Consider the following 56,127-nt stretch of genomic DNA (forward strand, 5'->3'; position numbering starts at 1 on the left):
GTAAATACGGCGGTGCGGCGGTGACCATCACCCAGTCGGTCAACGACCTGTACCGCAATGCCGCTGGCCGCGCCATCGTCGAGAACTCTGCGAATATGTATCTGCTCGGTCAAAAAGCCGAAGTCATCGAAGGTATGAAGCAGGACCGGCGCTTGCCGTTATCGGACGGTGGCTATGAGCTGTTAAAAACCGTGCACACCCTGCCAGGCGCTTACTCGGAAATCTTCTTCATTACCGAAATGGGTTCCGGTATTGGCCGTCTGATCGTCGATCCGTTCAAACGCATTCTGTTCTCCACCAAACCGGAAGACGTGCAGGCCCTGAAACAACTGCGCCGGCAAGGACTGAGTCTGGCCGACGCCATTCAACAGCTGATCGACAGCCGCCAATCCAAATCACGGGAGTTCACCCATGGACGCTAAAGCGCAATGGCTCGCTACTGTGTTGATCGCCGCCTGTTTGGGTGGCATCGGCGGGTGGTTTACTGCCCATCAGCAATTACAGGAACCACTGGCACGCCTGAATTTGGTAACACCAGTGTTCGTCCTCGACAGAGCCCAGCTGATTCAGTCGATACCGCCTAATGCCAGCCAGAAACAGATGACCCAGATCGTCGATGACTGGCAAGCCCAAGCCAAGAAACTCAGTGATGCAGGCTATCTGGTCATCGATTCCACGGCGGTGGTCGCGGCGCCTCAAGACATCTATATCCAACACCAAGGACGGTGAGAGTATGAATGGTACCTCCACACCATCGAAACCCAGCAAGCTACGTCCTTGTCAAACCAAAGCCGCTCTGGGCTGGTTCTTGCTGAAGGCCTTGCCGATCCTGATTTTGATATTGGCCGTCGAACGATACCTGGGCCAACGTTTCCTGATCGGCGGCGACGATCAAGTCGATCGCTGTTTACCGGACAAGTGGATCTATCTGATCGACACCCACAATAAAGACATCTGGCGCGGCGATTTGATGGCGTTTCGTGCCGAGCGTATGGCGCCCTATTTCAAGGATGGTCAAATCATCGTCAAAATCGCCGCCGGCGTCACCGGCGATCATATTCAGGTCGACAGTCGACAAACCAGCGTCAACGGTTCCTCGATCATCGAAGGCTTGCCGTTAGCGGAAAAACTCAAAAAGCCAGCCGCTAGCTTCAAACGCAATGAAACCATTCCGCCGGCAGCCTATTGGGTAACCGGACAAACGGATAAGAGTTTCGATTCGCGCTACTGGGGCTATGTCTACGATCATCAAGTGATTGGGCGGGCTTATGCGCTGTTTTGAGTTTTTGTCCCATCGCCCACGCCAAATCGTGTTTATTTGCTTGGCGAATGTGTTACTGATCGCGTCGGTGCATGCTGAGGAGGCATGGTTATCCCGATCGCAACGGATTCTTCATGCCTTGGAGGGTCAAGACACGCCGGTCTGGCTGAATGGCAATCCTTATCAACTGGAAGCAAACCGGCAAGCCATGGAGCTGATGCAAAACGCGAAAGCCATACCATCGATTTCCGCATCCTCAAACCCACTCGACAAAACGCTAGGACCTAATCCTGGCAAACCGCTCAAACTGGTGTTCGTTTCGTTCTCGCTCGGCGATACCGCATTGAAAGGCCTCTTCGATGAGGCATCGGGACAGGACGATGTGTTGCTGGTGTTTCGAGGCCCCAAACCCGGTCAAAAACTCCCTGCCCTGTTTGCCGATTTGAAACGACTGCTGAAAGACGTCGATCCCGTGCCCAACATCGTCATCGATCCGGTGCGCTTTCAAAAATGGGCGGTGTCGTCGGTGCCGGCAATGGTTGTGGAATCGGATGGCAAGGCGTTTCTGCAAGTCAGAGGCGTCAGCAGTTTGAGCTGGCTGGATGAAAAATTCAAAGCCGGTACTAGCGGCGATTTAGGCCGATTGGGCGAAGTCTACGACATAGCCGAAATCGATCTGCTAGAAGAAATCAAACGCCGGATGGCAGCGATCGACTGGAAACAAAAGCAGCGGCAGGCCATCGCTCGATTCTGGGATCAGCAAAAATTCGAAGTGTTGCCAGTCGCGCCGGAAGATCGTGAGCGAGTGATCGATATGACTGTCACCTCGCCGCGTAATCTGACTGCGCCGAATGGTCAGCTCATCGTCCGAGCCGGACAAACCATCAATCCGTTGGACAAGATACCGTTTGGTTTATGCCTGAAGGTGTTCGATGCCACGGTTCCGGCTCAAGTCGAGCTGATTCGGCAGCAGACCTGCCAGGACAAAAGAGCCCTCGTGATGTATCTGACAACGTCGGTGTCACGTCAAGAGGGCTGGGACGCGTTGAAAGCATTGGAAACTTCGCTGAATTCACCGGTGTACTTGTTGACGCCAGATGTGCGTAGCCGATTTCAATTAAAGCATGTACCGAGCCTGGTCGAACAAACCGGCAATCGTCTGGTCGTCCACGAACGCAAGCTACCGGCTGCAACAGCGGGAGGCGAGTCATGAAAGTCCTATCTCGATTATCTATCGTAACCTTGTGTTGGTCATGGCTTTTGCTGTCGGCCGTTGGTCACGCCGAAACCACCAGCAACGCCATCGATCCACTGTGTGCCGATGCCGAACTGTGGTCGGGCAAGCTGATCACCGATATTTGCTGGAGTTGTCTGTTTCCGATTCGGGCGGCCGGGGCGTCTCTGGGCGGTGGCAACGTACCCAGTATCGCCACCGATGAGAAGTTTTGCTTCTGTACCGATCCGATGGGGATTCCCGAGTTGGGCATGACCATGGGGCTTTGGAATCCGGCCCGACTGATCGAGATCGTCCGTAACCCCTGGTGTTCGCCGGCACTGGGCGGCCATAAAATCAGCGAGTCGAATCTGCGACTGATTGCCACCACCGGCAAGGCCGACTTCGATGCCAGCGAGATGTCGTTTTTCAATTACCACTATTTCGCATTTCCGCTGACCATTCTACTGGATCTGTTCTGGGATGGCCGCTGTAACAGCGATGGCTATCGCGACTTCGATTTGTTGTATGTCTCGGAACTGGATCCGACCTGGAATAGTGATTTGTTGGCTTTCTTCACCAGTCCGGAAACGGCCTTGTTTGCCAACCCGGTGGCGATTTCGGCCTGTGTCGCCGATGCCGCGGCGGCAGCTACCGGCAATCCTTTGGATACCTTGTTCTGGTGTGCGGGCGCCTGGGGCCATATGTATCCCTTATCCGGCATTTCGCCGACCAGTTACGGTACCGATCCGCGTATCACCAGTTTGTTGGCCACGCGCGCCACGGCCGCTTTGCATCGGCGGGGCCTGGCCTGGAAAACCTCCGGCAACGATGCCTTATGCGGCGGCACCATCTATCCCTTCATCCCCAAGTCGCAATATCGGTTATCGATGTTTTATCCGGTCGCAGAAACCGAGTCCAATCATGTCATTGGCGAAACCACCTTCAAATGGGGTGCAGGCCGCACTTATCCAGGGCCGGGCGAAGATCATCTATATCTGCTTTGGTCTTGGCGTGACTGTTGCGTGGGGTTATGATGAATCTCAGTACCTTATTCGCGCCGCATCGCGGGTTTACCCAAGCCCTGGCCGCCGTGTTATGCGTGACTCTGGCCTGGACGCCCTATGGCATTTCGTGGGCGGATGCCATTCAGGCCGCCGGCAATAACGGTCAGCAATTGGGCCAGGAAATCATTGGCGGGTTTGAATTCCCCATCGATACCGGCAGCGGTTCGCTGACCTTGAATCCAGGCACGTCTCAGGAAAGCGCCATTTCGATCGGCACCTTGTTTCCGGATACGACTAATGCCACGACGACCACCAGCGATTTTGCTAATCTGTATGGCGACAATCCTGGCACCCTCGCCGCGGGACTGGATGCCCAGACCAGCTTGAACGGCGAAAGCAGTTTGACCGGCGAAGCCTATCGCACCTTGATCGACAATGCCCATCAGTCGCACCCGGATTTACAGAGCGATCCGATCTGGCAAAGCGGTGATCAGGTGTTTACTGACTTCACGCCTTGGGCGCAGTCGTTCTCGGACTGCACGACCACCACGACCCAAACCGAAACCCAACAGTCCGTGCGCATTCCGGATTATCAGTTATGCCTGCGGCAACCGGCGGTACCGCAAAATTGTACCGCCTCCCACCAAGTCAGTGTCGAACCCTTGATCCGCTTCGTCAGCGGCGACGGTGGCTTATCCAGTTGCGGGCCGGGGTGTCTGGATTTATACGTCGGTCGGGTCGGTAACGATTACTGGGAATCGGATTGCGGGCTATTCACTTGGCAAGTCCAGTATGAGGTCTTGCACCCGGAAACCATCACCAGCGCCACTTTGGAGTACGTCAAATACGACGACCACACGCGGGTCTATTACGACAATCAACTGATCTACACCGGTCGCAGCGGTTGGTCGGGACCATGTGAGCTTTATACCAGTTGGGAGGAAACGCCCAATACCGATGTGCTCTATGCCTTCAATAGTAGCGGAACCAAGGTGTTCAAGGAAGAAACCCTGGTTTCCGGACGAGGTGAAGGCTATTCGCGGATTCGGTTGCGCTACGACTTATCCAAGTTGATCACCCAGGATCAATGGAGCTGGAGCGGACCGAATTGCCAGAATCTGGCCTATGCCATTACCGATGGGATTTGCCAGGCGGGCAGCCAGTTGAGCTGCACCAACGACCCCGCCAATGCCTCGGGCTGCTATGTCGATCCGACTTCGCAAGTCATGGTCTGCGATTCGGATTTAATCCAAGCCCCTGTCGCCGCTTCTGCAGGCATTCGCAATACCTGTATGAGTATCCAGGCCGCTGGAAACTGCGATTTGAATCAATACGGCCAATGCTGGACCGATACGGCTGGCACGCATTGTTTGGAACCGCCGGCGAGCGGCACACCCGAAAAGACTTGCGAATCGTTGGAAACACGAGGCTGTTCGTTCATAAAAAGCCAATGTACCAGCGTATTGGCCTCCGGCACCTGTTGGGACAGCATCGATACCTACGATTGCGGTCAAACCGTCGGCATTCCCGGTATCCAGAGCAGTACCCAGCAGCAGTGCGCCGGACCGATTCGTTGTATGGGCGAAGATTGCATCACGGTGAATCGGACCCAAAGTCAGGATTTCAGCAAGGCCGTCGCCTTATTGAACAGCGCCCAGCAAATGGCGATGGATTTGCATTGCGACTATGCCAATGCCGATCTGCAACAGAAGGATCCCACCACCTGTGAAGTCTTCCAAGGCAAACCCGCCAGTTGCAAAATGGTTGGCGGCGCCCTCAGTCTGGTTGACTGCTGTGAGACGCCTGAGGGGGCCATGGGATTGGGTCGCTATATCGATTTACTACTGGCGACCAGTCAAATGGACAGTGCAGTCATGGCGATGGATAGTACTTCCATCGTTCGTGGCGCCTGGGAAACCATGCGGACACCGTTTACTTTGGCCGGCGATGCCTGGAATAGCTTTCAGGCGGATTTTGCCTCGACGGTGAATGACCTGGTCGGTACCGACATGCTCAGTACCAGCGACATCGCCTCGCAAGGCTTGCTCGATTCACTCAAAGGTGAATTGATGAAGTCGGTGGCGGAATGGATCGGCCAGACATTTGGCGAAGCGGCTGGCAATGCCTTGTTCAGTGCCGGCGGCCAGGCAGCTTTCGACTCGGCCGGTAATTTAACCCCGGCGGCCGAATCGGGTGGCGTCGAGTTGGGTGGCGGTGCCGCAGTCGCCGGCGAACTGCTCAGTACCTTGATGACGGCGTATACCGTGGTGATGATCATCATCATGATTATCCAGATCGTCTATTCCTGCGAGGAACCAGAATATGAACTGGCCGCCAAGAAACAGCTGAAAGTCTGTACGGACCTTGGCACCTATTGCGAAAGCAAGGTCGCTGGCGTGTGCTGGGTGCGCAAGGAAAGTTATTGCTGCTACAACTCGCCTCTTGCTCGTATCCTCAACGAACAAATCAAACCGCAACTGGGCATGGATTTTGGCACGCCGGAAAGTCCGAGTTGTACCGGAATCAAGGTTGCAGACCTGGACCAGGTGGACTGGACTCAAGTCAATCTGGACGAGTGGCTGGGCATTCTGGCTCAGACAGGACATTTACCAACGGCCGCCAATGCTGCGTCCATGCTGAATCTGGATCAACTGACTGGAACGGGTAGCCGACTGAATCCTCAGAAATACGGCGCTTCGACCACCAGTCGTCAGGAGACCTTAACCCGCACCCAAGGCCGAATGACCGATCTGGACGTACCCACGGTCAAACGGCAGTCGGAACTGGAGGGCTGGAGCATGGGGCCGCAATGATGTGGCCTAAACCTTACTGACCGCGTCTTTCAAGCCCTTGCCGGCTTTGAAAGAGGGTAATTTAGATGCAGCAATGGTAATGGCTTCGCCCGTTTGTGGATTCCGACCGGTACGCTCGGCCCGTTCTTTCACTTCAAAGGTGCCAAAGCCCACCAATGCTACGGAATCGCCTGCTTTTAATGCGGCTTGGATGGTATGGGTAACCCCCTCCAATGCGCGGCCGGCATCGGCTTTGGTCAGGTTGGCGTGGCTGGCGATAGCGTCGATAAGGTCAGATTTATTCATATGATTTATGTGTTGAACTGAAATTAAAATCGGTGGTTAACAAAGTAAATAGCCGGCTAAGTTTAGGCTTTAACCCACTTAGCTGCTAATATTTCTATATTTGACTAATACCCCATCATAACCGTTAGGCATTTAATCGGGAAACAGCTAAATGGACAGGGACAACAAACGCGATACGATCATGACCGAAGCAGATACCAGTCGCGAATTTGTTACCCCAAAATTGATTGATGCAGGCTGGTCTATCTCGCCCCATTCAATCGGCGAACAACGCACCTTCACAAACGGCCGGATCTTTGTCACTGGCGGCAAAGTACGTCGCGGTCAACAAAAGCGTGCCGATTATCTGCTTTACTACCGGCGCGATTTCCCTCTGGCCGTCGTCGAAGTCAAAAGTGTTAACCTCCCTGTCGAAACCGGCGTCCAGCAAGCCCGCGAATATGCCGAAATCCTGGGCCTGAAATTCGCCTACGCCACCAATGGTCGGCATATCATCGAAATCGATTACACAACTGGCACCGAACGGCTTGTCACGCAATATCCTAGCCCAAATGAGCTATGGCAGCGTTTAACGGCGTCGACGTCCTTATCCGAATCGGCCGGCAATCATTTACTGGAACCCTTTAATCTGGTTTCCGGCAAAACCCCGCGTTACTACCAGGTCATTGCCATTAATCGCATCATCGAAGCTATCCTGTTAGGACAAAAGCGCATCCTGGCGACACTGGCAACCGGTACCGGAAAAACCTGCGTGGCGTTTCAATTGTGCTGGAAGTTGTGGAATAGCCGCTGGACAAATTCGCCGGGAGCGAATTTGGACGCACATAGTGCGCCCGAAGGGAGCGCGGCAGGGACGGCGCGCATCAGCAGAACTGGCGAATATCGACGACCCAAGATTCTGTTTCTGGCCGACCGCAATATCTTGGTCGATGATCCCATGGCCAAGATGTTTGCGCCGTTCGGCGATGCCCGCTTCAAAATCTCCGGCAACGATGTCAGCCGGGGCCGGGAAATGTATTTCGGCATTTATCAGGCACTGACCAATCCAGCCAGCGACATATTTCGCCAATACCGGCCGGATTTTTTCGACTTGATCATCATCGACGAATGTCATCGAGGCTCCAGTCGCGACGACAGCAGTTGGCGGGCGGTGTTGGATTATTTCCAACCGGCGGTTCAAGTCGGCATGACCGCCACACCGTTACGCGAAGACTCGCGCGATACTTATCAGTACTTTGGTAATCCGGTCTACACCTACAGCCTGCGCCAGGGCATCGAAGACGGCTTTCTGGCTCCTTACCGGGTACATCGCGTGATTACCACCGTCGATGCCGCAGGCTGGCGACCATCCAAAGATGAACTCGACCGCTACGGAAGAGCGGTACCGGATGACGAATATCAAACCAAGGACTTCGAGCGCGTGATTGCCTTACGCGCAAGAACTCGTGCCATGGCCAAACATCTGACGGACTTTTTGAAAGGCACCGACCGTTTCGCCAAAACTTTGATATTTTGCGTTGATCAGGAGCACGCCTCGGAAATGCGCCAGGAACTGCTCAACCTCAATAGCGATTTGGTCAAACAATACCCCGATTACGTCTGCCGGGTTACTGCCGATGAGGGCGCCATTGGTCTGACTCATCTGGCCCATTTTCAGGATGTCGACAAACCCACGCCCGCCATCCTGACGACCTCGCAATTGTTGACGACCGGCGTCGATGCCGAAATGGTGAAAAACGTGGTGTTGGCACGCGTGGTCGGTTCGCGCTCGGAATTCAAACAAATCGTCGGCCGTGGTACCCGCCTGAAGGTCGATTACGGCAAGGAATACTTCAACATCATTGATTTCACCGGCACCGCAACCCGGCATTTCGCCGATCCGGATTTTGACGGCGATCCAGCGCGTATCGAAGAAGTCATCATCGATGAAGCAGGCGAAATTGTCGATAGCACGATCGAGATCATCGACAACGAAGTCCAGGAAACATCCGGCGAATACCAGTCAGAAGATGACAATCCTGCTGGCGGCGAAGGTGAAATCATCACCGATCCGCCCCAGGAGCCGCGTAAATTCTATGTCGATGGTGGCACCGTCGAAGTCATCGGCCATCTGGTCTACGATCTGGATACCGACGGCAAGAAACTGCAAGTCGTGCGCTACACCGAATACTCCGGCCGCGCGGTACGTTCACTTTATCCGGGCAGTCAGGAATTTCAGCGCGACTGGGCCAACCCGGATACCCGTAGCGACTTGCTACGCGAACTCACCGAACGTGGCATCAGCTTCGAAGAACTCGCTGCGTCGTCCGACTTGCCGGATGCCGATCCCTTCGATCTGCTCTGCCATCTGGCCTGGAATGCGCCTTTGTTGACCCGCCGGCAACGTGCCGAACAAGCCCGTAAATCGGCGCAAAATCTGTTTAGTCAGCACAACGAGACGGCCCGAGAAATCCTCGCGCTGATGCTGGATAAATACATCGAGCGCGGCATCAGCCAATTCAACGCCTTATCCGAATTGATGAAAGTCCAGCCGTTTGAACAATACGGCACCCCCACGGAAATCGCCAACCGACATTTCGGCGGCATTCAGGGCCTGAAAGCGGCTGTGTCTCAATTACAGTCCGCCATCTACCAATAATTATTCATTCTTTGCATGGCCAAACCTAAAAAAACCAAACCCATATTAACCACCGCACAACAACTGTCCGCATTGATCAAATCGGCGCGCGACATCCTGCGCAAAGACAAAGGCTTGAACGGCGACGTCGATCGTTTACCACTGCTTACCTGGGTGATGTTTCTGAAATTCCTCGACGACCTCGAAATCCTGCACGAACAGGAAGCCGAGCTGGACGGCAAACGCTATCAGTCCATCGTCGAATCGCCTTATCGCTGGCGGGATTGGGCGGCACGGGAAGATGGCGTCACCGGCGAAGAATTATTGTCCTTCATCAACCAGGACGAAACCATCCGTCCCGACGGCCAACGCGGCAAAGGCTTGTTTGCCTATCTGCGCGGCTTAGCTGGCGAAGGCGAAAAAGGCAGTCAGCGCGAAGTCATCGCCAACGTGTTCAAAGGCGTGCAAAACCGCATGGTCAGCGGATTTTTGCTGCGTGACATCATCAACAAGATCAACGGCATTCATTTCAACAGCAGCGAGGAGATTCACACCCTGTCGCACCTGTACGAATCGATGTTGCGGGAAATGCGCGATGCGGCCGGCGATTCCGGCGAGTTCTATACCCCGCGGCCGGTAGTACGTTTCATGGTACAAGTCACCGACCCCAAACTCGGCGAAACCGTACTCGACCCAGCCAGCGGTACCGGCGGGTTTCTGGTGGAATCTTATGACCATTTACTGAAACAAGTCGTCACGCCCGAAGATCGCCGAAAACTCCAGCGTGAAAGCCTATTCGGCCAGGAAGCCAAACCGCTGCCGTATATGCTGGTGCAGATGAACTTACTGCTGCACGGTTTGGAAGCCCCGCAAATCGCTTACGGCAACACTTTGGAACGCCGCGTCACCGAAATCGGCCATAGCGAACGTGTCGATGTGATTCTGACCAATCCACCGTTCGGCGGCGAGGAAGAAGCCGGCATCAAAGCCAATTTTCCGGCCAACATGCAAACCGCCGAAACCGCGTTGCTGTTCCTGCAATTTATCATGCGTAAACTGCGCTACGCGGGCTTTGGCGCAGAACGTGGCGGCCGTGCCGCCGTGGTTGTGCCCAACGGCACTTTATTTGGCGATGGCGTGTGCGCCACCATCAAGGAAGAGCTGCTGAAAGAATTCAACCTGCATACCATCGTGCGATTGCCGCAAGGCGTGTTCGCGCCCTACACCGACATTCCGGCCAATTTGCTGTTTTTCGAGCGCGGCGGCCCCACCGAAACCATTTGGTATTACGAACAACCGTTACCGGAAGGCCGCAAGAAATACAGCAAAACCGCACCCTTGCAATTCGAGGAACTGGAACCGGCCTTAAACTGGTGGCACAACCGCGAGGAAACCCCGCAAGCCTGGAAAGTCGACTTTGCCGGCAAACGCGCGGAAGCTCTAGCTACAGCCGAACCCCACTGGCAACGGGCTGAAAGTGAACGCGCCGCCACGCTGGCCTTGGGTAAACAGATTCGCGAATTGGAGCAAGCCGTATCCGCCGCCGGCAACGGCGACAAAGCCGCCTTGCAACCCCAGCTGCGCGACCTGAAAGCCAAACAACAAGCCCACGAAACGGCCGCCAAAGCCGCGCAAAGCGAAGGCGATGCGTTGTACTGGCCAATTTATAATCTTGATCAAAAGAATCCCCATGCCAAGTCTGGCCTGGAACACGCCGACCCCAAAGACCTGATTGCCAGCATGCGCAGCCACGAAACCGAAGTGATGCGCTTATTGGGCGAGATCGAAACCTTGGTACATGAGGTGGAACAATGAGCGAATCCCGTCATTTGCCCAGCGCTTACGGCGACATCCATACCGACATCGTCCAACTACTGGAAAACGCTCGCCGCGCCGCCGCCCGTAGCGTCAATGCCTTGATGACCGCCAGTTATTGGGAAATTGGCCGCCGCATCGTCGAATTCGAACAAGGTGGTGAAGATCGCGCCGCGTATGGCGAGGCATTAACTCAACGTCTTGCACTGGATTTGACTAACCGTTTTGGCCGAGGGTTTAGCATTCGTAACCTCCAGCAAATGCGGGCGTTTTATCTGGCCTGGCCATTGGAACAAATATGCCAGACTGTGTCTGGCATATTGGCGCGAAATACGCAGACACTGTCTGCGCCATCTTACGCTCCATCAATTCTGCAGACACTGTCTGCAGAATCTTCTTCAACGCCAATTATCCAGACAGCGTCTGGACAATTACTCACTTTCGCAACCTTAGCCGAAGCCTTCCCGCTGCCCTGGTCGGCTTACGTGCGCTTGCTTTCGGTCAAAAAATCGGAAGCGCGCGGCTTTTACGAAACCGAAGCCCTGCGTTGCGGCTGGTCAGTGCGGCAACTGGATCGGCAGATCAACAGCCAGTTTTACGAGCGCACCGCATTATCCAAAAACAAAGTGGCGATGCTGGAACAAGCGGAACACACCGAACAGGATGACGTTATCACGCCGGAACAAGCCATCAAGGATCCGTTCGTGCTGGAATTCCTCAACCTGAAAGACCAATACTCGGAATCCGATCTCGAAGACGCGCTGATCCAGCATTTAGCCGACTTTCTGCTGGAATTAGGCGACGACTTTGCCTTTGTCGGGCGCCAGCGCCGCTTGCGGCTCGACGATACCTGGTTTCGCATCGACTTGCTGTTTTTCCATCGCCGCCTGAAATGCCTGGTGGTGATCGATCTCAAGGTCGGCAAGTTCAGCTATGCCGACGCCGGCCAGATGCATCTTTACCTGAATTACGCCCGCGAACACTGGATGAAGCCCGGCGAAAACCCGCCGGTGGGATTGATACTCTGCGCCGCCAAAGGCGCCGCGGAAGCGCATTACGCCTTGGACAACCTGCCGAACAAGGTACTGGCCGCCGAATATCAAACCGTGCTGCCGGATGAAAAGCTGTTGGCGGAGGAATTGGAGCGGTCGCGGATTGAATTGGAGACACGGCGGTTGGTCGGCTCGAAAAATGAAGGTGAAGCATGAGTCGGTGGCCATCGGTCGAACTTGGCGAGGTATTACATACTCAAATTGATGCTGTTGAAAGTGCTGAACTGGAAACGGTCAATCTTGCTGGTGTTTACGGTTTTGCCAGAGGCCTATTCAAACGAGAACCTATTTCTCCACTGGACACAACCTATAAACGCTTTCACCGCTTGAATGCTGGGGATTTTGTTATCAGTTCGCCCAAGGCCTGGGAAGGCGCTATTGCTCGAATCCCAGAAGAATTTGATGGATGGTTTTTATCGCCTGTATTTCCAACTTTTAGAGCGAATCCGGATCGGCTCAATACTCGTTACCTCGATTGGTATTGCAAAAGAGAAGCAGTTTGGGCACAACTACAGGGAAAAGCCAAAGGCATGGGCGCGCGACGTGAGTCGGTATCGCCAGCTCAGTTTTTGAGCCTGAATATTCCATTGCCTACAATTGACGAACAACAGTGCATCGTTGCCCGCCTAGATCAATTGGCGGACAAAGTACGGCAAGTCAAAGAACATCTGGATGCTGCTGAAAATGATGCTTTTCGGCTGTTGATCTCGATGGCAACCCGTCGTGATCTATCTGATGAACAACGTAAGTCAATGGGTTGGAAAGAAACTGCTATTGGCGATTTCGCTAAGCTAGCCCTATCTCCGGTTACCGTAGACGCCAATGAAAACTACCCCAATATAGGTATCTACAGTTTTGCCAAGGGATTATTCGAGAAACCTCCAATCGAAGGCAGCCGCACCAGTGCAAAAACGCTTTATAAAATAAGAAATGGTCAGTTTATCTATAGCCGTCTCTTCGCATTTGAGGGTGGATACGCATTGGTACCACCTGAATTCGATGGCTACTTTGTTTCGAATGAATTTCCTACATTTGATATTGACCTGGAAAAAGCAACAACCAAGTTTTTAATCACTTTGTTTCTGACCGAACAGGATTGGCAAGAGCTTGCGATGTCGAGTAAGGGTGTAGGTGATAGGAGACTTCGCATCCAACCAGAAAAAATATTGCATCGAAAAATATGGTTGCCGCCACTCAAGGAACAAAAACGGATTGAAAAAATGTTCGACGCTTACCAAGCACTCAAGGACAAACATGCAGCAATCCGCGAAGCTAATCAAGCTCTGATTCCAGCCACGCTGGAACGGGTATTTCAATAATCCAGCCATAATCGCAGCATTAAATTTAGGGAGAAATAATGGCACGAGAAGTCGTCACGAAGCGCGTATACCTGAAACAGGCTGTTTTTCTTGATAAGAAGGATGCGCCGACCATTCAAGAAAAACTGGAATTGGCGTTAAAGAAACTTCATCGGATGGGCGATCGAAAAGAGGTATTGGGCGAGGATAACCGGCACGTTCGCTCGATCATTTATCACCGCACCCACGCCAACATGCTTTTCGGCATTTTCGCTTCGTATGAGCGAGGTACGCAGCAAATGATAGTTGCCGAAGACGATGATGCCGAAACCTTGACTATCGAGCAAGTTGCTCCGCCAAAAGGCGATGACAATAAGCGTCGTGAGTTCCTGGAAGGTGTTTGTTATTTCGGGCTATTTGGCAATCATGTCCTCGTTGTTCAGTCCAACGCACTCGGCTCCAAACAGATTGAAACCCATTGTAATTGGTTGTTGAAGCAAGCCAAGGTTGTGGCAGACGGCAACGCGGTCAGCTTGTCTGATCAAATATCAGCGGCAACCAAAGAACGGATACGCAATGCTCATGTAAAGGAAGTGGAAATCGGCGCGCCATTTATTGAAGCTGAGGCTGCCCCGCCGAGCACAAACAAAGAACTCGTCGAAGATACTGCTTTCAATTTCAAGGGTATTGGCTTGGAAATGGTTCGGCAGATTTTGGGCGATCGATTAGACTCGATGAAACTGGCGGATGCTCTGGACGGCAACATTGAAGTGAGTTTGCGGATTCGATACAAAAGAAAAACCACCGAAAAGGCACATGAATTATTGGACAATATGGCATTGGCCATGCGCCATATCGACGGAGACCAAGTAAAATTACATTTGGTTGGTGGTGGTCAGGTCGATGGCAATCAATTGAAACTATCATCGACACTTCGAATTGAGGCACGGGACGGCATACCGAGCTATAACGAGTTGTTTCAAAAAATGCAGCAATGGTTGCTGGATCAACTTGATAAAAAAGTTGTTGAGCCATGAGCCAAGCATCGCGTCGGAATCCAAGTCTGTTTCGAACCCTATTCTCGGGCGGAGTTTGTATTGCCGCGGGTGCCAGTTTTGGATTTTGGATTACTGGTCTATTGCCAGATCAGACGCTGGTTTCCTTTTTAAAATATTCGACGATTTTGCTTGGCATCGTTTGGGCATTTTCAATGATTGTCTATAACAAGCTTTACGACTTAACCGAGTTGGCCGCTATCGATTACAAGCAACACCGAGGATTAGAGTCGGCAATACGCCTTAGGCTGCAATGGTTTTGGTTTCGCGCGGTTGTTTTAGGGATATGCAGCTTGGTAATAAACACACCCATGTTTATGAAAGATGGTGGGTTAACGATAACACCAACTATTTTTTCAATCGCTTTTGGCACTCTGATGCTTTCCCTTTTTCTGTTGCGCCGGGTCTGGCTCGAACTGGAAGACATACGTGAACTAAGGTCGGAAGTTAAAGAAATTGAACGACGCGAGAAAAAACGCACCGACCAAGTTCAAGCGTTAAAAGAAGGGGTGAAAAACTGGGAGGATGATCCTCGATTAACAAATCCTAGTCTCCAATCCAAAACTGATGGTGACTCAGACCGTGGACACTAGACGATAGAAATCATCGCTCTAGTGCCGCTTTAAATTCTCGTCAACGGCTTGGAATATGCTCAATCAGCATCAACAACCACTTATAGATTGGCATCAATTCGAAAACTCAAATATCAATCTTTGTCGGGGTGCAATAATCTGGTCTTTATCATGGATGGTGTTGGGTGATTTGCGTCTAGCACCGTTTTCTGAAATGACTTCTACTTGCTTATAATCAATTAAACAACCAATGGCTTCCCTATAAATTTCAGCCGAAGCTGCAGAATTGTTACAGGTGGTTGCAAATAATTCACCAAAGGAAATGCCTTCGTCACGTGCATAGACCAAGTGCGGTATGTCATGAGAAAGTGCATCAATACTGGCTTCCTGAGCAGGATCATCAAAACAAAAATCCAACTCCATTTGTCCCGTATAAGCACTATCTCTTTCGGGGATATAACCAACTATCTGAAACATGTCCAAGCCTGGACTGCCATAATGGATGAAATAGTTATTTTTTTGCCAATGAATTTGAGTCATCACATCCCGTGCTCGGTGATGTTGCGACAAATGCACTAACCAATAATCGCCATGACCACCAGATGAGCGAATGAAGAACGGAGTGTAATAACGCGCTCCACAATTCTGGACTAGCTCTTGATATAAACAACTTTGAATAAAAAAACGCCAATCCTTTTCAGAGCGCTTAATATCAGCGATAGAACGACCTCTGAGGGCATTCGGAATACCCGCTTTATTGAGTAAGTTTTTGGTCAACTGCCCGTCATTTGCATAATTGATAAAGGAGTCAACATTAAAATTTAGAATAACTTCTGAACCGGGTAGTGACGTCAGGATTTTTCTTATGTGGTCGGTAGGTACATCTGAATATCCGTATTGATCGAGTAGAAAAATAGCTCTTTTAGAACGTGTACTTTTTTTGCTTACAAATTCGATAATGCTATTTGCCTGAGAATCAAAGGTTGCTTGATGAATGAATATGGATTTTCCAATTAAACTCTCATAGCCTTTGTCAATTAATACCCTATTTAAACAGACACAGGCACTTTTATCGCTATCGATAAAAAAGTAGTCAATTTTAAAAACAATTTTTTTACGGCGCTCGCGATTTATTAAGAATTCAGCCTCTTTAATAGCATCCAGCATAATAATGGGAGAGCCATAAACAAGCTGGTTTGTAGTGCTGTGCTTATAAATGCCACCGCCTGAAAAGCCATCAACTAGTGTTAATTTGAGCTCTTCTTGGTAAGGGGTTGAAATTAACGTTTGTACATAATTAACCAAATATGATCGCAATATTTCATGTTTGGCTAAGCTGTGTTGATCTATGTCAGCCGGTGAGTCAGGGTTCCACTCATAGTGTTTTTTCGCCATTCTAGTCCTTATAAATTGAAAGGCATTTCGTTAAAAATGCGTCCATTTAGCATGCGGCCATTTGCCTTTTTCGCCCGCTTTTTCCCGTCAACACCCCAACCACCCCACTGTTTGAAGAAAAAGGCGGCCCCTACGCTATCAGCTTGCTGTTTTACATTTACGACCCACTCCGGTTTCATAAAACGCGCTTTTGGACCGGACTCGCCCCCTACTATGACCCAATGAATTCCGGTCAGATCAATTTCGCCTAAATCCTCAAGTAGAGGCTCAACTGATAGAAAACGCGTCTTTGCATTGACCCGCCGTAAATAATCAATACGTGGCACACCATATTGCTGATCTTCAACCGACACACCTAACCAGACATTGTCTGGGCACAAGCGATTTCTGAAATATTCAGGTAATCGTTCGGCGCGCTTTGTAAGAATTTGATAGGTGTGTTGCGGTGTTTGTTGAATGACTGAAAACACCTGATCCAGAAATTGATCAGGAATGCCTTCATGAAACAAATCACTCATCGAATTTACAAAATATAGTGTTGGTTTCTTACGGCGTACAGGCTGAGTAAGCCTCTCAGGTAAAATGGATAATTGGAACCCATTCTCATATCCGTTTGCTTTCATAGCTTGCAGTCTGCCTGCCATGATTTCAGCATAGCAGTGTTTACAACCCGGTGAAATCTTCGTGCAACCCGTTGTGGGATTCCACGTTTGTTCTGTCCATTCGATTTGTGATTTAGCTGCCATAAGAAAACCTCCGCTGTAATTATATAGTTAAGGTTAGCGATTTATCGATTCGTGCAACCCGATAACTAAAGGAATCGGCTCAGATAGCCATCACACGGTTAGCTTATACCCCCTAATCAATTCTCAAAAATCAGCGCCGTCAGGGATATTTTCGGTGTTCCGCGCTTCTGGCTCCGACATCAAACCTGACTCTTCCCTAGCGAACTTAACTTCCTCCCCATACCCCTGCTCATAAGCCGCCTGGTGTGCATGCCGTTCCATCGTCACAATTTTATTCGCCAGCCGTTGCAAGCGCTGCTGCCACTGGTAACGGGCCTCGATGCAATGTTTGTTGGAGATGACCTGGCACAGCCACAAGGTATCCATCACGATCATCAATTGGTCCAATAAACGAATCAACTCGACGAATTGCGCAATCTGCGGCGAGGCAATCTTGGCCATAAATTCCCTGGGGTGCGTGTAAGTCGGCGTTTCGCTGATGCCATTGTCGGCCTTGAGTTTTTCCAGCCTTATCATTTCCTGCTGCAGTTGCTCCGCGCATTCAGCAATCATCTGACTGACGAGGCTTTCAATTTCATCGACGGTTTCCTCCCGGCCGATGATGCGCAGGATTACGTCGATCGCGTACAAGGACACCATCAAACGGTGATAGCTGTTGCGAATCACCCGAATGGCTTGTTCGCTGTTGATGCTAAACGTGCGTTCAAATATCGGCCGACTGATGGCGCGACGCGAGGATGGTTTAGGCTGTGGAGCTGCTTCGGACATGACCGTTTCCTGATGTGGACGAATGGTTCATGATCGTATGCCAAATTCTTTCAAGCCTTTCCGCAGACGACGGCGAATTCGTCATCAGCTGCAAGAACACTTCAAAAAATCTCTGCTTCAATACCCGCCAACGGAACCGGTTGCCCTTCAGCCTTCCGCTTCTTCCCAGACTTTCTCGGCTGATCTTTCATGATCGCCTTGATCCGACTTCGGTCGGCGTTCCGTTTTTGAGCGGCGACGGTGGTTGTCCATCGGCGTGTCAGGTGCGTCAAGCCTGATGTGACTATTGATTGTGTTTACCCTGCCGGGCGTCTCGATTCCCAGCAGGGATTTGGCGCTCCGGCATGCCCATCGCCGCGCCGCTGGGTATTGTTATCGTTGAGTCGGGCGCGGCCGACAGGAGGAATGTCATCATGGCCAATCGCGGCGTGAACAAAGTCATCTTGCTGGGCCGGCTCGGCGCCGATCCGGATGTTCGCTTTATGCCCAATAACGGCGGCAAAGTCGTCGCTGTCCGTTTGGCAACCAGTGAAGTCTGGAACGATCCTAAAAACGGCAAGCAGGAGCGAACCGAATGGCATCGGGTGGTGTTTTTCAAAAAACTGGCCGATACCGCCGAGCAGTATTTGCACAAAGGCAGCCAGATCTACATCGAAGGCCGTTTGCGTACCCAGCAATGGGGCCAAGCAGGCGATAAACGGTACCGTACCGAAATCGCCGCCTTTGAATTGCAGATGCTGGATCGCCCAAATGCATTGGCAGCCGCCAACGGTTCGTTATCATCGCCTGCGGCCCCTGAGGACGCCGATTGGGATGACGATTACAGCGATATGCCCATCCATTAAATCCCGGCTCGCCAATTATTGGCGTTCGTTGGTTTAACGATTACACCACCGACCCTTTTCAGGTTTCGGTATTTCAACCCACTGGGGAACTCCATTCCCCGGCGGGCGATGGCGTTCCCTTTTTTATTGAAGGAGACCCACCATGAGCCAAAACAACCGCAACACCTTACCCAAAACCCGTGACTTGCCGATGCCAACTGTTGTTCAGCAAAGCTACGGTCTGTCGGAGCAATCCTGGAAAGTATTAACCGAAGTTACCTTTCCGACCGCCAAAACTCCGGAAGCCATTCTGATGGCGCTGGATTATTGCAAGGCCCGCAAGCTCGACATCTTTAAAAAGCCGGTGCATATCGTGCCGATGTGGAGTGCCGCTTTGGGCCGCAATGTCGAGACCGTCTGGCCGTCCATCATGGAAATCCAGACCACCGCATCCAGAACTGGTGTTTGGGCAGGCATGGACCGTCCCGTGTGGGGCCCCGATGTCACCAAAACCTTTACCGGACGTTACAAGGACGACAACGAGCAATGGCAAGAATCCAGCGTCACCGTGACCTTTCCCGAATGGGTGGCGGTTACTGTGTACCGGATCGTCGGCGGCAAACGTTGCGCCTTTACCGAGGAAGTCTACTGGCTGGAGGCTTATAGCACGGCCGGTGGTAAAAACTCGCAAGTGCCGACCGCGATGTGGATCAAACGCCCCAAGGGGCAATTATCCAAATGCGGTAAAGCAGCATCGCTCAGGGCTGCTTTTCCGGAGGAATGCGGTTATGCCGCCGAGGAGATGGATGGCAAAGCGTTAGATGACATTACTGACGGTAACGTGATCGATGGCAGTGCCACTGTTGTGAATGAGGCGGCTGGCAATGACGATGATGTGGTTGGCTCATCTAGCGTTGATGCACAGCGCGTAATCGACTTGTCGCAAATCCATCCCAAGGTGCAAAAAGCCGTGGCGGAACTGGTTAGACGTACAACAGCGGCTGGTGCCTGGAAAGCGGCCTACGACTATGCCAATCAGAAGTTCAAAGGCATCGATCTGACCTTTGCGTTGGCCGAGTTGGACAAGGTATCGGAGGTTGAACCCAGGACCACACCGGCATTGGGTCAAACTGAAGCTACCGTCATGCCGCCATTGTCACCGAAAGAGATGGCCATGAATCAAGCTCGTCAAACTTTGGGTTCCAGCAGTTAGTCATTTTGCCGCACAGGGCTATCCCGTTGCTTAATCGGGCAATCGGCTAGGCTGTTTTTATTCTGACGTTTGCTGGTTTTCAGCGGCCGTCACTTCAATTACCACCCCTTCAGGGCGTCATGATTCGCCCGTGTGGGGATTCATGATGCTCTGATTTTCTTATAAGGAGAGAGATCATGACTGCTATCGATCAATCATTGAACCGCGTGCCCTGTCATACCGACTGGCAACGTTACGATTCACCCACCGTGTTACGCCGTCACGGCCGTGGCTTTCTGGAACGCCTGTGGCGCCCCCAGTCCAGCGAACCGAATCCGCAGCCCTTGAGCCGACCGGAACTGACGACACTGGCCGAGAGTTTTGGCGGTGTCTGTTTACCGGCGCAAGACGAACTGCTGTTGCTGTTCGGCGATGGCCATTGGGCCCGGCGTTGCCAAACCCAATTGCACAAGCTCGGCATCGAGACGGTGCGCTTCGGTTGCCATGTGCAGTTGACCGGATTCTCGCGATGAAGGTCGTCGACGTTTCGCAACGTTCCACTCCATGGCGGCAGTGGCGCTTACAAGGCGTCAGTGCCAGCGAAGCGGCGGTCATCATGAATCGTTCGCCGTACAAAACTCCTTGGAGGTTGTGGGCGGAGAAGATCGGCCTGGTACTGGAAGCCAGTCTGGACAACAACCCGTTGATCCGCGCCGGCATCCGGCAAGAGCCCGAGGCTTTGCAACGCTTCGAGGATAAACACGCTCTGATGTTATTGCCGCTGTGCGGCGAGTCGGAGCAGTTCCCCTTGATGCGCGCCTCGTTCGACGGCTTATCCGAAACGAATGAACCCGTGGAAATCAAATGTCCACACGAGACCACGTTTCTGGATGTGCTGTTGAATCGGGAAGCTTCGGCAGCCTATCAGTTGTATTGGTGCCAAGTGCAACAGCAACTGCTGGTCGCCGATGCCGAGTTCGGGTTTTTGTTTTTCTACCACCAAGGCCAGGACGTCGAGTTCGAGATTCAGCGCGATGAGACGTTTCTCACCGAGCTGGTCGAAACGGCGATGGATTTCTGGTCGGCGGTCAAATCGAAAAAGGAACCGAACAAGGATCCCGAACGCGATTTGTATTTGCCCAAAGGTCATGCGGAGCAGCAATGGCAACAACTGGCGGCCACGTATCGGCAGCGGGCATTGACGATCTTGGATATCAAAAGCCAACTCAACCAGTTAGAGGACGAGCAGTCGCGCATTGAAGATACATTGGTTACCTTGATGGGCGATTCCGTGGCCGCGGAGCATTCCGGGTTACGCATCAGCCGTTTTCAAAGCCAGGGCGCCATCGATTACAAGGCGGCACTTCAGGCTCTGCAACCGGATGTTCAGGCTTCGGCGCTGGAAGTCTATCGAAAACCGTCGGCTACGCGAGTTCGCGTGACCTGCCGGGACGACGACGGTAAACATGCCGAAGTGCCGTTCGACGCGCAGGCCTTGAAAGACCTGGTAGACATGGACTTTTGGTTTTGAGTTTTGATGGTTCGTTTCACAACATCCTGTAATCCTGGTGGTTACAGGATGTTCATTCATTGACGGCATGATCGAATTAGATCGGGCACGTCGGTTTTAGGCTGAGCTTTGTCGCAAAGTCCAACCCAAAACCCGCATCGTTCAGGTATTCCCTTCGTGGAATCCCGAATCCGGTTTCGACCGGCGTTCCGTTGTTAAGCGGCATGAGCATTTGCCTCGTGTGCCAGGTGCGTCAAGCCTGGTGTTTTGTTTGTCCCGTTGGGGTTCATCACCCTTGCGGGAGCCGGTGACCCCTTTTATCGATTGAAGGAGGTCATTATGAATCAAGACTTTTGGAAAACCTTGCACGGCTGGTTGAACGTTGCTCATAGCAACGACATCCAGGCCAAAAAACGTTTACTGCTGGAGATGCACCGTCAGCTCTCGGACCCAGGTTTGAGAAGCGACATTCAGCGCATCGTGCGTTTGATGGATCGGGAGCTGTTGGCCCGCGCCGAATGGGCGATGTACTGCGTGATGCAGTTGCGTTAATTGCTTTATCTACCCTGGCTTGCCAGGATTTTAATCACCCGTTGGGGCTCATCACCCCACGGGGTCGGTGCGCCCCTTGTCATTTGAGGCTAGTCCTCGAGGAGCTCACCATGTATCAATCCTATTCCATTGCCGACACCTTCGGCATTCAGGCACCGGCTTCCATGAAAGTGGAAGGCTTTGTTCCGGCAAATAACCTCTATGTACCGGCTATTAAGCCGTATGTGTTTCGTAAGGATCACTTGCGGGATGTATTGGCGTTTTTAGGCGCGCATAACGGCGATGGCTTATACCTGACCGGACCGACCGGTTCAGGAAAAACCTCATTGTTGGAACAAGTTGCGGCACGTCTCAATTGGGGTGTGCATTCGGTCACCGGTCACGGCCGGCTGGAACTGAACGATCTGCTGGGCCAGTACATGCTGGTCGACGGCGGCTCGATGAAGTGGATCGACGGCCCGTTGACTCTGGCAGTCCGCCTGGGCCATGTGTTGTTGATCAACGAAATCGATGCCATCGATCCCGCGGAGTTGATCGGCCTGAATGAAATCGTCGAAGGCAAGCCGTTGACGATTCCGCAGACCGGCGATGTGATTGCCGCGCACCCCAAATTTCGTTTGGTCGCCACCGGTAATAGTGCCGGCAGCGGCGATCAATCGGGTTTGTACCAGGGTGTGTTACGGCAAAACCTGGCGTTTCTCGATCGTTTTAGATTGATGGAAGTCGGTTATCCCGAACCCGAAGACGAAATGAAACTGTTGGCCGATGTGGTGCCGACCATGCCGGAATCGGTACGGGAAAGCATGATTAAAGTCGCCAATCAGATTCGTAAAGTCTTCATCGGCGGTGCGGATGGCGGCGGCATGTTGTCGGTGACCTTATCTACGCGCGGCTTAGTGCGTTGGGCATCCTTGGTCGCCACGTTTAAAAGCGCGCCGAATGCCTTGGCCTATTCCTTGGACCGGGCCTTGACCTTCCGTGCCGAACCCGCCGAACGCGAAGCGATTCATCGCATCGCCAAGGATGTGTTCGGGGACGATTGGGCGGTGTAGTCATGGCCGTGTGGAGTTTGTTCCGCTATCGCAATAGTGATGGTAATTCCAAGGACTGGGCCGTCACTACGAATGCCGACGGTTCGATCTCGACCCGTTGGGGCAAGACAGCTTCTCGTCTGCCGAGCATCAACACGCGAACCGGGATTCGCCAGCACGATATCGAACAGCAAAAACAGGCCAAGGGCTATGTATTTGTCGGCGAAGTCGAGATCGATGCCGACGGTAACATCCGCTTACCCCGAACGGTACCGATAACGGCTACCTCGTCCATACCGCCCCAGGCGGTCGCGGTCGACAAGCTGTATTGGCATGTCGATTGTCGCGCCGGGCGTAATACCATGCTTGAGTTGGGTAGCGCGTTGCGGCGTTGGTTGGCCGATCTGGAAGCCTGGTCTCAGGCTCAAGGACTTGCCGTAAGTGACTGGTCCGGTTGGCAGCGGTTGATCGATGCCAGTCTGGGCGAGGAAGCCTTCGATCTCAGCGGTCAAATCGACCTCGAACACGGGGTATTGCCTTGGCTGTGGTTGATGGCCTTGAAGCATGCGGCCTTTCCCGGTGTTTCGGTGGGTATTGCCACCGAAAGCGGCCGTGATGTGTCGGCAGACCTGAAAGCTGAAGCGGACGTTTTGGCGTTGTTCGAGACCGACATCGAAGTGCTTAGGCCGTTGGCGGAAAGTTTGGGGCTATTGAAACCCCGACTTGATCTGGCGTTGGCCATGGCCGATCAAACCGATCACTGGTTTTGATCAGCTGAGGTTCCGACCATTGATTCCTGCAGCGAACTGTTCGCTGCAGTTTTTTAACATTCACCCGGAAGGGGCCATTTGCCCCCACGGGGTCAGTGAGCCTACTTCCCAAGGAGGCACACATGACACAAACGCAACTCATTTTAGATCAAGTGGTCTTGATCAAGGTCGACGCCACGATTTACGGCGCGCGTAAGAAGCTCAACAAGGAGGATCTGGTACTGGCCGACGGTAGCAAGTTGCCGCCGGAGGATTTGGCCAGTTTGGGCTCGAAGCGCTTGCTCGATCCGGACCGTCTATCGGTATTCAACCGGTTGAAAAAAGAAGCCGAACGCATTTGCTTGCGCGTCGGCACCCGGTTTCTCGGTGGCTTCATCGTACCGGTCTCGGCAGCGGCGCAAGTCACAGCGGAACTGGATCGGATCGCCGGGGATTTTGCCCAGGCCAGGTCCGAATTTCTGGATGGCTATGATGCCGCAGTACAAGACTGGATGGTCAAACATCCGGGATTTGCCGGCATCATCGAAAAAGCCATCGACTCGGTGGCCTTGGTCGCCACCCGCCTGGCGTTCGATTATCTGGTGGTGTCAGTCGCTTTACCCGAACAGATGCCAAAGCAAGAGGTCGAACGCCTGGAAAGCAAAATCGGTTCGTTAAGCGAGCAGATGTTCCATGAAATAGCGGTGGATGCCAACTTGCTGGTCGAACAATCGTTACTCGGCAAGGAACAAGTCACCCGCAACGCGCTCAGGCCGATCAAACGCATCCGCGACAAGCTCGATGGCTTGTGTTTTCTGGATCATCGGGTAGCGCCGGTGGTGGCGACCATTGACGACTTGCTCGGCAAAATTCCGACTCGGGGCTCGATCGAAGGTAGTCTGTTGCAGGAAATCCTCGCCACAGCCATGTTGCTGGCCGATCCGGATAAAACCCGGCGACACGGTGAAGGCTTGTTGGCAACGCAAGCGCCGGCAGTCCAGACCGATGCTGATGTTGAGGTTGAGGTTGAAGAAACCCTCGATCAAGCGGAAGCCGAAACATCCGAGCCGCCAGCATGTCTGCCACCCGTCATCGCAGAGACCGTTGCACCCGATCCAGATTTTACGGATCTGTTTGACGGCATATTTGACGATGATCTGGAAGCGGAATCGACATCCGATGACTGGGCTTTGGAAGTCTTGCTAGATAAACATCAGTCTGAGCGGAAAACCGGACATGATGCCGATCAATCGCATGATTCGGAACACGCGGCGGCACCGGCAACGGTGACGGCTAGCGGCGATGAGGAAGCGGACGATTCCGACCAGGATTACTGGTTCTGATCTGACGCCATTTAACTATTCACCCACTGGGGCAAATTCATGTCCCGCTGGGGTCATGGTTTGCCCTTTATCTTGGAGCACACCATGAAAAATAGAACCTTACACAATGCATTCCCCATCGTTGCTGCCGCCATTGGCAACCGCTTCGGCATTAAAGTCAGTGTAGGCGGTGATCAAGCCTATACCGATGGGAAATCGATTCAACTGCCGGCGTATGACGGCGATGATCCGGATTACCAGGATTACGCCTGGGGCTTGTTAGCCCACGAAACGGCGCATATTCGCTATTCGGATTTTACGCTGCATTATGGCAATTCGGTATTACGCCGGCGGCTTTGCAACGCGATTGAAGATGTCCGCATCGAGCACGAACTGGCCAAGGGCTTTCCGGGTACGCGACTGACGATAGGCACGGTGATTGAAAAGATGATTGCCAAAGGCGACTTTGTCGCCAGCCGCATCGACGATCATCCGGCCAATATCCTGTACAGCTTTGTCTTGAAAAATTTGCGTGCCAGGGTATTGGGTCAGTCGGCGTTACGGCCGTTGGTCGAGGAAACCGAAATCGCATTGAAGGCAACGTTTCCAAACGGTGCGGTGACGCGGCTGAAAGGCTTGCTGTCCGAAGTACCGGAAGGTTTGCATTCTGAGTCCGATTGCCTGCATTTGACCGATCGAATCCTGACCATGATTGAGCAGGAGTTCGAGCAACAACAGAAGCGTAATCAGGCACAACCATCGGCGGATGATGAAGCCATGCATCCTGAACCGGATGAAACCGATCAGAACGCAGATTCAGAAGATTCGGACGATTCGAATGGCAAGGATTCCGAGGATGACACGGAGTCCGATGAACGCTTACCCAACGACACTGATGACGAATCGTCTTCAGAATCCGGTGGTAACGATGCATCGAATCCGGAAAATCCTGACGAAGAACCGACAACATCTTCCGATAGTGCTCCATCCAATCCGCAAGATGAGGATGTAGAAAATACGGAGATTCCCGACCCGATGTGCGTCTTGCAAACACTATTGTCCGCCGAAGACGGTGACATTGAGCAAGACCTGTTCGAATCGCTGAAATCGGCGTTGTCGTTGGCGACCGAAGACGTATCGGAATTGCTAATGCCGAGCGGCCACGAGCCGCCCATGGACGAGCAAGCCGGTGCGTTTTTGCTGCGCAAGGTGCAAAGCGAATCGGGGAAAATCCGCGCCGCGTTGCAAGGCCTGGTGCAATCGCAAACCTTAAATCGCCCACAACACGCCTGTCGTGGTCGTCGGATGGATGGCAAACGTTTGCATCGCCTACCTCTCGGTGAAATCAGGGTATTTCAGCGTCAACAGGTGAAAGCGGCACCGAATACGGCCATTCATCTCTTACTCGATAAATCCGAAAGCATGGGTTATCAGGTAACCGATAGCCAGGGTCAACCGACTGGATCGCGTATGCCGATTGCATTGGAAGCCACTTTGGCACTGGCGTTGGCCTTTGAAGGGATTCCGGGTGTCAATCCCGGCGTCACTGCGTTTCCAGGCCATCACGATGATTCGGTTTTTCGTCTGATTGAGCATGGCCAACGTGTGAATGCCAGAACTGGTGCCTTCTCTTTGTCGGCTACCGGCAGTACGCCGATGACCGAAGCGATTTGGTTTGGTGCGGCGTCACTGCTGCGTTGCCGGGAACCGCGCAAGGTATTGATGGTAATGACCGATGGTCAACCCAACGATACCCTGAGCACACTGGAGCTGTTGCAGCGCTGCCGCGATAGCGGTATTGAAACCGTCGGTGTGGGGTTGGGACTGGATGTCAGTCATCTATTCCCGATTGCCATCACCATCAACGAACTTCAAGAGCTGAGAGCGCAATTGTTCGAGCTCTCTAAAGCGGTGTTGTTGGCGGCTTAAATACTGAAGGAGATCTCGCTTACTCGAACAAGGTCGATAGTCGTGCTAGTACGTCATCCATGATGGCGTCCGGCACGCTATCGACCCATCGGGCTTGGCGTGCCACCAAATCGAGGACGCGCGGTTGATCGCAGCGAATCACACCGGTGGTTTTGATTCCCGTCAACGGAACCGCAAATCCCAGGCGCCGCGCGAAATCACCGCCCGTGGTGATCGGTAATACCACTGGCAGTTTGGTGACCTGATTGAACTCATCAGGCGAAACAATGACCACCGGCCGGCTGCCTTTTTGTTCATGGCCTGAGGTCGGATCGAGCGAGACTAAATAGATATCTCCTCGCTTCATAGCAGTTCATTACCCACCGCTGGCGTATCGAGCCATTCGCGCTCTTCTTCGGACAGTGGTGCTGAATAATCGGAATTGGCCAGTAATTCAGCCAGGGTGTAATGCGGCTTCGGAGAAGGCTCTACGACTAATCGGCCGTGATCGATAACCAAGCCTACCGTCGCGCCGGCTTGCAAGTGTAATTGTTCCAATAATGCCGGAGGCACCGCCAACATAACTGAGCCGCCGACTTTACGTAGATTGGTAGTGTGCATAGCATCGCTCCGGAGATAATTGTTATACAAAAATATAACATAAAACACCATCCGCTGGCCAGATTTTCCAATGGCTCGACATCTCAAGTCCAGCATCGGAAAATCAGACTCTTCATGCATTCTTTTCAAAGAATGCTGAGTCCGACCTCGGTCGGCGTTCCGTCATTGGGCGGCGAGCAAGGTGTTCCCTTGATCGTGTCGGGTGCGTTAAGCCCGATGTAAATCGCAGTGGTATGACCCACTGCAAATCAAAACCCGCTTCGGGCGACCATCGCCCGGCCGGGTACTGTTCATTCGAAGTGTTTTCTTAAATTCTATAAAGGAGAACTTCAATGAACTTTATTTTCGGCGTCATCCTTTTGGCAATGTTTATCCTTGCCTTGCGAGTGATTTGGGCAACCGCGTTGCAACTGTTGAGCGCATTGAAACACGCAGCTCAAATGTTTCACCGCTATCGTGCACAGCGATTGGCGCGTAACCGGCTTCCGGTCATCATGCCTCGTAGTCGCGAAGATGTGGATTGGTTGGCAATATCGGATTCGGTGCGTCAAGAAATCCAGAGTCGCAATCGCGAAACGAATCGCGAACTGGAACGCTTGGAACTTCAATATCAAGCCAAACAGAAAACCATCAAACTCTACGAAGCGGATATTGAAATCGCCAAACTGGAGCGGGAGTTATTGAAACTCAAACCGACGATCGTCTCGGCGGAAACCGAGGCTAAACCTCGTCGGCGGTCTAAAAAAGCGACCGAATCAGCCATGGTGGACGACAAGTCCACTAAAACCGCTCAACAGGTTTTTCAATTGCGGGAAGCGCTAAAAGGTAATGCCAACGCGTTACCGGTTAATCAGCAAGCCCGCCATTGAATACCTTTAGCGTGGTTCCGGTTCCAGTATTGATGCTGCGAACCGGAATTCCGTATTGACTGGAGTCATCGGCCAGTAGGCAGTGACCTTCGGGCAATAACGACAACAAGTCGTTCTGGGTTTCCCGGCGAATTTGTCGAATCTTGTTGAGAAACGGCCAGGTTTGTTCAGGATCGTCAACGCGATTGAGCACGTCGGCTTCCAATGTGTCCAATTTTTGGAAAATTTGTTGGCAATGTCGAACGACTTTTAGCGGTTCATCGACCGGAATCGCCATCGGTTTTCGTACCGGTTGCGTCCTCTCGGTCTGCTTAGGACTGAGGAAATCAAAAATGCGCAAAATATCGTCAAACATGGCTATTTCTCTGCTTTTTAAAGAGTTTTAGTCACCATATACCGATTTTTGTGTGAATTCAACCCCGCTGTGCTAGCCGACTTTCGGCATTAATCAGCGTTCTTTACTTGCAGGAACCTCATCCTGCCGGGTGGTCGTTCCTGCGTTTTGTTGGAGGAAATGACCATGAAATTAATCGAACCACCAAGCGTTACTGCAATGCAGACCGAAGCCAGCACGGTTCGCCATCTGAATCAGTACCGCTGTCCCTACTGCCAAACCGAATGGGAGGATGAATGGGATTGTGCCTGTAATGATCGCTGCCCGGACTGCAACAAAGAGATAGAACCCTACGAAAGTTCACCGATCGATCGAGAATCGGCGTAGTCGGCTAACCGGTCGAAGGACAATCATCAGCCAATGCACCATGCACCGGCAGAAGGCATGAATTTAGAACAGTTGATTTCAGTGGCATTGCAAGCCTTGGGAAAATCAGCGTTGTAAAAACCACCAAAAATCGCGCGCTATTTCAGACGCAGCATGCATAAAAACCAGAGTCAGCCAGATCATTAGATCAGGTACTCATTTTTTCCACCCACACGGGAATGTCCTATTCCCGCTGGGGAATCGTGATGTTTCCGTTTTATACATTGAGGACAACATCATGAAACAAATCTTTGAACACACCTTCGGCACTGGTCATTGCATACAGTATCAGCGCTTGCCATCCGGCACCTGTTATCACACCGATACACCGGAACAAGTGATTGAGCTGTTGGAACAACTTCGGTACAACCGGCGCAAAATCCGGCTGTATTACGGCGACACCCAAACTGGCCAGTCCTGGCTCGATGAGCACGACATCATCGGCTGGATCGGCCGCTCGACCGGCACGATCAAAGTGCCGTTACTGATCGAACCCGGCGAAATCGGCGGTCCGGCAATATTGGACCACTGCATTGTTCGAATCGACAGCCCACGCCAGATACTTTTCCAACACGACTACTTTCGGGTTGGCGCGTTAGAACTGGTGAAAGGCGAGCTTAAACGCTTGCCGTGGGAAGTCTGGATCGATGGTGCCGTGCATGCCCGGTTCAAGGCAAAAATCGAAGCCAGGCAATACCTGGACTTCATTCAAGGTCAGCGGTTTGCGCTGATCTGACGCACCGTTTTCTGGGTTTACGCTCGGCTACGCCGAGTTTTAATCGGCCATGCAGAATGATGCAATCCCCTCCGGGGTTGCATCATTCATCAGGTACACATAGTTTTCTACTGCACATAGGGGGCATTTTGTTCGTTCGAGCATGACAGAGCCTGTTCAGCGCCACGACCGTCTTATAATTGATGTTGTTGAATGTCTTGGCCCTTCTGGACATTATCGGTCAATCAATAGCTTCCCACAGCGCGTGATTCGATCGAAGCTATAGACATGTTCTCGCGGGCTTTCATAACAACGCCCCACCAACCTTCGCCTGTAATCCGGTTCACCTTTTTCGAGATAGATTGTAGCTCCGCAGATCGGACATGACGCAGAATAACGAACTAATCGAATCACTCTTAAATCGCCATCTCTCAGTAGTTCGAACTGCGCCGACTTTTCCCTAATATTGGTGAACAGTTCATGTGCCAGGACGATTCGATCATCGAACAATAATACCCAAGGCTTGATGACGGACACCCAGACGACGTATGGAATTACAAAAATGCTCACTAATAATGTTAAATCCCGCGTCATCACCGGCCTAGGCACGGATAATGACAGCCATCCGCCATAAGAAAGTAAAACAGCAAAGCCACCGATAGTGAGTAACCATCCCAATACAACCCAAACATGCCATTGTCGTAATTCGATTTGTCCCCGACGAAATAACCAGCGAGCCATCCAACTGGGTTTAACTTCACCGGGTTCAGTCATTTGATAAATGGCCTGGGCATCGGTTGACTTATTCCCCGCCTTCAAATCATTGTCCGCTTGGTCATCATCGTCCGTGAGTTCAGGAATTTGCACAGGTTGGATGTAGAACGTGGCATACCGTCCAGGACCTCCCTTTGTGCTTTTGCGTTCCGGCTTTGGATAATGAGATAGCCCCCGCTTACGAGCAAAATCTATGACTTGAGGTTCTCGAGTTTCCCAATATTTTTTCAACGAACCCGGCCAATCGATCCATTTTTTAGGCTCGGTATTTCCTAGCGGTTCACCGACCGCAGCAACGATTTCGTCTGCGGTAAACCGACGCTTCGACTCTTCGAATTCCGCTTTTTTTAATGACTCCTGGGCTAACGCGCGCAATATGCGATGGCCTTTTTCATCACTGAGTTCGCTATCCAGCCAGTCGATCAAGCATTGAATCACTTCGCGCATAAACCACCCCAAACCAGGTAACCGGCAGTAGTCGTCTTGTTAGCAAACATCCGATTCATAACAATGTCCTCCATAACAGGTCGTAATGAGAGCAAAGAAAAGGTAATGGTTGAGCTTAAATATTCAGGGCAAACATTGATCAAAACAACAACGAGCTTAGAAAACGTTTCTAGCAACTGGCATGAGGTTAGAAGAATTTCAGAATCATTCAATCCATCACGCCTTACGTTTTACCCGATGTTATCGATTGGGCGATGCAATCCGTACTTGGAAAGGCTCAGCCATTGCATAACAACAATTATTTTCCGCTACAGAAGTTACCGCCGCCCAAGGCTTCCAGAGATTTGTGACCCAAATCAGGTCACTTTGCGAACGGGACATTTCCAGATTGTCTTTTTAGCATATCGCCAACAGTCGTTAACTTACTCAGAGACGTTTATGTCAACACTCGATGAAGACCTTGCCCGGTTAAATTTCGAATACCTCATGCTTGCCAGGGAATGTGCGCGTAGTAATCCCGCAGAAACAGCCTGGCGCTTTGGTTTGGATCAAATCGGTATAGACCAACTCGCCGGCATGACACAGGAGCAACTGCGTGAACACGCCGAAAGTAGCCGTGCAGTGATTCAGCTATTGCCTAGCTATACCCCAAGCAACTTGCCAATGACGGCTTATGTGGATCTTCTTCAACCTCGTATCACTGGAACTGCGGATGAAGCCAATGAATTTTAAAAGCCGGCCAAACATAGGTGCCGACTTGCTTTTAGCGGAAAGATTAATCCAACTCGGCGCCCGTCCACCGATTGTCCGCCAACTCTGCCAGCTAACCCGAAAACAAAGCATCGATTTGTTTAAGGCAATACAAGGACAATCGCCCAAACAAGGCATGTTGCCGCATGACCATCAATGGGCCATCCGCTCGGCCTTCAACAACATTCATGCCGCTCTATTTTTAAGCATGGTTGAAGATATTCGGCAACGACTTTGTATCCCGAAATCGAATGCGACTTTACTGGTTGCAGCTTTTGAGATTTACCGCAAGGTTGCGTCCAGGATTTTAGCCGATCCCCAATCTATTCAATCGCACTCAAAGCAACAATGGCCATTAGACATCAATCGGGCTTGGTATTTATTCAGCCTGCTCTCGGCGGGTGATTTAGTTTTCATGCTCTGCGGGCATTGCCATGCCCGTTACCTGGGCATGATTCACCCGGATGCCGCATTTAGTCAATGCCCTATCTGCGACGTGTGGACTGATCGCTCAGGTCGGCGACGCTGGGTTTCAGCAAAATCAAAAAAGCGCACATTGAACAAACCAAATGCTCTTTAAAGACGATCCAACAGCTACTAAGGAGAAGTCGCATGCATATCGTTGTCGTCACAGCCACTGATTGCCAAATACCTCAGCCCATACATGGCAAAAATCTCGCTCGATTGGCGCGCGAGTGTTTTGCTAATCAGCAAACGCTGACCCTTGATTTCAAGGATGTCAAGAACATCACGCAGGGCTTCTTTCAGGAATTATTTTTTCCGCTCATTGCTGAGTTTGGCGCCGATTATTTGAAATCGAAACTCATGGTCATCAACATGAGTGGCGCAAATGAACAGTTGATGCGAACCGCTTTCAACAACCTGGATGGCTATTTCGACAAACTTTTAGCACTCGATTATCAGGGGTGCGACGAAGAAATTTTCGCCATGAATCAGACCTGGCTGATCAAAGCCAGAGAAATCGCTCGGGAAAATCCAGTATTGACGGAATTAGTCTTGGGAATTACCGATGACGCCATGCGTATAGCGCTCGGGCATTTGTCCTTGGAGGACATTCAGTTCCTCGCTCGCTCCAATTGGCTTTGCTTTACGCCACGCTTTTCCAGCCAATTCTTGATGAACTTCCATAAAGAACAGTCGCAGATGGTGGAGGCCATGCTGGGTTTAACCGGCTCTATTTGCTGAGGGAATGACCTATGCTCAGAAAATATCAGCAACAGACGTTAGCCATTGAACTGCTGAAACGCCATGCCAAGGTAAAAATCGTGCATCAAGCCACGGGCATGCCCATCAGATTGCTGCGACAAATTTACCGGCAAATACATGGACACTCACCCAGTCGCGGGTCCATCAAGTTTTCAACGCGCGGTTTGACGGGAAGTCGCCGAAAATATAAAGACGTGACGTTATTTGCAGTTTGTTTTCAGGCGGCTAGAAATGAGCCGGCCGATAATGAAATTCACACATTGATAACCGCTTTCGATGCCTATAAGCATTCCTATCCAATGGGAAATCTAGATTTTTCCGCTGCATGGGTAATATCCCAGGACATCAAAGATAAAAAAGTACAGCTTTCAACCTGTCCAAATTGTCGTGCGTGGGTGCTATTAAACGCGAGAGAAGATCTTGCTGAACGCTGTAGCGTATGTAACAACCCTTTGTGACCAGGCTTACCCAGTGAACATTGAATCCGATCAAAATACGACCGTAAAAGAGAAAGAATTCCTAAAAATCAGCGATATGATCGAAAAACTGGGTGTAACTCGAACCCAGTTTTGGCGAATGAGGAAGGCTGGAGAGGTTCCTCCACCGGTAATTCGAAATCCACAAATGTGGCTTGCAAGTCAGGTTAAGGAATTTTATGAACAGAGGGTAGCCAAAGAAGATGTCGAAACACTTTGATGCTTTAAATGTAGCGCATTGCATTCAAACCTTGTTTTTCGTTTGGTGCTGTCAATTTTTCAATCAAACACGAAATTTTTTCGTGTTTTGAGTAAAAAACAAAGTGACCACAAAAGTGACCACGCAATGAAAAAGAGCTTAGATATTTCTATCTAAGCCCTTGATTTATTTGGCTCCCCCGGACGGGCTCGAACCGCCGACCTAGTGATTAACAGTCACCCGCTCTACCGACTGAGCTACAGGGGATTAATTCGAAACTTACGTATTCAATATGGCGCGCCCGGAGAGATTCGAACTCCCGACCGCTCGGTTCGTAGCCGAGTACTCTATCCAGCTGAGCTACGGGCGCCTTATCGATTTGAGCATTTTAATTTGTATCCACATCCTTGTCAATTATTCTTTATTTTCTGTTTAAGGTGGCGGAGAGAGAGGGATTCGAACCCTCGATGCGCTTTTGGCACATACTCCCTTAGCAGGGGAGCGCCTTCGGCCTCTCGGCCATCTCTCCTACAATCTTATTAACTTTCAGAAGAACTAGATTCAGATTGCTCTTTTTTGATTCTTTCGTAGATTTCTTCCCTGTGCACAGAAACGTCCTTCGGAGCATTAACGCCAATCCGAACTTGATTCCCTTTTACGCCAAGAACGGTGACGGTAACTTCATCACCAATCATCAAGGTCTCCCCCACTCTGCGAGTCAAGATAAGCATACCATCTCCCTTATGTCCAAAGCACTTTGTTTCAGAAACAAACTGAGCTGTTTATTATAGTTTTTTTTCAAAGAAAAGGGAATCTATTTCGCCTTTCTTTTCGGCCTGTGCCCAATCATCCTGTAAAATAGACTTTCTAGCAACAAAAAATTTAATATGGGATTGTAATGCTGATACAGTGGTATCCTGGCCATATGCATAAGGCTAGCAAGGAAATCAAAAACACCTTACCCGACATAGACTTATTGATAGAAATACTCGACGCTCGTATTCCTTTTAGCAGTCGAAACCCTATGTTGGCGGAACTCCGCGGTGACAAACCAACAATACGCGTCCTTAACAAGACCGATTTAGCCGATTCCGAGACCGTAAAAAGCTGGCAAACCCACTTCGAACGGGAACTGTCCGTTAAAACGCTGGCTGTATCAACCCAACAACCGGAGAAAATTAAACAAATAATCGATTTGTGCGCCAAAATGTTGCCAGAAAAAGCACAGACCAACAAGGTCATGCGCACTATGATCATGGGCATTCCTAACGTGGGAAAGTCGACCATCATTAATATCCTGGCCGGACGCAGTATCGCCAAAACCGGTAACGAACCCGCTGTTACCAAACAACAGCAGCGTATCAATCTAAAAAATAATATCGTTTTGTCAGATACTCCCGGCGTATTGTGGCCAAATGTCGAAAATCGCAATAGCGGCTATCGTCTCGCGATTACGGGCGCAATCAAAGATACCGCATTTCAACACGATGACATTGCTCTATTTGCCCTGGAATATTTGGTAACAAGTTATCCCGAGTTTCTAAAAAGGCGTTATCAGATAGATAATCTTCCAACCGACCCAGTCGCTTTATTGGAAGCCATAGGCAAAAACCGCGGCTGTCTCCGCTCCGGCCAACAGATCGACCTGGATAAAGCGGCCAAACTGTTCTTAACCGAATTACGGGCCGGCGTGATCGGCCAAATCAGTTTGGAAACGCCAGAGATGATAGAGAAAGAACTGACTGAGCTAGCCGCCGTTCGCGCTGAGAAAGAAGCCAGGAAAGCGGCGCGAAAACAGCGCCGTTAAGAAACCCGCAACATATTATCTAAAGCCCGCTTCGCTAAAGAGGCTTGCTTAGCCGGTACCGACACTTGGTTGACCACATGGCCGGCTACCAGATTGTCCAACACCCACGCCAAATGCTGCGGATCGGTGCGAAACATCGTGGAACACATGCTCAAAGTTGGGGCCATGAAATGCACACTTTTACCCTCGGATTTGCATTCCTGCGCTAGGCGGTTAACCAGATTCAACTCTGTCGCTACCAGCCAGCGCGTATTAGGCTCGGCCTCTCTGACGGTTTTCAAGATCATCTCAGTCGATCCAATGTGATCGGATTTTTCACAGACTTCGAAACAGGCCTCCGGATGTGAAATGACGATCGTTTCCGGATATTTAGCCTTGAAATCGTCGATTTGCTCGGGTTGGAATGCTTGATGTACCGAGCAATAGCCCTTCCATAAGATGATCTTTGCATCACGGATTTGCTGCTCGGTCAAACCGCCTCGCGGTTTGTTGAAATCCCAGGTCACCATTTGTTCCAACGGGATCCCCATTCGGTAACCGGTGTTGCGGCCTAGATGCTGATCTGGAAAGAACAACACCTTGTCGCGTTTGCCGAAGCTCCAATTCAGGATTTTTTCGGCATTGGAAGATGTACAAACGATGCCGCCATGCTGGCCGCAGAATGACTTGAGGTCGGCTGCGGAATTGATATAAGTCACAGGCGTCACGCTATCTTCCACGTCCATGATTTCGGCCAATTCATCCCAACATTGCTGTACCTTGACTTTGTTGGCCATATCGGCCATAGAACAGCCGGCCGCCAGATCCGGCAGGATTGCGATCTGTTCCGGACGGGACAAAATATCCGCCACTTCAGCCATGAAGTGCACTCCGCAAAAAACGATATATTCGGCTTCCGATTGAGCGGCCTCGCGTGAAAGTTTCAGCGAATCACCGAAAATATCGGCATGTTTAAACACTTCATCGCGCTGGTAATGGTGACCGAGAATGATACAACGCTTACCGAGCTTGTCCTTAGCAGCCTGTATACGCGAGTCGCATTCGGCTTCATCAAGTAAAGCGTAATCATGGATGGGTAACGCAGAGGTCGTCATAGTCAAATACTCTATCTATCAATTAATCATGTCATTGCGCAATAGTTCGATACGCAAATCCGTTTAAAATTCATTTCTAACCTCACATGTCATTTAACGCGTCGGTGAGCAGCGGCCCTAATTCAGCGGCATGCGCCCAATCAAATAAGCGAACGGCGTCAAACAACGTCGCTGTGGAAGGCGCTATCAATAATAAAGCGGTCGTTAAGCTCAATAACAGAATGGAGCCAGCGGGATTTTGATAACCGTATACTTTTAAGGCTGTGCCAAATGATTTTTTCATCCGGCCGTTGGCCAAATCAACGCTAAACAGTTCGTCCAAACACAAATGCACGATAAAACCAAACAACAGAAAAACGCCGCCTAGCCATGCATCCAAATTCGAGGTAGCCAGAGAATAGTACCGAATACAAACCAGCAGCAAAGCGAAAAATATTCCGGCCAATACCGAATGAAACACCCCACGGTGTACAGTCATTCTCTGAAACAAGTACATAAGCAGATAACGGACCACGCCGAAAGCGAGCAACGCAACCGGTATTATTAATCTTTGACTTAGATTGTCTTCCAATGTTTGCCAAATAACACCGGCACAGCATAATCCTAAACCGGTAAATAAGTGTCTGACCTGCCGAGAATGATCCGAATCGATATCCGGCAATAATCCGCCAATCAGTCCTAAAACGACATAAGAAGCGCTCTGCTCCGCATAAAATAAACCGCCATTGACTACAACGACGTTTGCTGTCGAACTTGCAAGCAGCGTCACGCTGACATGGGTCTTAAAATTGGCCACGGCGCATTAATGAATTAGAGATAACAGACAAAGTATATGAATAATGCGCGGTCAATTTACGCAAAAAAAATCTAATCGCAAAATCACATTTTCTGTGGAATCGAATTCTTAATTCCGGTCGGAATGAGCAGGATAACGATCAACATATAAGGCATTTTGCAGCACACTCATCGCCGCCAACTCACCTCGTAACCGCAGGTATTGCAATATGGTCTCTTCAAATTGAAAAACCATTTCCGGATTCATTCCTAAAGTTTGAAACGATGCCGCTAATAGCGCCAAATCGTCCGGCCCGGGCCGTTCTTCATCTACCGCAATATTTTCATTGTTAAATCGAAAAGCAAAAGAGGATCGGGGTACAGCTGCCAAATATTGATCCATATCCGGCAGACTGCCACTCAATTTTGCAAAGTCCTCAGGCATCGTGCGCTGCTGAGCGAATGCGAAAATAAACCCCATCCCTTCTTTGGCTTGGTCCGGATTGATACCTAAACGGTCGACTAAAAAAGCAGCTAAATCGGCTTCAACCATTGGGTCTGTCGTCGATTCCGAGCTTGGCGCAATTTCTGCGATCACGCTGTCCGTCATTTGTTCAACAGACGCACAAGCAATCGTTCCGGATATCACGCACAGGCATACAAGCAATAGGCTTCGATTCAAAAAAATTCCCGCGGAATCAAATCAAAAAATGATCAAACATTGTGTTTCATGATGGGCCGACTGCTAAGTCAACCCATTGCGAAGCCAATTAGTCACGCTTTTCGTCTTTACCAGCCGGTTTACGCAATCTGATGCCCAGTTCTTTCAGCTGTTCGTCGCTGACAACGGCCGGTGCATTGAATAATGGACAAGAAGCGGTCTGAGTTTTCGGGAAAGCGATAACATCCCGAATCGAATGAGCACCGGTCATTAGCATAACCAAGCGATCGAGACCGAATGCAATGCCGCCGTGAGGAGGCGCGCCGTACTTCAAAGCATCCAGCAAGAAACCGAATTTCTCACGCGCTTCTTCGTGGCCGATACCCAAGATCGCGAATACGATTTGCTGCATTTCGGTCCGATTAATCCTGATGGAGCCTCCGCCGACTTCGGTACCGTTCAATACCAAGTCGTAAGCCCGCGAGAGCGCTTTGTCAGGATCGGCTTTCAATTCTTCCACTCCACATTTCGGCGCAGTAAACGGATGGTGAATCGCGGTGTGGCGCTGTTCTTTTTCGTCCCAAGCAAACATCGGAAAATCGACCACCCACAAAGGCTTCCATTCACCGGTCAACAAGTTCCTATCCAAGCCTAGTTTGACCCGCAGGGCGCCCATCGCTTCGTTGACGACGCTCGCTTTGTCTGCGCCGAAGAAGATCAAATCGCCGTTTTGAGCGCCGACTTTTTCCATGACCTTCGCCCAAACATCGGCCGGCGCAAATTTGACGATAGGCGATTGCAGCCCTTCGGCACCCGCGCCCAAATCGTTGACTTTGATATAAGCCAAACCTTTAGCGCCGTAAATACCGACGAATTTGGTCAGCTCATCGATGACACTCCGGCTCATCTCGCCGCCTTCCGGAACCCGCATCGCCACTACACGTCCGTGCGGATCGTTGGCGGGGCCTGAGAATACCTTAAAATCGACTTCGCGCATTTCATCGGCGATGTCGACCAATTCCAGCGGAATACGCAAATCAGGTCGATCGGAACCGTAACGACGCATCGCTTCGGCATAACTCATGACCGGAAATTTATCGCCCAAATCGACATTGATGATGTCCTTGAACAGACGGCGTATCATTTCTTCCACGACCGCCATGATTTCCTGCTCGCCCATGAAGGAGGTCTCGATATCAAGCTGGGTAAACTCCGGCTGACGATCGGCCCGTAAGTCTTCGTCACGGAAGCAACGCACCACTTGATAGTAACGCTCCATGCCTGCCACCATCAGCAATTGTTTATAGAGCTGCGGCGATTGCGGCAACGCGAAAAACGAATTCGGATGAGTACGGCTAGGCACGATGTAATCGCGCGCGCCTTCCGGTGTGGCTTTGGTTAAAAACGGGGTTTCGATTTCGAAAAACTCGCGCTCATCCAAAAACTGACGCAGATGCCGTGTCACGTCGCGACGGACCTTCAATCGATGCAGCATAGCCGGACGGCGCAGATCGATATACCGATAGCGAAGACGGGTTTCTTCGTTAACTTCGATTTCGCTCTCCAGCGGAAACGGCGGGGTTTCCGATTCGTTCAGCACTTCGATGTGCTTACCGAGCACTTCGATTTCGCCGGTAAACATATTGGGATTGTGCGTGCCTTCCGGCCGCTCGCGCACCACGCCTTCGATACGCAACACATATTCGCTGCGCACGTGTTCGGCAATTGCAAAACTATCGGCCGAGTCTGGATCGAACACCACCTGTACCAAACCCGCACGATCGCGCAGATCGATGAAGATGACGCCGCCATGATCTCGGCGACGATGTACCCAGCCGCACAACGCGACGGTTTGTCCTATATGTCGGGTGTTCAATTCTCCACACTTGTGGCTACGCATAATGTTTCTCGAGTTGATCTAAATATGAAATGTGGGTCGGGTTTAACATAACCCGACAGACTGGCTTTGGTTGGACTATACCTTCCCGGTTAACTCAAACCTGGATTAATGGCAGGCGCAACTTCCGCCGCATGCACCACCGGATGAGTTACCGCCTGAATTAGATTCACCGGCAACATTTTTCTTGTTACCACTTTTAAAATCGGTTTCGTACCAACCGCCACCTTTCAAGCGAAAACCGGCCGCAGAGATCTTCTTTTTCAATTCCGCTTCGTTACAGGCCGGACAAATGACTAAAGGATCTGCACCGAGTTTTTGCAAAGCTTCGTGTTCATGACCGCAGGCATTACATATATATTCATAGATGGGCATAACCACTCCATAATAAAACCAAAAACAGCTTGTGAATAAGGTCGAGTCTTGCGTTTTTCAAGACCCATGATGATAGAATGCCGGTCATTTTAATCGAAGACGGGGTAAAAATGGTTAAATTGAATCAGCAATTAACGATCACCCGTCCCGACGACTGGCATTTGCATGTCAGAACCGGCGCGATATTGAACACAGTCATTGCCCATACGGCCCGGCAATTCGCCCGTGCCATCATCATGCCCAACCTGAAACCGCCGGTCGCCAGTGTCGAACAAGCAGTCAGTTATCGTGATGAAATCCTAGCCGCCTTACCGGCCGAATCGACTTTCAACCCCTTGATGACTTTGTATTTAACCGGCAATACCAATATTGATGAAGTCAAAAGTGTCGCCAAATCCGAGCACGTTTATGCGTTCAAATTGTATCCCGCAGGCGCCACGACTAATTCCGATGCAGGCGTTTCCGACATCCGGACTGCCTACCCGATTTTCGCGGCCATGGAGGAACACGACATACCGCTTTTGATACACGGCGAAGTGACCGCACCTGAGTTCGACATTTTCGACCGCGAAAAAATATTCCTCGATACCCAGCTTGCACAGATCACGCAACAGTTTCCGGAGCTGCGTATCGTAGTCGAGCATTTAACCACGAAAGACGCTGTGCAATTCGTCGAAGCCGCCTCGGAAAAAGTCGCTGCCACCATCACGCCGCAACATCTGCTGTACAACCGTAACGCGATTCTGGCCGGTGGCATTAAACCGCATTTTTATTGCTTGCCGATTCTGAAACGAGAGCATCATCGCCAGGCCTTACTCAAAGCCGCCGTTAGCGGTAACCCAAAGTTCTTTCTGGGCACCGATAGCGCCCCGCATCTGACGTCTTTAAAAGAAAATGCCTGCGGCTGCGCCGGCTGTTACAGCGCTCATGCCGCCATCGAACTGTATGCCGAGGCCTTCGAGCAAGCGGCGGCACTTGACAAACTGGAAGGCTTTGCCAGTTTTTACGGCGCCGATTTTTATAGACTACCTCGAAACACCGAAACCATCACGTTAGAAAAACACTCATGGACGGTGCCGAAACAGTACGGAGATGCAGACTGTTCAATCACTCCTTTGAAAGCAGGCGAGCAAATGAACTGGCAAATTGTCGCCAACTAATTGGTGGATTTCAACCGGTCATGGTGTATATCAACTAAGTACGTCGAACTCTGAATGTTCGATAGCCAACTACCAATAGCCTTAATCATTTGATTCATTAATAAAACATAACCCGAGTCTAAGAGGCATAAATTTCGCATACACTTTGTATTCGGCACTCGCAGAAGCATCATTATCCGACAGAAAAATCGGCTTACTCATTTTCCAACAACCCAATCATGTCTAAAGACTTTGTTTACCGCTGGGGCATCTTTCCTCTTTGGCTATTGCTGACACTTACAATTTTCCTGCGCGATCCGATTCCGATCGATGAAACCCGTTATCTCAGTGTGGCGTGGGAAATGTGGTTGCGCGGCGATTTTTTGGTGCCTTATCTGAATGGGCATACCTATAGCCATAAGCCGCCGTTATTGTTTTGGCTGTTTCAAGGCGGCTGGGCCTTATTCGGTATCAACGAATGGTGGCCGCGCTTAGTAGGGCCGCTCTGTGCACTGGCTAATTTAATTTTGATTCGGCACATTGCCGATAGGCTGTGGCCCGAAAAGCCGGCTGTTGCTCAAAACGCCCCATGGATACTCATCGCGACGCTACTATGGACCTTGTTCGCAAGCTCGACCATGTTCGATATCTTGCTGACCTGTTTTGTTTTGCTGGGTATATTAGGCTTGGTCGAAGCGATTAGATATTCTCAGGCAAAGGGTTGGAGCTATTTCGCATTGGCAATTGGCCTAGGCATTTTGACCAAAGGCCCGGTAATATTGCTGCATCTTCTGCCCAGCGCATTGCTGGTCGTCTTCTGGTCCAAACCGGAACAACGCTTTAGTAAATCCTGGTTCGCTTATTTAGGACTAGCCATAATGGCCGGTATCGCTCTCGCCTTGGCATGGGCCCTACCCGCCGCTTCCGCCGGCGGTAAGGAATATGCCGATGCCATTTTATGGCATCAAACGGCGGACCGCACTGTCGGCACCAAAATTCACGCTCGACCATTTTTTTGGTACGCCATTTTTTTGCCTTTATTGGTATTTCCGTGGATTACCTGGCCGCGACTATGGCGTAACTTGCGCCACGTCGATTTTTCCACCGACACCGGCCTCAGGCTAAGCGTCAGTTGGTTATTAAGCTCGTTTTTGTTGTTTTCCGCGCTCCCCAGCAAACAGATCCACTATCTGATTCCGATGCTGCCGGCATTTGCATTGATTTGTGCACGTTTACTAGACCATCCGGCGCGGGAGCTTAAGCCAAGCTCCGACTTCCTACCTTCAATAATCATTGGTTTGGTCGGGCTATTTTTGATATTTCTGCCCGATGTACCCGGCTTGGCCAAACTGAATTGGGTCAAACAAGTGGAGCCGTTCTGGGGGCTCAGCGTCATCGGGATTTCAGCGGCTCTAGCCGCACTGACCGCCTACGCCGGTAAACTCTCTTCGCCCGCACTCTCCAGCGCGGTGGTGGGAGCGGTCTTCGCCGGTTTCATATTTTTCTTTCAATATACCGGTCTGCAATATAATCTTAGGCTGGCCGCAATTAAGCTAAAAGCATTTAACGATCAAAGAATTCCGGTCTGTTACGTTGGCGATTACGAAGGTCAATTACATTTTCTAGGCCGTTTAACCCAACCGTTGCAAGCCATCGAGTCCGGCCAGGCGCGTGACTGGGCGCAACAACACCCGAACGGTTACTTAATTTATTTGGAAAAAACCAAACCGGATCGCGCCGCTTATATGCAGCCGCATCGGGAATATTGGCTGGCGTTTAAAACGGCCCGGCAAATACTCTCTATGTAAGCGGGGCAATCTTAAATCAGAAACCTGCGTCAATTTTGATTAAAATCCGCCCACTCATAAAACTCATATTCAATTTTAGTAACTTACCTGTTAATAATTCATGAAAATTTCGGTTGTAGTCCCGGTTCATAACGAAACCGGGAATGTCGATAGCCTCATCGCCGAGATAGATCGGGCTTTAGATACGCAAGAAAGCTATGAAATGATTTTCGTCGACGATGGCAGCACCGACGACACGCTTCAAAAACTAAGGCACGCCATGCAAAACTACCCGCAATTGCGCGTCTTGCAACATCAAAAAAGTTGCGGTCAAAGCCGGGCGATTCACAGCGGTGTTGCCACCGCCCGACACGATTGGGTCGCGACCTTGGACGGCGACGGTCAGAACGACCCTGCCGACATTCTTAAATTAGTCGACGCGTTGTCGGAACATAATTCCGATCAATTGTGGATGTTAGCCGGCTTTAGGCATAAACGTAACGATACCGGATGGCGAAGATTTTCATCGAAATTCGCCAACACCGTTAGACGAGCCATCTTACACGATGACACACCCGATACAGGCTGCGGATTAAAACTGTTCCGCCGGGATAAATTCTTGGCACTTCCCTATTTTGATCACATACATCGCTTCATGCCCGCCATGATACAAATGACCGGAGGGCAAGTGATTTCGGTGAAAGTAAACCACAGGGCGCGCAGCCACGGTCAGTCGAAATACGGCACTTTGGATCGCTTAATGGCGGGTGTCATCGACCTTCTCGGTGTGGTCTGGCTCAAAAAACGCCATAGCTTACCGGTGATCCGCGAGGTAAAACATGGACAATAACACCATTTGGTTGATTATCGGCTTCACCGGACAAGCCTTGTTCTCCGCCCGCTTCCTAGTGCAATGGATAGCCAGCGAACGGCAACGAAAAAGTGTAATACCAGTGATGTTTTGGTATTTCAGTATCCTTGGCGGCTCCACTTTGCTGATTTATTCCATCCATAAACAAGACCCCGTATTCATTCTGGGACAAGCCGGCGGTTTACTCATCTACATGCGAAATCTTTACTTCGTTGTCAAGCACACGAGGGAAGAAGCGCTAGCCACTGGGAAAAATTAGCCAACCCGCACTAAAATAAAGGCATGATCGGAACGTAATGCCGAGTTATTTACACTAAGAATGCAAAATACGGTTTGTTGGCGGTGGAGATTTGCAATGCGCGTACTAATTTTCCTATTTTTGGCAATGATCTCGGTATCGGCATTGGCCGATGTCTTCAAATGCATCGGCAAATACGGTCAAGCGACTTACCAGAATAGTCCTTGCTCCGCATCCAAAAAAGAACAGCAGCTCGATATAAAATTCGACCCGGTCAAGGAAGCGGAAGCCAAGGCAAAACTTGAAGCGATACGCAGCGAATATGAAACAAAAAAAGCCGAGCGATTAAAGGAAGAGGAAGAACAAAGATCTCAACACCAGGAAGCCGCGTCATTGGAATTTGCTCGGCGGAGCGCCATTGCTCAACAAGAACAAGCGCAAGCGCAACAAAGACAAGCAAACGCACTAGAAAACCAAAACCTTATGCGACCGCTCTATTATTTGCTGCCGGGCCGACCTGTACCTTCTCCCACTATACCGCTACCCCGAGAAAACCCGGACTCCACCATACCCCTACCCCGAGAAAACCCGCGTCGGGCCCCGGTCACGTCCCCTTAGCCCAAACAATCCGAGACTTGCACGGATATGATCGCCATGGGTCGATACTGTTGCAACAAAGCCGACCTCATACTGTTAAGGATTTGGCCAAAAACAACTTCCCGTTTTGCCGATGCGAACCCTGGGGCATACCGAATGAGGAACGCCGCGAACCCTTCCATGGGGGGCTTGACGGCAGCGTCCTTGCTGCCGGCATCCTCACTCGGTACGTCTCCAGTGCCTATTGCCATATCGGGAAGTTGTTTTGGACGATATCCTAAGCCATCGGCTGCCACAGAAATTCGGTATCGCAGCCGATCTAAAACAGTCGACGCGAATAGCCACCGCTTCGTGCTGCCGGTCAGTCATAAAAGACAACTTTTCCAGCGATTCTTAATAGCGCCATTTACGGGTCTAGCCTAAAAACTGCATTTAGCGATTCAATTGGGATTTAGCGAGAGCGACGGCATTCCGAACTTGCTCCGGCGCAGTTCCGCCGATGTGATTGCGTGCCGCCACGGAACCCTCCAGTTTCAAGATATCGAATACATCTTCAGCAATGCTTTCAGAGAAGCCCTGCAATTCTTCCAGGCTCAATTCCGACAAATCGCGCCCGCTTTCCAAACCCAAGCGCACGGCTTGACCTACCACTTCGTGGGCATCGCGGAACGCCATACCCTTACGCACCAGATAATCGGCCAAATCGGTGGCGGTCGCAAAGCCTCGCTTGGCAGCGTTATACATATTCCGAGGCTTGGCTTTCACATGCGGCACCATGTCGGCAAAGGCGCGCAGACAGTTAATTAGCGTATCGACGGTATCGAACAAAGGTTCCTTATCTTCCTGATTATCTTTGTTGTAGGCCAAAGGCTGGCTTTTCATTAACATCAACAGCGACATCAAATGTCCGGCGACGCGACCGGACTTGCCGCGCACCAACTCCGGCACATCGGGGTTTTTCTTTTGCGGCATGATAGACGAACCGGTACAAAACGCATCCGGAATGTCTATAAAATCGAACTGCGCGCTGGCCCACAAAACCATTTCCTCGGAAAAACGCGACAAGTGCATCATGATCAGACTAGCGGCGGCGGCAAATTCGATCGCAAAATCGCGGTCGCTAACCGAATCCAGCGAGTTATTTGACGGCCTGGAAAAACCCAGCAGTTCCGCCGTCATATGCCTGTCGATCGGGTAGCTGGTACCCGCCAGCGCAGCCGCTCCCAGCGGCATGACATTGATGCGCTTGACGCAATCCGATAAACGTTCGCTATCGCGCGCCAGCATTTCGAACCAAGCCATCAAATGGTGACCGAAAGTGACAGGCTGGGCCACTTGAAGATGAGTGAATCCCGGCATTATCGTATCGGCTTCACGCTCGGCCACGTCCAACAAAGCCGACTGTAAACGTTTCAACTCGGCGAGAATGTGGCCGATTTCATCGCGTAGATATAAGCGGATATCGGTCGCCACTTGGTCGTTACGGGAGCGGCCGGTATGTAACTTTTTGCCGGCTATCCCAATCAAGTCAGTCAAGCGCGCCTCGATATTCATATGCACATCTTCTTGCTTGATCGACCAAGCGAACTCGCCGCGTTCGATTTCTCCTTGAATTTGCGCCAGACCTCGACGGATATCGCTTAACTCCTGCCCGGTCAAAATACCGATTTTGCACAGCATCGCCGCATGCGCCAACGAACCTTGTATATCTTGCAGAGCCATCCGTTGATCAAAGCCCACTGATGCGGTAAATTCTTCGACAAACGCATCGGTGGCTTCAGCAAAACGGGCGCTGGACAATTTTTCGGTATTAACAGTGCTCATAACATAATAGGCAAACAATGAATCGGCCAATTATACCGCCGCTTAACCCATTTTTAGCCATTAAATCCGGATAATTATTGATAACCGCCGAGTACCGCCGTCAACGCTTGAGAATAAACTTTAAAACCAAGCCGCATGCTAGACTTCGACGATCCGGCTAAACTAACGTGCTAATCGTTATTTCACCTTAATATTCATCTCTTCGAGATTTCAATGCAGCAATCGGCAGAATTCGTTAACTGGTTTAGAAGCTCCTCGCCTTACATACATGCCCATCGCAACCGCACCTTTGTAATTTTTTTCAGCGGCATCGCGGTAACCGCACCCGATTTCGACAACTTGATCCACGACTTTGCCTTATTAAAGAGCTTAGGCGTCCGCTTGGTGTTAGTGCACGGCATCAGGCCTCAAATTGACGAACGCTTGTTACAACAAGGCGATCAACCGAAATTTCATCACCATTTGCGCATCACCGATGCCACGACATTGCAATACGTTAAACAAGCCGCAGGGTTGGTGCGGGTAGAGATCGAAGCCCTATTATCGATGGGCGTTTCCGGCTCGCCGATGGCCGGCGCAAAAATCCGCGTGGCTTCCGGAAACTTCGTCACGGCCAAGCCCTTGGGCGTACTGGACGGCATCGACTATTGCCATACCGGCACGGTTCGGCGCATCGACTCGCAGGCAATTCATCAACAACTCGACCAGAATAATGTCGTGCTGATCTCGCCTATCGGTTATTCGCCAAGCGGCGAGGTTTTTAATTTATCCGCCGAAGAAGTCGCCACCGAGGTTGCGATTGCATTAAGCGCCGAGAAATTGATTCTGCTGACCGAACAAACGTGTTTATCGCCCGAAACTAAAAAGCCGATTCATCAGTTGACCACCGAGCAGGCGAGCAAGTTGCTACGGCAATATCCGGATATGCCCGGAGCAGTCGCTCGCTCGTTGCGTGCGGCGATACAGAGCTGCCGGCAAGGAGTAGACCGTGCGCATTTAATCGACAGACATCTGGACGGCGCACTGTTACTGGAACTTTTCACCCGCGACGGCGTTGGCACGCTGATCAGCTCGCATGAATTCGAAACCATTCGCCCCGCCACCCTGGAGGACATCGGCGGCATTATGGAGCTAATTAAACCTCTGGAGCAGAAAGGCATACTGGTAAAACGCTCGCGGGAAAAACTGGAAATGGAAATCAACGATTACATTGTCATCGAACGGGACGGCTTGATCATAGGCTGCACTGCATTCCACGTTATGCAAGATAAGCAGAACGCGGAGCTCGCTTGCCTTGCGATACATCCCGACTATCAAAAAGGCGCACGCGGCAACCGTTTATTGCAACACTTAATCGATAACGCTCGAAAACAGAACCTTAGGCGTTTATTTGTCCGCTCGACTCAAACCGTTCATTGGTTTCTCGAACGCGGATTTATTCTTTGCGAAATTGCCGATGTACCTGAGCCGATAAAAAACGCTTATAACTATCAGCGTAATTCCAAGTTGCTGTACAAAGACGTCGGCTGAATTTTAGACCCGATCGTTACGTCGAATCAGTCACGCTGAACTAGGCATGCTATTAAATATCGAAGAATGGAAACTACTGGGCGCTTTCACCCATATTTACGACAATAACTTTGCCCAACAATCGGGAATTAGTACGCACTATGTGGTTTTGGCTTATCAGGTGCAAGTAGACGTCAACTTGGACTTGTTACCCTTGCACCAACATACCGGTTATCGATAGTTCGGCGAGCGCGACAATTTTGCTGAAATCCATCCGAACAGCCGGGTTTATTTCCGGTATTTAACTTAACCAGACCAAACGCCGAGCATGTTGAAAGTATTGCAAATTACCGATTTACACATAAAACCGCATCTTGGCGACACCATGTTCGGGATCGATACCGAGATTCTTTTTCAGCAAACCCTGCAACACGCACACGATCAGCATGGCCGTTTCGATCTGATTCTGCTGACCGGCGATCTGGCGCAACATCCGATCGCAGACAGCTATCGGCGCATATGTCAGCACCTCCAAAGCTACAATACCCGCTGCCTATGCCTACCGGGCAATCATGACGATTTCGGCTTGATGACGATCCATTTGAATCAGGGTGTCGTGAGTTGCGATAAGGTCGTGCAACTAAAGGGATGGCAAATCATCGCTTTGAATAGTCAGAAACCAGGCAGCCCCGCCGGCGACCTCACGTCAAATGAATTAGGATTTTTGGAAAAATGCTTACAGTCCAGCCCTGAGTTAGCGACGCTGATCGCCGTTCATCATCACTGTATCGCCAGCGGCTCGCCGTGGCTGGATACCATGCAGATCCGCAACAGCGGCAGTTTTTTGGCATTGATCCAAGCATTCCCCCAGGTCAAAGCCGTGACGTTCGGACACATCCATCAAGAACTTTCCTCAACCAAGGATCAAATGGCCATTTACGGCACGCCGTCAAGCTGTTTCCAGTTTGCGCCTAACTCGTCCGAGTTCTGCATTGAAAACGCCTCGCCCGGCTACCGGATATTTGAATTGTTTACTAACGGCAAGCTGCAATCGAAATGCTACCGCGCACCGATAAAAATGGACGACCTAGATATAAACGCTCACGCTTATTAAGCGTCATCTCGTCCGGACAAATAGCCGGCCGCATCTATCTGGCTGTCATCCGCAATCAATAGAGCGCCTAACTCATCCATCGCCTTACGGTACACTCGGCGCTTAAAATACACCACATCTTGCAGCGGATACCAATATTCGACCCATTTGAAACTATCGAACTCTTGCTTGTGCCCGCAATCGAATCGCACCGTGGATTCATCACCCAATAGGCGCAACATGAACCAGATTTGCTTCTGGCCTATACACAATGGCTGTGAGTTTTTGCGAATATAACGCTCAGGCAGCTTATAACGCAGCCAATAACGTGTACGTCCCAATAATTGGACATCTTCCGGACGCAAGCCGGTCTCCTCCCACAATTCACGATACATCGCGGTCTCTGGGTCTTCGTCACTGTCGATACCGCCTTGCGGAAATTGCCACGAATTAGCGCCTTTACGCTTTGCCCAGAACACACGACCCTCGTCATTGCAAAGGATGATCCCGACATTCGGCCGGTATCCCTTCGAGTCTATCATGTAAAAACCTGTATTATTTGCCGCCCGTAATGCCGGCTGAATGTTAAAATCGCATTCGGGCAGACCATTAAAACTTAATGGTGCAATTGTTCCACAAATAGGCGGCGGAAGCCATAAGCCGCGATGTTTTATTTACTTTCTTCAGGTTTACTGTGAGCTTAGCGATTTTTGATTTGGATAACACTTTAATTGCCGACGACAGCGATTTCTTATGGGGGCAGTTTTTAGTGGATCGCGGCATAGTTGATAAGGACTATTACGAACAGACCAACCAAAAGTTCTACGAGGATTACAAACACGGCTCGCTCGATATTGCGGCGTTCCTTAGCTTTTCGTTAGCGCCTTTGGCCGCGCATGATGTTGATCAGCTCTACTGCTGGAGGGAAGAGTTCATAGAAACTGTGATCAAACCGATCACGCTTAGCGCCGCACATGCTTTAGTAGAGCGACACCGCACGGCCGGCGACACGCTTTTGGTCATTACGGCTACCAACCGGTTCGTAACCGCGCCTATCGTCGAACTTTACGGCATCGACCATTTGCTGGCGACTGACCCGGAGTTTATCGATGGCCGATATACGGGCCGGTTTATAGGCATTCCGTGTTTTCAGGAAGGCAAAGTCAAGCGACTGGAAGATTGGCTCTCCGCCACACAAATGACTCTAAAGGGAAGCTGTTTCTACAGCGACTCCCATAATGACCTGCCTTTACTGAAGTTGGTTGACAAACCTATAGCCGTCGACCCGGACCAGAAGCTGCGTCAGGCCGCGGATGCGGCCGGCTGGCCGGTTATTAGCCTGAGATGACGCGCGAAAATCAGGCCGCGTCGACCAGCCCATGCCGGCCCGCCAATATAATATTGAATCGCTTCTATTTTTTTTGTATAAAGAAGATCTGTTTGTCCGCTTCCTTAAGAATCTTCAATGGAACATGCCCCGCTTGATCAATATAGACACCAAAGTCCAAATGGGCGGCAGGATCGGTGGCAATGACTTTAACCACCGAACCACTTTCAATTTCCATGATAGCTTTTTTCAGACGTAATAACGGTAAGGGGCATTGCAAACCACTGGCATCAACTTCTAAGTCAAATTCGATCATTTTTTGCTTAACCAAAATTAGCGATAGATAACAGTATCATATCACCAACCCTAGCCGCGAAAAATCAAGCACCCAATGGATTACTTTCCGCTTTTCCTTACACTGAAAAACCAACCCTGCCTGGTCGTCGGAGGCGGCGATGTTGCCGCGCGCAAGATCGAACTGTTAGGGCGTGCCGGCGCCAGTATTACCGTAGTAGCCGAGGCTTTCGGCAAAAGCGTGCTCAGTTTACAAACCGAGCTAAATCTGACTTTGTTACAAAAACGTTTTAGCGACCCGGATGTATTGGGCATGAAGCTGGTGGTTTCCGCCACCAACGACAAGGCAACCAACCGGCAAGTCGCCCGAGCGGCCAATCAGCATCAGATTCCGGTAAACGTGGTTGATGATCCGGAATTGTGCAGTTTTATCTTTCCGGCCATAGTCGATAGATCTCCGTTGATTGCCGCTGTATCCTCAGGCGGCTCTTCCCCGGTTCTCGCACGTTTATTGCGCGCGAAGATAGAAAGCGTTATTCCATCCGCCTACGGCCGGCTAGCGCAATTTGCCGAAGGATTTAGGCTATCAGTAAAGCAACAAATAAAACATCCCGCACAGCGCCGCCTATTTTGGGAAAACATATTGAACGGCCGCGTTGCGGAACTCGTTTTAATCGGCAAGACCGAGGACGCCGAGCGCGAATTTATTCGCTGCTTAAACAATGCGGATCAACCGAAACCGGTAGGTGAGGTATATTTGATCGGCGCAGGCCCGGGCGACCCGGATTTGCTAACCTTTCGCGCGTTACGCTTGCTTCAGCAGGCCGATATCGTGGTCTATGACCGATTGGTGTCACCGGGTATATTGGAAATGGCCAGACGTGATGCGGAAAAAATTTACGTCGGCAAACAGCGCAGCAACCATAGCCTAGCGCAAGAATCGATTAACGAATTACTGGCGAATTTGGCACTAGCGGGGAAACGCGTCGCTCGGCTGAAGGGGGGCGATCCCTTTATTTTCGGGCGCGGCGGCGAGGAAATCGAGACGCTGCTGCAACAAGGCATCAGTTTTCAAGTGGTACCCGGCATAACGGCGGCTTCAGGCTGCGCCAGCTATGCAGGCATCCCGTTAACCCATCGCGATCATGCACAATCCTGCACCTTTGTTACGGGACATTTAAAAGACGGCAGCATCAACCTGAATTGGAAACAGTTAGCCATACCTAACCAAACCATAGTGATTTATATGGGCTTGGTTGGGTTGGAAAACATATGCCAAGCTTTGATTGACCACGGTCTACCGTCCGATTACCCTATTGCCATTATTCAGCAAGGTACAACACCTAATCAAAAAGTAATCACCGGCACCTTAAGCAATATGCCACAGCAGGCACATCAAGCCGGCATCAAGCCCCCCACTTTAATAATTGTCGGAACCGTCGTCCGCTTGCATGAAAAACTGGATTGGTTTCAAAGACGCGAATCGGATTAGATTCAAATACGCCCGCTTCAGAAGAATTTAAGTTTAACCGGGAAAAATTGGGCTGGAGGCTAGGAAAATCGTCCTGTTTTAAAGAAAAGCGATTGAATTTTTCTGCAAAATTCCCTATCCTTTCCTGACTTTCTTTCCATTGACCATTGGATTGCCCTATGTGGTTCATGGTCCTTTTTTAATCACAACGAGAGAACATAAGAATGAAAAAATCATTTGGTTTATTAGCAGGTGCCGCTCTGATTGCAATTAGCACTCAAGTAGCCGCCGACGAAGCGAAAAAAGTTGGTGAGAAAATTTACGAGCGCGCTTTCGGCCGCGGTTGCGGCGCTTGCCACGACATCGCTTCTAACCCTCAATTAAAAGAACTGATCAAAGCCGGTAAACTGCCTAAAGATCAATTCGCAAAAGTTTTGAAAGAAGGCAAAAACGGTATGCCTAAAGCCGTTGAAGCCATCATGGCTGTCGGTCCTGTTAAGAAAGCAGGCTATACCGAAGACCAAGCTATCGACGCCGTATACTCTTACCTGAGCGAATAATTAAAGTCTTCAGGCAAACAAAAAGCCGCCACACGAATTGCGTGTGGCGGCTTTTTTATGCTCTCGAAAAATCCTAATCTTAGTTAATCGTTCCGACAGCGGCCCAAATAAATCGTACGATTTTTTTGATGAGTGAGGCGATAGCGATTACGCAACCAAATACACCCCACTGCGGCTATCATCAAGCCACACGATATGAATGTCAAAAAGACCAGATCCTTTAAATCAGTCAATTCTTTGATCAACCGCTGATTAACCGCATCGTCCTGAACCTTTACCTGGGTGTGACCGGTGTAAGTACTTAGCACTTTTACATCGCTTTTCAAGTCCTGGAGCGTGTTTAATGAATCCACAAGGCTGCCGCGCTTGATATTTTCCTCCAGCGATCGCAGCTTACTTTCAATCGAACCGCTGACGAGGCCGAACAACTGACCTTTCAATGCATTTATTTCGGCTGAAAGTGCCGGATTTTGCAGTGCATAGCTTACCGTCCCAGCTTGGTTTGCTTGAATTTCTTCGATTGTGTCTTGCTTTGGCATTAAGAATATTCCCATCGCAAATACCGCAACCATCAATGCAAATACCAATACCAACAGAAACCGATTGATCTTTACCAAGGCATGGTGTCGTTGGACAGCCTGAAGTAAAGCTAGCGATTGTGATTTACTGTTGGCATCATCCAGATTAATCTCGGGTATATCGCTCATTATTGTTATAGTGTGGCTAATCAGGAAGCGTTTGTGCAAGACGGAATAGTATGCAACTCAAGGCCACAAACCCAATCTTACCCATGATAATCCATTATACAAGCTTCACTGAAAATGTCCCGCCTTAATATCAGACAAACTTAACGGCCCTTTTTTGCCGCAATCCGCATTCTCAACGCATTAAGCTTGATAAAACCTTCCGCATCTTTCTGATTGTACGCGCCACTATCTTCCTCGAATGTCGCTATGTTTTCGTCGAATAGACTGTTATCCGACAGGCGCCCAACCGTAATAACATTACCTTTATATAACTTCAGGCGTACTTTGCCGTTCACATTGACTTGCGACGCATCAATCATGGTTTGCAGCATCTTGCGTTCTGGACTCCACCAATAACCGTTATAAATCAATGATGCATAACGCGGCATCAACTCGTCTTTCAAATGCGCCACTTCGCGGTCCAGCGTCAACGATTCGATGGCCCGGTGCGCCTTCATCATCACGGTACCGGCCGGGGTTTCGTAACAGCCGCGCGATTTCATACCCACATATCGATTTTCGACGATGTCCAATCGACCGACGCCGTTTTCCCCGGCAAGTTTATTTAGCTTCTCCATCACCTGATGCGGTGTATGCGGCACATCATCGATCGCAACGATGTCGCCGTTTTGATAAGTCAGTTCAACATAAGCGGCTTGATCGGGTGCGTTTTCCGGTGAAACCGTCCAACGCCACATATCTTCTTCCGGCTCGGTCCAAGGATTCTCCAGAATACGGCCTTCGTATGAAATGTGCAGTGAGTTGGCATCCATGGAATACGGCGAGGTTTTGCCTTTTTTCATTTCTACCGGAATGCCGTGTTTTTCGGCGTAATCCAACAGTTTTTGCCTGGAGTTCAAATCCCACTCCCGCCATGGCGCAATAATTTTGATATCCGGCCGCAAGGCGTAGGCACCCAATTCGAAACGCACTTGATCATTACCTTTACCGGTCGCACCGTGAGCAATCGCATCGGCCTCGGTTTCGTTGGCAATTTCGATCAAGCGCTTCGCAATCAAGGGACGAGCAATCGAAGTACCCAGTAAATATTCCCCCTCGTAAATCGTGTTTGCTCTAAACATCGGAAATATAAAATCGCGGGCAAACTCTTCTCGCAAATCGTCGATGTAAACTTCCTTAATACCCGCCGCCTTGGCTTTCGTGCGCGCGGGCTCCAACTCTTCCCCTTGACCGATGTCGGCGGTAAACGTCACCACCTCGCATTGATAGACATCTTGCAACCATTTAAGAATAACCGAGGTATCCAGACCGCCGGAATAGGCCAACACCACTTTTTTGACTTCGGACATATGTGTTTTACACCATAGATTTAAGAATAAAAACGGCGTGAATTATAACGGAAAACAAACCGGGTTTACTTAACAAGCCCGACCTTTGCCGAACATTTACAATACTTCAGCCAACATATCGGCTATTCTGCGAGTTGCCCCTTGATTACGCAATACAAAGGCTTTAGCTCTAGCAGTCATTTTATTTCGGAAGTCCACGTCATCCTTTATTTGCAAAACGGCATCCACAACGGCTTGTGGATCATTGCATTGAATCGCGGCTTGTTCGGCCAATATCCTTTCGGCAATCTCCTTGAAATTAAACATCTCCGGTCCAAACAACACCGGCACGCCAACCAATGCCGGCTCCAATACGTTGTGCCCCCCAACCGGAACCAGACTGCCTCCGACGAATGCCACATCCGCGGCTGCGTATAACATTTTCAATTCACCCATGCTATCGGCGATATAGACATCCGCTTCTGCGGAAATTGACGCCGATTCACTCCGCATCACCACAGTCAGACCTTGCTCTTCGCATAACTCTTTTACCTGCCGAAATCGCTCCGGATGCCTGGGCGCAATCATCAATAACAATTCCGGAATATGGGTTTTTAACGCGCGGTAAACCGGCAAAAGCAAAGCCTCTTCACCCTGATGCGTGCTGGCAAGAATCATCACAAATCGGCCGGCTAATCCTTGTTGTTTGAAATTCCTTCCAGTCGCGATAACCGACTCGTCTATAGTCACATCGAATTTAATATTTCCCAATACCGCGATCCGCTCCGGAATAGCTCCGATTTCTATGAAGCGTAATTTGTCTTCTTCAGTCTGTGTAGCAATTCGACTAATACATCGAAATGCCGGCTTAATCACCCCGGGAATTTTTTTATAAGCGGGGGCAGCGTATTCGGACAATCGTCCGTTTATTACAAATAAAGGTATTTGTCG

At 50.6% G+C, this 56,127-nt stretch carries 61 protein-coding genes and 3 tRNA genes (2 of these 64 running past the window's edge); 41 read left to right on the plus strand and 23 right to left on the minus strand.

The annotated features are described in order from the left end of the window. The 6 genes in view from traC to traN are tightly spaced (at most 4 nt apart) and all read left to right on the plus strand, a layout consistent with a single transcriptional unit that may run on beyond the window. On the plus strand, positions 1–422 hold the final stretch of the coding sequence (traC, locus tag ACW73I_RS07055) for a type IV secretion system protein TraC (RefSeq protein ID WP_458028533.1). It extends 1,993 nt beyond the left edge of the window; the window shows 422 of its 2,415 coding nt (coding positions 1,994–2,415); its start codon lies beyond the left edge, outside the window; its stop codon occupies positions 420–422. Continuing rightward, the gene (locus ACW73I_RS07060; RefSeq protein ID WP_458028534.1) at positions 412–729 is read left to right on the plus strand and encodes a hypothetical protein; all 318 of its coding nucleotides are present in this window, start codon (positions 412–414) and stop codon (positions 727–729) included. Before traC ends, ACW73I_RS07060 begins: the two co-directional genes overlap by 11 nt. 4 nt (positions 730–733) lie before the next feature. Then, the gene (lepB, locus tag ACW73I_RS07065; RefSeq protein WP_458028535.1) at positions 734–1,282 is read left to right on the plus strand and encodes a signal peptidase I; all 549 of its coding nucleotides are present in this window, start codon (positions 734–736) and stop codon (positions 1,280–1,282) included. Then, on the plus strand, positions 1,269–2,474 hold the full coding sequence (locus tag ACW73I_RS07070) for a TrbC family F-type conjugative pilus assembly protein (RefSeq protein ID WP_458028536.1): 1,206 nt from the start codon (positions 1,269–1,271) through the stop codon (positions 2,472–2,474). The genes lepB and ACW73I_RS07070 overlap by 14 nt, the downstream gene beginning before the upstream one ends. Next, entirely contained in the window at positions 2,471–3,511 is a 1,041-nt protein-coding gene (locus tag ACW73I_RS07075; RefSeq protein ID WP_458028537.1) for a TraU family protein, read from the plus strand. The genes ACW73I_RS07070 and ACW73I_RS07075 overlap by 4 nt, the downstream gene beginning before the upstream one ends. Continuing rightward, positions 3,508–6,294, plus strand: a complete 2,787-nt coding sequence (gene traN / locus ACW73I_RS07080; RefSeq protein ID WP_458028538.1) for a conjugal transfer mating pair stabilization protein TraN — start codon at positions 3,508–3,510, stop codon at positions 6,292–6,294. Before ACW73I_RS07075 ends, traN begins: the two co-directional genes overlap by 4 nt. A gap of 6 nt (positions 6,295–6,300) precedes the next feature. Here traN and ACW73I_RS07085 read toward each other — a convergent pair whose 3' ends face one another. Next, positions 6,301–6,588, minus strand: a complete 288-nt coding sequence (locus ACW73I_RS07085; protein WP_458028606.1) for an HU family DNA-binding protein — start codon at positions 6,586–6,588, stop codon at positions 6,301–6,303. Positions 6,589–6,730: 142 nt separating this feature from the next. Between ACW73I_RS07085 and hsdR the strand changes: the two genes are divergently transcribed. From hsdR to ACW73I_RS07115, 6 genes are all read left to right on the plus strand, one after another. Continuing rightward, positions 6,731–9,217, plus strand: a complete 2,487-nt coding sequence (gene hsdR, locus ACW73I_RS07090) for an EcoAI/FtnUII family type I restriction enzme subunit R (RefSeq protein WP_458028539.1) — start codon at positions 6,731–6,733, stop codon at positions 9,215–9,217. 15 nt (positions 9,218–9,232) lie between these two features. Beyond that, positions 9,233–11,011 carry an N-6 DNA methylase gene (locus ACW73I_RS07095; RefSeq protein ID WP_458028540.1) on the plus strand — a complete coding sequence of 593 codons (1,779 nt, stop codon included), beginning with the start codon at positions 9,233–9,235 and terminating at the stop codon, positions 11,009–11,011. Continuing rightward, entirely contained in the window at positions 11,008–12,219 is a 1,212-nt protein-coding gene (locus ACW73I_RS07100; protein ID WP_458028541.1) for a PDDEXK nuclease domain-containing protein, read from the plus strand. The genes ACW73I_RS07095 and ACW73I_RS07100 overlap by 4 nt, the downstream gene beginning before the upstream one ends. Then, the gene (locus ACW73I_RS07105; protein WP_458028542.1) at positions 12,216–13,382 is read left to right on the plus strand and encodes a restriction endonuclease subunit S; all 1,167 of its coding nucleotides are present in this window, start codon (positions 12,216–12,218) and stop codon (positions 13,380–13,382) included. Before ACW73I_RS07100 ends, ACW73I_RS07105 begins: the two co-directional genes overlap by 4 nt. A 278-nt stretch (positions 13,383–13,660) precedes the next feature. After that, positions 13,661–14,398: a hypothetical protein gene (locus ACW73I_RS07110; protein WP_458028543.1), complete on the plus strand. Its 738-nt coding sequence runs from the start codon at positions 13,661–13,663 to the stop codon at positions 14,396–14,398. Beyond that, positions 14,395–15,009 carry a hypothetical protein gene (locus ACW73I_RS07115; protein WP_458028544.1) on the plus strand — a complete coding sequence of 205 codons (615 nt, stop codon included), beginning with the start codon at positions 14,395–14,397 and terminating at the stop codon, positions 15,007–15,009. The genes ACW73I_RS07110 and ACW73I_RS07115 overlap by 4 nt, the downstream gene beginning before the upstream one ends. Positions 15,010–15,102: 93 nt before the next feature. On the opposite strand, the gene ACW73I_RS07120 is transcribed toward ACW73I_RS07115, so the two are convergent. The 3 genes from ACW73I_RS07120 to ACW73I_RS07130 form a co-directional block, all read right to left on the minus strand. Beyond that, complete coding sequence (locus tag ACW73I_RS07120; RefSeq protein ID WP_458028545.1) at positions 15,103–16,383, minus strand: three-Cys-motif partner protein TcmP; 1,281 nt, start codon at positions 16,381–16,383, stop codon at positions 15,103–15,105. A gap of 8 nt (positions 16,384–16,391) precedes the next feature. Beyond that, a complete protein-coding gene (locus ACW73I_RS07125) occupies positions 16,392–17,129 on the minus strand; it encodes a DUF5131 family protein (protein ID WP_458028546.1) in 738 nt (245 codons plus the stop codon). A 123-nt stretch (positions 17,130–17,252) separates the two neighbouring features. Further along, on the minus strand, positions 17,253–17,897 hold the full coding sequence (locus ACW73I_RS07130) for a hypothetical protein (RefSeq protein ID WP_458028547.1): 645 nt from the start codon (positions 17,895–17,897) through the stop codon (positions 17,253–17,255). 344 nt (positions 17,898–18,241) lie between these two features. Between ACW73I_RS07130 and ssb the strand changes: the two genes are divergently transcribed. From ssb to ACW73I_RS07175, 9 genes are all read left to right on the plus strand, one after another. Then, on the plus strand, positions 18,242–18,742 hold the full coding sequence (gene ssb / locus ACW73I_RS07135; RefSeq protein WP_458028548.1) for a single-stranded DNA-binding protein: 501 nt from the start codon (positions 18,242–18,244) through the stop codon (positions 18,740–18,742). Between the two features lie 142 nt (positions 18,743–18,884). Then, positions 18,885–19,934: a phage recombination protein Bet gene (bet, locus tag ACW73I_RS07140; protein WP_458028549.1), complete on the plus strand. Its 1,050-nt coding sequence runs from the start codon at positions 18,885–18,887 to the stop codon at positions 19,932–19,934. A 176-nt stretch (positions 19,935–20,110) separates the two neighbouring features. Further along, positions 20,111–20,446 carry a hypothetical protein gene (locus tag ACW73I_RS07145; protein WP_458028550.1) on the plus strand — a complete coding sequence of 112 codons (336 nt, stop codon included), beginning with the start codon at positions 20,111–20,113 and terminating at the stop codon, positions 20,444–20,446. Continuing rightward, entirely contained in the window at positions 20,443–21,444 is a 1,002-nt protein-coding gene (locus ACW73I_RS07150) for a YqaJ viral recombinase family nuclease (protein WP_458028551.1), read from the plus strand. The genes ACW73I_RS07145 and ACW73I_RS07150 overlap by 4 nt, the downstream gene beginning before the upstream one ends. Before the next feature lie 318 nt (positions 21,445–21,762). Continuing rightward, positions 21,763–21,975, plus strand: coding sequence for a hypothetical protein (locus ACW73I_RS07155; RefSeq protein ID WP_458028552.1), 213 nt, complete (start codon positions 21,763–21,765; stop codon positions 21,973–21,975). 110 nt (positions 21,976–22,085) lie between these two features. Then, the gene (locus tag ACW73I_RS07160; RefSeq protein ID WP_458028553.1) at positions 22,086–23,027 is read left to right on the plus strand and encodes an AAA family ATPase; all 942 of its coding nucleotides are present in this window, start codon (positions 22,086–22,088) and stop codon (positions 23,025–23,027) included. Between the two features lie 2 nt (positions 23,028–23,029). Then, positions 23,030–23,776, plus strand: coding sequence for a hypothetical protein (locus ACW73I_RS07165; protein WP_458028554.1), 747 nt, complete (start codon positions 23,030–23,032; stop codon positions 23,774–23,776). A gap of 122 nt (positions 23,777–23,898) precedes the next feature. Further along, complete coding sequence (locus tag ACW73I_RS07170) at positions 23,899–25,098, plus strand: DUF3150 domain-containing protein (protein ID WP_458028555.1); 1,200 nt, start codon at positions 23,899–23,901, stop codon at positions 25,096–25,098. A gap of 84 nt (positions 25,099–25,182) precedes the next feature. Further along, the gene (locus tag ACW73I_RS07175) at positions 25,183–27,006 is read left to right on the plus strand and encodes a VWA domain-containing protein (protein WP_458028556.1); all 1,824 of its coding nucleotides are present in this window, start codon (positions 25,183–25,185) and stop codon (positions 27,004–27,006) included. A 19-nt stretch (positions 27,007–27,025) separates the two neighbouring features. On the opposite strand, the gene ACW73I_RS07180 is transcribed toward ACW73I_RS07175, so the two are convergent. Further along, a complete protein-coding gene (locus tag ACW73I_RS07180) occupies positions 27,026–27,352 on the minus strand; it encodes a type II toxin-antitoxin system PemK/MazF family toxin (RefSeq protein WP_319961815.1) in 327 nt (108 codons plus the stop codon). Continuing rightward, positions 27,349–27,606 (minus strand): AbrB/MazE/SpoVT family DNA-binding domain-containing protein, encoded by a 258-nt coding sequence (locus tag ACW73I_RS07185; RefSeq protein WP_458028557.1) that lies wholly within the window; start codon positions 27,604–27,606, stop codon positions 27,349–27,351. Before ACW73I_RS07185 ends, ACW73I_RS07180 begins: the two co-directional genes overlap by 4 nt. A 332-nt stretch (positions 27,607–27,938) precedes the next feature. On the opposite strand from ACW73I_RS07185, the gene ACW73I_RS07190 reads away from it, so the two are divergent. Continuing rightward, positions 27,939–28,475 (plus strand): hypothetical protein, encoded by a 537-nt coding sequence (locus ACW73I_RS07190; RefSeq protein WP_458028558.1) that lies wholly within the window; start codon positions 27,939–27,941, stop codon positions 28,473–28,475. Here ACW73I_RS07190 and ACW73I_RS07195 read toward each other — a convergent pair. Then, positions 28,453–28,830, minus strand: a complete 378-nt coding sequence (locus tag ACW73I_RS07195) for a hypothetical protein (RefSeq protein WP_458028559.1) — start codon at positions 28,828–28,830, stop codon at positions 28,453–28,455. The two genes, ACW73I_RS07190 and ACW73I_RS07195, sit on opposite strands and share 23 nt — an antisense overlap. A 165-nt stretch (positions 28,831–28,995) precedes the next feature. Here ACW73I_RS07195 and ACW73I_RS07200 point away from each other — a divergent pair, with 165 nt between their 5' ends. Together ACW73I_RS07200 and ACW73I_RS07205 are read left to right on the plus strand one after the other, a co-directional pair. Beyond that, the gene (locus ACW73I_RS07200) at positions 28,996–29,196 is read left to right on the plus strand and encodes a hypothetical protein (protein WP_458028560.1); all 201 of its coding nucleotides are present in this window, start codon (positions 28,996–28,998) and stop codon (positions 29,194–29,196) included. 277 nt (positions 29,197–29,473) lie between these two features. Next, on the plus strand, positions 29,474–29,971 hold the full coding sequence (locus ACW73I_RS07205; protein WP_458028561.1) for a hypothetical protein: 498 nt from the start codon (positions 29,474–29,476) through the stop codon (positions 29,969–29,971). Between the two features lie 213 nt (positions 29,972–30,184). On the opposite strand, the gene ACW73I_RS07210 is transcribed toward ACW73I_RS07205, so the two are convergent. Continuing rightward, positions 30,185–31,150: a hypothetical protein gene (locus ACW73I_RS07210; protein ID WP_458028562.1), complete on the minus strand. Its 966-nt coding sequence runs from the start codon at positions 31,148–31,150 to the stop codon at positions 30,185–30,187. Between the two features lie 84 nt (positions 31,151–31,234). Between ACW73I_RS07210 and ACW73I_RS07215 the strand changes: the two genes are divergently transcribed. Genes ACW73I_RS07215 through ACW73I_RS07235 form a run of 5 tightly spaced genes read left to right on the plus strand, consistent with a single transcriptional unit; the run spans position 31,235 to position 33,844 of the window. After that, positions 31,235–31,903, plus strand: a complete 669-nt coding sequence (locus ACW73I_RS07215) for a hypothetical protein (RefSeq protein WP_458028563.1) — start codon at positions 31,235–31,237, stop codon at positions 31,901–31,903. Further along, positions 31,893–32,501, plus strand: a complete 609-nt coding sequence (locus ACW73I_RS07220) for a FlhC family transcriptional regulator (protein WP_458028564.1) — start codon at positions 31,893–31,895, stop codon at positions 32,499–32,501. Before ACW73I_RS07215 ends, ACW73I_RS07220 begins: the two co-directional genes overlap by 11 nt. A gap of 32 nt (positions 32,502–32,533) precedes the next feature. Beyond that, complete coding sequence (locus ACW73I_RS07225; RefSeq protein WP_458028565.1) at positions 32,534–33,127, plus strand: STAS-like domain-containing protein; 594 nt, start codon at positions 32,534–32,536, stop codon at positions 33,125–33,127. Positions 33,128–33,138: 11 nt separating this feature from the next. Then, on the plus strand, positions 33,139–33,606 hold the full coding sequence (locus ACW73I_RS07230) for a FlhC family transcriptional regulator (protein ID WP_458028566.1): 468 nt from the start codon (positions 33,139–33,141) through the stop codon (positions 33,604–33,606). 13 nt (positions 33,607–33,619) lie between these two features. Continuing rightward, positions 33,620–33,844 (plus strand): helix-turn-helix transcriptional regulator, encoded by a 225-nt coding sequence (locus ACW73I_RS07235; RefSeq protein ID WP_458028567.1) that lies wholly within the window; start codon positions 33,620–33,622, stop codon positions 33,842–33,844. Between the two features lie 170 nt (positions 33,845–34,014). Here ACW73I_RS07235 and ACW73I_RS07240 read toward each other — a convergent pair. From ACW73I_RS07240 to csrA, 4 genes are all read right to left on the minus strand, one after another. Then, positions 34,015–34,090, minus strand: a tRNA-Asn gene (locus ACW73I_RS07240). 26 nt (positions 34,091–34,116) lie between these two features. Beyond that, positions 34,117–34,193 (minus strand) — tRNA-Arg (locus ACW73I_RS07245). Positions 34,194–34,261: 68 nt separating this feature from the next. Continuing rightward, positions 34,262–34,352: transfer RNA gene (locus tag ACW73I_RS07250), tRNA-Ser, on the minus strand. 10 nt (positions 34,353–34,362) lie between these two features. Then, entirely contained in the window at positions 34,363–34,554 is a 192-nt protein-coding gene (gene csrA, locus ACW73I_RS07255) for a carbon storage regulator CsrA (RefSeq protein WP_458028568.1), read from the minus strand. A gap of 167 nt (positions 34,555–34,721) precedes the next feature. Between csrA and ylqF the strand changes: the two genes are divergently transcribed. Then, a complete protein-coding gene (gene ylqF, locus ACW73I_RS07260; RefSeq protein ID WP_458028569.1) occupies positions 34,722–35,630 on the plus strand; it encodes a ribosome biogenesis GTPase YlqF in 909 nt (302 codons plus the stop codon). Here ylqF and nadA read toward each other — a convergent pair. From nadA to ACW73I_RS07285, 5 genes are all read right to left on the minus strand, one after another. Next, the gene (gene nadA, locus ACW73I_RS07265) at positions 35,627–36,724 is read right to left on the minus strand and encodes a quinolinate synthase NadA (protein WP_458028570.1); all 1,098 of its coding nucleotides are present in this window, start codon (positions 36,722–36,724) and stop codon (positions 35,627–35,629) included. The two genes, ylqF and nadA, sit on opposite strands and share 4 nt — an antisense overlap. Before the next feature lie 82 nt (positions 36,725–36,806). Continuing rightward, positions 36,807–37,520: a metal-dependent hydrolase gene (locus ACW73I_RS07270; RefSeq protein ID WP_458028571.1), complete on the minus strand. Its 714-nt coding sequence runs from the start codon at positions 37,518–37,520 to the stop codon at positions 36,807–36,809. Positions 37,521–37,628: 108 nt separating this feature from the next. Continuing rightward, the gene (locus ACW73I_RS07275; protein WP_458028572.1) at positions 37,629–38,108 is read right to left on the minus strand and encodes a DUF2780 domain-containing protein; all 480 of its coding nucleotides are present in this window, start codon (positions 38,106–38,108) and stop codon (positions 37,629–37,631) included. 160 nt (positions 38,109–38,268) lie between these two features. Further along, on the minus strand, positions 38,269–40,059 hold the full coding sequence (gene aspS / locus ACW73I_RS07280; RefSeq protein WP_458028573.1) for an aspartate--tRNA ligase: 1,791 nt from the start codon (positions 40,057–40,059) through the stop codon (positions 38,269–38,271). Between the two features lie 105 nt (positions 40,060–40,164). Beyond that, on the minus strand, positions 40,165–40,431 hold the full coding sequence (locus ACW73I_RS07285; protein WP_458028574.1) for an FmdB family zinc ribbon protein: 267 nt from the start codon (positions 40,429–40,431) through the stop codon (positions 40,165–40,167). A 77-nt stretch (positions 40,432–40,508) separates the two neighbouring features. Between ACW73I_RS07285 and pyrC the strand changes: the two genes are divergently transcribed. The 5 genes from pyrC to ACW73I_RS07310 all read left to right on the plus strand — a co-directional run bounded on the left by pyrC (position 40,509) and on the right by ACW73I_RS07310 (position 45,084). Then, entirely contained in the window at positions 40,509–41,591 is a 1,083-nt protein-coding gene (pyrC, locus tag ACW73I_RS07290) for a dihydroorotase (protein WP_458028575.1), read from the plus strand. 218 nt (positions 41,592–41,809) lie between these two features. After that, complete coding sequence (locus ACW73I_RS07295) at positions 41,810–43,378, plus strand: ArnT family glycosyltransferase (protein WP_458028576.1); 1,569 nt, start codon at positions 41,810–41,812, stop codon at positions 43,376–43,378. Positions 43,379–43,478: 100 nt separating this feature from the next. Then, positions 43,479–44,207 (plus strand): glycosyltransferase family 2 protein, encoded by a 729-nt coding sequence (locus ACW73I_RS07300; RefSeq protein WP_458028577.1) that lies wholly within the window; start codon positions 43,479–43,481, stop codon positions 44,205–44,207. Then, a complete protein-coding gene (locus tag ACW73I_RS07305) occupies positions 44,197–44,487 on the plus strand; it encodes a lipid-A-disaccharide synthase N-terminal domain-containing protein (protein ID WP_458028578.1) in 291 nt (96 codons plus the stop codon). The genes ACW73I_RS07300 and ACW73I_RS07305 overlap by 11 nt, the downstream gene beginning before the upstream one ends. 96 nt (positions 44,488–44,583) lie before the next feature. Beyond that, positions 44,584–45,084: a DUF4124 domain-containing protein gene (locus ACW73I_RS07310; protein WP_458028579.1), complete on the plus strand. Its 501-nt coding sequence runs from the start codon at positions 44,584–44,586 to the stop codon at positions 45,082–45,084. Between the two features lie 411 nt (positions 45,085–45,495). Here ACW73I_RS07310 and argH read toward each other — a convergent pair whose 3' ends face one another. Next, positions 45,496–46,887 carry an argininosuccinate lyase gene (argH, locus tag ACW73I_RS07315; RefSeq protein WP_458028580.1) on the minus strand — a complete coding sequence of 464 codons (1,392 nt, stop codon included), beginning with the start codon at positions 46,885–46,887 and terminating at the stop codon, positions 45,496–45,498. A gap of 213 nt (positions 46,888–47,100) precedes the next feature. On the opposite strand from argH, the gene argA reads away from it, so the two are divergent. The 3 genes from argA (at position 47,101) to ACW73I_RS07330 (ending at position 49,510) form a co-directional block, all read left to right on the plus strand. Next, positions 47,101–48,417: an amino-acid N-acetyltransferase gene (gene argA / locus ACW73I_RS07320; RefSeq protein ID WP_458028581.1), complete on the plus strand. Its 1,317-nt coding sequence runs from the start codon at positions 47,101–47,103 to the stop codon at positions 48,415–48,417. A 46-nt stretch (positions 48,418–48,463) separates the two neighbouring features. Further along, a complete protein-coding gene (locus ACW73I_RS07325; protein ID WP_458028582.1) occupies positions 48,464–48,637 on the plus strand; it encodes a hypothetical protein in 174 nt (57 codons plus the stop codon). Positions 48,638–48,724: 87 nt separating this feature from the next. After that, the gene (locus tag ACW73I_RS07330) at positions 48,725–49,510 is read left to right on the plus strand and encodes a metallophosphoesterase (RefSeq protein ID WP_458028583.1); all 786 of its coding nucleotides are present in this window, start codon (positions 48,725–48,727) and stop codon (positions 49,508–49,510) included. Here the strand turns inward: ACW73I_RS07330 and ACW73I_RS07335 are convergent. Beyond that, positions 49,507–50,031: an RNA pyrophosphohydrolase gene (locus ACW73I_RS07335; protein WP_458028584.1), complete on the minus strand. Its 525-nt coding sequence runs from the start codon at positions 50,029–50,031 to the stop codon at positions 49,507–49,509. The two genes, ACW73I_RS07330 and ACW73I_RS07335, sit on opposite strands and share 4 nt — an antisense overlap. 152 nt (positions 50,032–50,183) lie before the next feature. Between ACW73I_RS07335 and ACW73I_RS07340 the strand changes: the two genes are divergently transcribed. Continuing rightward, positions 50,184–50,837: a histidinol-phosphatase gene (locus tag ACW73I_RS07340; RefSeq protein ID WP_458028585.1), complete on the plus strand. Its 654-nt coding sequence runs from the start codon at positions 50,184–50,186 to the stop codon at positions 50,835–50,837. A 64-nt stretch (positions 50,838–50,901) separates the two neighbouring features. Here the strand turns inward: ACW73I_RS07340 and ACW73I_RS07345 are convergent, their stop codons facing one another. After that, a complete protein-coding gene (locus ACW73I_RS07345; protein ID WP_458028586.1) occupies positions 50,902–51,132 on the minus strand; it encodes a sulfurtransferase TusA family protein in 231 nt (76 codons plus the stop codon). Positions 51,133–51,207: 75 nt separating this feature from the next. On the opposite strand from ACW73I_RS07345, the gene cysG reads away from it, so the two are divergent. Continuing rightward, positions 51,208–52,602 carry a siroheme synthase CysG gene (gene cysG, locus ACW73I_RS07350; protein ID WP_458028587.1) on the plus strand — a complete coding sequence of 465 codons (1,395 nt, stop codon included), beginning with the start codon at positions 51,208–51,210 and terminating at the stop codon, positions 52,600–52,602. 203 nt (positions 52,603–52,805) lie between these two features. Beyond that, positions 52,806–53,141, plus strand: coding sequence for a c-type cytochrome (locus ACW73I_RS07355; protein ID WP_458028588.1), 336 nt, complete (start codon positions 52,806–52,808; stop codon positions 53,139–53,141). 83 nt (positions 53,142–53,224) lie between these two features. Here the strand turns inward: ACW73I_RS07355 and ACW73I_RS07360 are convergent, their stop codons facing one another. The 3 genes from ACW73I_RS07360 to waaA form a co-directional block, all read right to left on the minus strand. Then, positions 53,225–53,887, minus strand: coding sequence for a hypothetical protein (locus tag ACW73I_RS07360; RefSeq protein WP_458028589.1), 663 nt, complete (start codon positions 53,885–53,887; stop codon positions 53,225–53,227). 101 nt (positions 53,888–53,988) lie between these two features. Beyond that, entirely contained in the window at positions 53,989–55,197 is a 1,209-nt protein-coding gene (locus ACW73I_RS07365; protein WP_458028590.1) for an argininosuccinate synthase, read from the minus strand. A gap of 96 nt (positions 55,198–55,293) precedes the next feature. Further along, positions 55,294–56,127: the 3' portion of a lipid IV(A) 3-deoxy-D-manno-octulosonic acid transferase gene (gene waaA / locus ACW73I_RS07370; protein ID WP_458028591.1), read on the minus strand. 426 nt of this gene lie beyond the right edge of the window; the window shows 834 of its 1,260 coding nt (coding positions 427–1,260); its start codon lies off the right edge, out of view — the gene reads right to left on this strand; it ends in the stop codon at positions 55,294–55,296.

Source organism: Methylomonas sp. MgM2, assembly GCF_054172045.1.

What these genes read in the sequence shown, in the direction of transcription:
- ACW73I_RS07310 (WP_458028579.1), top strand. Translation starts at nt 44,584, where the DNA reads ATGCGCGTACTAATTTTCCTATTTTTGGCAATGATCTCGGTATCGGCA.
- ACW73I_RS07230 (WP_458028566.1), top strand. Translation starts at nt 33,139, where the DNA reads ATGCTCAGAAAATATCAGCAACAGACGTTAGCCATTGAACTGCTGAAA.
- ACW73I_RS07060 (WP_458028534.1), top strand. Translation starts at nt 412, where the DNA reads ATGGACGCTAAAGCGCAATGGCTCGCTACTGTGTTGATCGCCGCCTGT.
- hsdR (WP_458028539.1), top strand. Translation starts at nt 6,731, where the DNA reads ATGGACAGGGACAACAAACGCGATACGATCATGACCGAAGCAGATACC.
- ACW73I_RS07115 (WP_458028544.1), top strand. Translation starts at nt 14,395, where the DNA reads ATGAGCCAAGCATCGCGTCGGAATCCAAGTCTGTTTCGAACCCTATTC.
- ACW73I_RS07175 (WP_458028556.1), top strand. Translation starts at nt 25,183, where the DNA reads ATGAAAAATAGAACCTTACACAATGCATTCCCCATCGTTGCTGCCGCC.
- ACW73I_RS07100 (WP_458028541.1), top strand. Translation starts at nt 11,008, where the DNA reads ATGAGCGAATCCCGTCATTTGCCCAGCGCTTACGGCGACATCCATACC.
- ACW73I_RS07200 (WP_458028560.1), top strand. Translation starts at nt 28,996, where the DNA reads ATGAAATTAATCGAACCACCAAGCGTTACTGCAATGCAGACCGAAGCC.
- ACW73I_RS07125 (WP_458028546.1), bottom strand. Translation starts at nt 17,129, where the DNA reads ATGGCAGCTAAATCACAAATCGAATGGACAGAACAAACGTGGAATCCC.
- argH (WP_458028580.1), bottom strand. Translation starts at nt 46,887, where the DNA reads ATGAGCACTGTTAATACCGAAAAATTGTCCAGCGCCCGTTTTGCTGAA.
- ACW73I_RS07170 (WP_458028555.1), top strand. Translation starts at nt 23,899, where the DNA reads ATGACACAAACGCAACTCATTTTAGATCAAGTGGTCTTGATCAAGGTC.
- ylqF (WP_458028569.1), top strand. Translation starts at nt 34,722, where the DNA reads ATGCTGATACAGTGGTATCCTGGCCATATGCATAAGGCTAGCAAGGAA.
- ACW73I_RS07155 (WP_458028552.1), top strand. Translation starts at nt 21,763, where the DNA reads ATGAATCAAGACTTTTGGAAAACCTTGCACGGCTGGTTGAACGTTGCT.
- ACW73I_RS07300 (WP_458028577.1), top strand. Translation starts at nt 43,479, where the DNA reads ATGAAAATTTCGGTTGTAGTCCCGGTTCATAACGAAACCGGGAATGTC.
- aspS (WP_458028573.1), bottom strand. Translation starts at nt 40,059, where the DNA reads ATGCGTAGCCACAAGTGTGGAGAATTGAACACCCGACATATAGGACAA.
- nadA (WP_458028570.1), bottom strand. Translation starts at nt 36,724, where the DNA reads ATGACGACCTCTGCGTTACCCATCCATGATTACGCTTTACTTGATGAA.
- ACW73I_RS07190 (WP_458028558.1), top strand. Translation starts at nt 27,939, where the DNA reads ATGAACTTTATTTTCGGCGTCATCCTTTTGGCAATGTTTATCCTTGCC.
- ACW73I_RS07220 (WP_458028564.1), top strand. Translation starts at nt 31,893, where the DNA reads ATGAATTTTAAAAGCCGGCCAAACATAGGTGCCGACTTGCTTTTAGCG.
- ACW73I_RS07160 (WP_458028553.1), top strand. Translation starts at nt 22,086, where the DNA reads ATGTATCAATCCTATTCCATTGCCGACACCTTCGGCATTCAGGCACCG.
- cysG (WP_458028587.1), top strand. Translation starts at nt 51,208, where the DNA reads ATGGATTACTTTCCGCTTTTCCTTACACTGAAAAACCAACCCTGCCTG.
- ACW73I_RS07120 (WP_458028545.1), bottom strand. Translation starts at nt 16,383, where the DNA reads ATGGCGAAAAAACACTATGAGTGGAACCCTGACTCACCGGCTGACATA.
- ACW73I_RS07150 (WP_458028551.1), top strand. Translation starts at nt 20,443, where the DNA reads ATGAAGGTCGTCGACGTTTCGCAACGTTCCACTCCATGGCGGCAGTGG.
- ssb (WP_458028548.1), top strand. Translation starts at nt 18,242, where the DNA reads ATGCCCATCGCCGCGCCGCTGGGTATTGTTATCGTTGAGTCGGGCGCG.
- ACW73I_RS07345 (WP_458028586.1), bottom strand. Translation starts at nt 51,132, where the DNA reads ATGATCGAATTTGACTTAGAAGTTGATGCCAGTGGTTTGCAATGCCCC.
- ACW73I_RS07355 (WP_458028588.1), top strand. Translation starts at nt 52,806, where the DNA reads ATGAAAAAATCATTTGGTTTATTAGCAGGTGCCGCTCTGATTGCAATT.
- ACW73I_RS07205 (WP_458028561.1), top strand. Translation starts at nt 29,474, where the DNA reads ATGAAACAAATCTTTGAACACACCTTCGGCACTGGTCATTGCATACAG.
- ACW73I_RS07325 (WP_458028582.1), top strand. Translation starts at nt 48,464, where the DNA reads ATGCTATTAAATATCGAAGAATGGAAACTACTGGGCGCTTTCACCCAT.
- bet (WP_458028549.1), top strand. Translation starts at nt 18,885, where the DNA reads ATGAGCCAAAACAACCGCAACACCTTACCCAAAACCCGTGACTTGCCG.
- ACW73I_RS07330 (WP_458028583.1), top strand. Translation starts at nt 48,725, where the DNA reads ATGTTGAAAGTATTGCAAATTACCGATTTACACATAAAACCGCATCTT.
- ACW73I_RS07365 (WP_458028590.1), bottom strand. Translation starts at nt 55,197, where the DNA reads ATGTCCGAAGTCAAAAAAGTGGTGTTGGCCTATTCCGGCGGTCTGGAT.
- lepB (WP_458028535.1), top strand. Translation starts at nt 734, where the DNA reads ATGAATGGTACCTCCACACCATCGAAACCCAGCAAGCTACGTCCTTGT.
- ACW73I_RS07275 (WP_458028572.1), bottom strand. Translation starts at nt 38,108, where the DNA reads ATGACGGACAGCGTGATCGCAGAAATTGCGCCAAGCTCGGAATCGACG.
- ACW73I_RS07110 (WP_458028543.1), top strand. Translation starts at nt 13,661, where the DNA reads ATGATAGTTGCCGAAGACGATGATGCCGAAACCTTGACTATCGAGCAA.
- ACW73I_RS07075 (WP_458028537.1), top strand. Translation starts at nt 2,471, where the DNA reads ATGAAAGTCCTATCTCGATTATCTATCGTAACCTTGTGTTGGTCATGG.
- ACW73I_RS07195 (WP_458028559.1), bottom strand. Translation starts at nt 28,830, where the DNA reads ATGTTTGACGATATTTTGCGCATTTTTGATTTCCTCAGTCCTAAGCAG.
- ACW73I_RS07305 (WP_458028578.1), top strand. Translation starts at nt 44,197, where the DNA reads ATGGACAATAACACCATTTGGTTGATTATCGGCTTCACCGGACAAGCC.
- csrA (WP_458028568.1), bottom strand. Translation starts at nt 34,554, where the DNA reads ATGCTTATCTTGACTCGCAGAGTGGGGGAGACCTTGATGATTGGTGAT.
- ACW73I_RS07295 (WP_458028576.1), top strand. Translation starts at nt 41,810, where the DNA reads ATGTCTAAAGACTTTGTTTACCGCTGGGGCATCTTTCCTCTTTGGCTA.
- ACW73I_RS07180 (WP_319961815.1), bottom strand. Translation starts at nt 27,352, where the DNA reads ATGAAGCGAGGAGATATCTATTTAGTCTCGCTCGATCCGACCTCAGGC.
- ACW73I_RS07145 (WP_458028550.1), top strand. Translation starts at nt 20,111, where the DNA reads ATGACTGCTATCGATCAATCATTGAACCGCGTGCCCTGTCATACCGAC.
- traN (WP_458028538.1), top strand. Translation starts at nt 3,508, where the DNA reads ATGATGAATCTCAGTACCTTATTCGCGCCGCATCGCGGGTTTACCCAA.
- ACW73I_RS07130 (WP_458028547.1), bottom strand. Translation starts at nt 17,897, where the DNA reads ATGTCCGAAGCAGCTCCACAGCCTAAACCATCCTCGCGTCGCGCCATC.
- ACW73I_RS07335 (WP_458028584.1), bottom strand. Translation starts at nt 50,031, where the DNA reads ATGATAGACTCGAAGGGATACCGGCCGAATGTCGGGATCATCCTTTGC.
- ACW73I_RS07285 (WP_458028574.1), bottom strand. Translation starts at nt 40,431, where the DNA reads ATGCCCATCTATGAATATATATGTAATGCCTGCGGTCATGAACACGAA.
- ACW73I_RS07070 (WP_458028536.1), top strand. Translation starts at nt 1,269, where the DNA reads ATGCGCTGTTTTGAGTTTTTGTCCCATCGCCCACGCCAAATCGTGTTT.
- pyrC (WP_458028575.1), top strand. Translation starts at nt 40,509, where the DNA reads ATGCCGGTCATTTTAATCGAAGACGGGGTAAAAATGGTTAAATTGAAT.
- argA (WP_458028581.1), top strand. Translation starts at nt 47,101, where the DNA reads ATGCAGCAATCGGCAGAATTCGTTAACTGGTTTAGAAGCTCCTCGCCT.
- ACW73I_RS07185 (WP_458028557.1), bottom strand. Translation starts at nt 27,606, where the DNA reads ATGCACACTACCAATCTACGTAAAGTCGGCGGCTCAGTTATGTTGGCG.
- ACW73I_RS07165 (WP_458028554.1), top strand. Translation starts at nt 23,030, where the DNA reads ATGGCCGTGTGGAGTTTGTTCCGCTATCGCAATAGTGATGGTAATTCC.
- ACW73I_RS07105 (WP_458028542.1), top strand. Translation starts at nt 12,216, where the DNA reads ATGAGTCGGTGGCCATCGGTCGAACTTGGCGAGGTATTACATACTCAA.
- ACW73I_RS07095 (WP_458028540.1), top strand. Translation starts at nt 9,233, where the DNA reads ATGGCCAAACCTAAAAAAACCAAACCCATATTAACCACCGCACAACAA.
- ACW73I_RS07225 (WP_458028565.1), top strand. Translation starts at nt 32,534, where the DNA reads ATGCATATCGTTGTCGTCACAGCCACTGATTGCCAAATACCTCAGCCC.
- ACW73I_RS07215 (WP_458028563.1), top strand. Translation starts at nt 31,235, where the DNA reads ATGTCCTCCATAACAGGTCGTAATGAGAGCAAAGAAAAGGTAATGGTT.